Source organism: Falsiroseomonas algicola (assembly GCF_011040385.1).
Classification (GTDB): domain Bacteria; phylum Pseudomonadota; class Alphaproteobacteria; order Acetobacterales; family Acetobacteraceae; genus Falsiroseomonas; species Falsiroseomonas algicola.
In genome coordinates this window covers 109,284-164,818 of record NZ_JAAIKB010000008.1, presented here as the reverse complement: position 1 = coordinate 164,818, position 55,535 = coordinate 109,284, and the positions used below count along the sequence as shown (strand labels likewise).

General features: G+C 70.1%; 54 protein-coding genes and 1 pseudogene (2 of these 55 cut by a window edge). 12 read left to right on the top strand and 43 right to left on the bottom strand.

What is annotated here, in order from left to right; translation table 11 throughout:
• A protein-coding gene (gene purB, locus G3576_RS19655) for an adenylosuccinate lyase (protein WP_164696138.1) crosses the window boundary here: on the bottom strand, positions 1-301 show its 5' portion. Its footprint begins 1,046 nt before the window's first position; 301 of the gene's 1,347 nt are visible here — the first part of the coding sequence; the start codon lies at positions 299-301; its stop codon lies beyond the left edge, outside the window.
• A 173-nt stretch (positions 302-474) separates the two neighbouring features.
• On the opposite strand from purB, the pseudogene G3576_RS31865 reads away from it, so the two are divergent.
• Together G3576_RS31865 and G3576_RS19645 are read left to right on the top strand one after the other, a co-directional pair.
• Positions 475-1,119: pseudogene (locus G3576_RS31865) on the top strand (TerC family protein); the annotation flags it as partial.
• A 191-nt stretch (positions 1,120-1,310) separates the two neighbouring features.
• Positions 1,311-1,919 carry a hypothetical protein gene (locus tag G3576_RS19645; protein WP_164696136.1) on the top strand — a complete coding sequence of 203 codons (609 nt, stop codon included), beginning with the start codon at positions 1,311-1,313 and terminating at the stop codon, positions 1,917-1,919.
• An 18-nt stretch (positions 1,920-1,937) separates the two neighbouring features.
• Here G3576_RS19645 and parE read toward each other — a convergent pair whose 3' ends face one another.
• The 5 genes from parE to G3576_RS19620 form a co-directional block, all read right to left on the bottom strand.
• On the bottom strand, positions 1,938-3,956 hold the full coding sequence (parE, locus tag G3576_RS19640) for a DNA topoisomerase IV subunit B (protein WP_164696135.1): 2,019 nt from the start codon (positions 3,954-3,956) through the stop codon (positions 1,938-1,940).
• A gap of 108 nt (positions 3,957-4,064) precedes the next feature.
• The gene (locus G3576_RS19635) at positions 4,065-4,583 is read right to left on the bottom strand and encodes a MaoC family dehydratase (protein ID WP_164696134.1); all 519 of its coding nucleotides are present in this window, start codon (positions 4,581-4,583) and stop codon (positions 4,065-4,067) included.
• 53 nt (positions 4,584-4,636) lie between these two features.
• On the bottom strand, positions 4,637-5,572 hold the full coding sequence (locus G3576_RS19630) for a hypothetical protein (RefSeq protein WP_164696133.1): 936 nt from the start codon (positions 5,570-5,572) through the stop codon (positions 4,637-4,639).
• Positions 5,569-6,864 (bottom strand): TRAP transporter large permease, encoded by a 1,296-nt coding sequence (locus tag G3576_RS19625; RefSeq protein WP_164696132.1) that lies wholly within the window; start codon positions 6,862-6,864, stop codon positions 5,569-5,571. Before G3576_RS19625 ends, G3576_RS19630 begins: the two co-directional genes overlap by 4 nt.
• Entirely contained in the window at positions 6,861-7,415 is a 555-nt protein-coding gene (locus G3576_RS19620; RefSeq protein ID WP_164696131.1) for a TRAP transporter small permease, read from the bottom strand. The genes G3576_RS19625 and G3576_RS19620 overlap by 4 nt, the downstream gene beginning before the upstream one ends.
• 73 nt (positions 7,416-7,488) lie before the next feature.
• Here G3576_RS19620 and G3576_RS19615 point away from each other — a divergent pair, with 73 nt between their 5' ends.
• On the top strand, positions 7,489-7,863 hold the full coding sequence (locus G3576_RS19615) for a carboxymuconolactone decarboxylase family protein (protein ID WP_164696130.1): 375 nt from the start codon (positions 7,489-7,491) through the stop codon (positions 7,861-7,863).
• An 11-nt stretch (positions 7,864-7,874) separates the two neighbouring features.
• Here G3576_RS19615 and G3576_RS19610 read toward each other — a convergent pair whose 3' ends face one another.
• The gene (locus tag G3576_RS19610; RefSeq protein WP_164696129.1) at positions 7,875-8,876 is read right to left on the bottom strand and encodes a TRAP transporter substrate-binding protein; all 1,002 of its coding nucleotides are present in this window, start codon (positions 8,874-8,876) and stop codon (positions 7,875-7,877) included.
• 108 nt (positions 8,877-8,984) lie between these two features.
• Between G3576_RS19610 and G3576_RS19605 the strand changes: the two genes are divergently transcribed.
• Positions 8,985-9,764 carry an enoyl-CoA hydratase-related protein gene (locus G3576_RS19605; protein WP_164696128.1) on the top strand — a complete coding sequence of 260 codons (780 nt, stop codon included), beginning with the start codon at positions 8,985-8,987 and terminating at the stop codon, positions 9,762-9,764.
• Here the strand turns inward: G3576_RS19605 and G3576_RS19600 are convergent.
• The 3 genes from G3576_RS19600 to G3576_RS19590 are packed head-to-tail and all read right to left on the bottom strand — an operon-like array spanning position 9,751 to position 13,750.
• Positions 9,751-11,016, bottom strand: a complete 1,266-nt coding sequence (locus G3576_RS19600) for an amidase (protein WP_164696127.1) — start codon at positions 11,014-11,016, stop codon at positions 9,751-9,753. The two genes, G3576_RS19605 and G3576_RS19600, sit on opposite strands and share 14 nt — an antisense overlap.
• Entirely contained in the window at positions 11,013-12,404 is a 1,392-nt protein-coding gene (locus tag G3576_RS19595) for a phenylacetate--CoA ligase family protein (RefSeq protein WP_164696126.1), read from the bottom strand. Before G3576_RS19595 ends, G3576_RS19600 begins: the two co-directional genes overlap by 4 nt.
• Before the next feature lie 14 nt (positions 12,405-12,418).
• Complete coding sequence (locus tag G3576_RS19590; RefSeq protein ID WP_207622917.1) at positions 12,419-13,750, bottom strand: MmgE/PrpD family protein; 1,332 nt, start codon at positions 13,748-13,750, stop codon at positions 12,419-12,421.
• Positions 13,751-13,821: 71 nt separating this feature from the next.
• Here G3576_RS19590 and G3576_RS19585 point away from each other — a divergent pair, with 71 nt between their 5' ends.
• The gene (locus G3576_RS19585) at positions 13,822-15,054 is read left to right on the top strand and encodes an acetyl-CoA hydrolase/transferase family protein (RefSeq protein ID WP_164696124.1); all 1,233 of its coding nucleotides are present in this window, start codon (positions 13,822-13,824) and stop codon (positions 15,052-15,054) included.
• Here G3576_RS19585 and G3576_RS19580 read toward each other — a convergent pair whose 3' ends face one another.
• The 19 genes from G3576_RS19580 to G3576_RS19490 form a co-directional block, all read right to left on the bottom strand.
• Positions 15,055-16,182, bottom strand: a complete 1,128-nt coding sequence (locus tag G3576_RS19580; protein ID WP_164696123.1) for a CaiB/BaiF CoA transferase family protein — start codon at positions 16,180-16,182, stop codon at positions 15,055-15,057. It abuts the gene before it with no gap.
• Positions 16,182-17,384 carry a CaiB/BaiF CoA transferase family protein gene (locus G3576_RS19575; protein WP_207622916.1) on the bottom strand — a complete coding sequence of 401 codons (1,203 nt, stop codon included), beginning with the start codon at positions 17,382-17,384 and terminating at the stop codon, positions 16,182-16,184. Before G3576_RS19575 ends, G3576_RS19580 begins: the two co-directional genes overlap by 1 nt.
• Positions 17,384-18,553, bottom strand: coding sequence for an acyl-CoA dehydrogenase family protein (locus G3576_RS19570; RefSeq protein WP_164696121.1), 1,170 nt, complete (start codon positions 18,551-18,553; stop codon positions 17,384-17,386). Before G3576_RS19570 ends, G3576_RS19575 begins: the two co-directional genes overlap by 1 nt.
• 54 nt (positions 18,554-18,607) lie before the next feature.
• On the bottom strand, positions 18,608-19,996 hold the full coding sequence (locus tag G3576_RS19565) for an MmgE/PrpD family protein (protein WP_164696120.1): 1,389 nt from the start codon (positions 19,994-19,996) through the stop codon (positions 18,608-18,610).
• On the bottom strand, positions 19,993-20,877 hold the full coding sequence (locus G3576_RS19560) for a polysaccharide deacetylase family protein (protein ID WP_164696119.1): 885 nt from the start codon (positions 20,875-20,877) through the stop codon (positions 19,993-19,995). Before G3576_RS19560 ends, G3576_RS19565 begins: the two co-directional genes overlap by 4 nt.
• Before the next feature lie 61 nt (positions 20,878-20,938).
• Positions 20,939-21,712, bottom strand: a complete 774-nt coding sequence (locus G3576_RS19555; RefSeq protein ID WP_164696118.1) for a GntR family transcriptional regulator — start codon at positions 21,710-21,712, stop codon at positions 20,939-20,941.
• 68 nt (positions 21,713-21,780) lie between these two features.
• Positions 21,781-22,452: a DUF2848 domain-containing protein gene (locus tag G3576_RS19550; RefSeq protein WP_164696117.1), complete on the bottom strand. Its 672-nt coding sequence runs from the start codon at positions 22,450-22,452 to the stop codon at positions 21,781-21,783.
• Between the two features lie 11 nt (positions 22,453-22,463).
• A complete protein-coding gene (locus tag G3576_RS19545; RefSeq protein ID WP_235952230.1) occupies positions 22,464-23,837 on the bottom strand; it encodes a TRAP transporter large permease in 1,374 nt (457 codons plus the stop codon).
• On the bottom strand, positions 23,834-24,454 hold the full coding sequence (locus tag G3576_RS19540) for a TRAP transporter small permease subunit (RefSeq protein ID WP_164696116.1): 621 nt from the start codon (positions 24,452-24,454) through the stop codon (positions 23,834-23,836). The genes G3576_RS19545 and G3576_RS19540 overlap by 4 nt, the downstream gene beginning before the upstream one ends.
• 2 nt (positions 24,455-24,456) lie before the next feature.
• Complete coding sequence (locus G3576_RS19535; protein ID WP_164696115.1) at positions 24,457-25,530, bottom strand: TRAP transporter substrate-binding protein; 1,074 nt, start codon at positions 25,528-25,530, stop codon at positions 24,457-24,459.
• A 32-nt stretch (positions 25,531-25,562) separates the two neighbouring features.
• Positions 25,563-26,366: a putative hydro-lyase gene (locus G3576_RS19530; RefSeq protein WP_164696114.1), complete on the bottom strand. Its 804-nt coding sequence runs from the start codon at positions 26,364-26,366 to the stop codon at positions 25,563-25,565.
• 91 nt (positions 26,367-26,457) lie between these two features.
• Positions 26,458-27,372: a LysR family transcriptional regulator gene (locus G3576_RS19525; RefSeq protein ID WP_164696113.1), complete on the bottom strand. Its 915-nt coding sequence runs from the start codon at positions 27,370-27,372 to the stop codon at positions 26,458-26,460.
• Positions 27,373-27,396: 24 nt separating this feature from the next.
• Positions 27,397-28,299, bottom strand: coding sequence for a LysR family transcriptional regulator (locus G3576_RS19520; RefSeq protein ID WP_164696112.1), 903 nt, complete (start codon positions 28,297-28,299; stop codon positions 27,397-27,399).
• A gap of 7 nt (positions 28,300-28,306) precedes the next feature.
• Complete coding sequence (locus G3576_RS19515; protein WP_164696111.1) at positions 28,307-29,083, bottom strand: enoyl-CoA hydratase-related protein; 777 nt, start codon at positions 29,081-29,083, stop codon at positions 28,307-28,309.
• Positions 29,080-30,228, bottom strand: coding sequence for a CaiB/BaiF CoA transferase family protein (locus G3576_RS19510; RefSeq protein WP_164696110.1), 1,149 nt, complete (start codon positions 30,226-30,228; stop codon positions 29,080-29,082). The genes G3576_RS19515 and G3576_RS19510 overlap by 4 nt, the downstream gene beginning before the upstream one ends.
• A complete protein-coding gene (locus G3576_RS19505) occupies positions 30,225-31,574 on the bottom strand; it encodes an FAD-dependent oxidoreductase (RefSeq protein ID WP_164696109.1) in 1,350 nt (449 codons plus the stop codon). The genes G3576_RS19510 and G3576_RS19505 overlap by 4 nt, the downstream gene beginning before the upstream one ends.
• Before the next feature lie 11 nt (positions 31,575-31,585).
• Entirely contained in the window at positions 31,586-32,422 is an 837-nt protein-coding gene (locus G3576_RS19500; protein ID WP_207622915.1) for an ABC transporter permease, read from the bottom strand.
• Positions 32,419-33,156, bottom strand: coding sequence for an ABC transporter ATP-binding protein (locus G3576_RS19495; protein ID WP_328729377.1), 738 nt, complete (start codon positions 33,154-33,156; stop codon positions 32,419-32,421). Before G3576_RS19495 ends, G3576_RS19500 begins: the two co-directional genes overlap by 4 nt.
• Before the next feature lie 37 nt (positions 33,157-33,193).
• A complete protein-coding gene (locus G3576_RS19490; RefSeq protein ID WP_164696108.1) occupies positions 33,194-34,201 on the bottom strand; it encodes an ABC transporter substrate-binding protein in 1,008 nt (335 codons plus the stop codon).
• A gap of 177 nt (positions 34,202-34,378) precedes the next feature.
• Here G3576_RS19490 and G3576_RS19485 point away from each other — a divergent pair, with 177 nt between their 5' ends.
• The 5 genes from G3576_RS19485 (at position 34,379) to G3576_RS19465 (ending at position 38,770) form a co-directional block, all read left to right on the top strand.
• The gene (locus G3576_RS19485; protein WP_164696107.1) at positions 34,379-35,662 is read left to right on the top strand and encodes an amidohydrolase family protein; all 1,284 of its coding nucleotides are present in this window, start codon (positions 34,379-34,381) and stop codon (positions 35,660-35,662) included.
• Positions 35,663-35,774: 112 nt separating this feature from the next.
• Positions 35,775-36,281 carry a VOC family protein gene (locus G3576_RS19480; protein ID WP_164696106.1) on the top strand — a complete coding sequence of 169 codons (507 nt, stop codon included), beginning with the start codon at positions 35,775-35,777 and terminating at the stop codon, positions 36,279-36,281.
• Between the two features lie 10 nt (positions 36,282-36,291).
• Positions 36,292-37,257 carry an ABC transporter substrate-binding protein gene (locus G3576_RS19475; RefSeq protein ID WP_164696105.1) on the top strand — a complete coding sequence of 322 codons (966 nt, stop codon included), beginning with the start codon at positions 36,292-36,294 and terminating at the stop codon, positions 37,255-37,257.
• Entirely contained in the window at positions 37,254-38,024 is a 771-nt protein-coding gene (locus G3576_RS19470) for an ABC transporter ATP-binding protein (RefSeq protein ID WP_164696104.1), read from the top strand. Before G3576_RS19475 ends, G3576_RS19470 begins: the two co-directional genes overlap by 4 nt.
• Entirely contained in the window at positions 38,021-38,770 is a 750-nt protein-coding gene (locus G3576_RS19465) for an ABC transporter permease (protein ID WP_164696103.1), read from the top strand. The genes G3576_RS19470 and G3576_RS19465 overlap by 4 nt, the downstream gene beginning before the upstream one ends.
• A gap of 3 nt (positions 38,771-38,773) precedes the next feature.
• Here G3576_RS19465 and G3576_RS19460 read toward each other — a convergent pair whose 3' ends face one another.
• A complete protein-coding gene (locus G3576_RS19460) occupies positions 38,774-39,925 on the bottom strand; it encodes a flavin-dependent monooxygenase (protein ID WP_164696102.1) in 1,152 nt (383 codons plus the stop codon).
• Between the two features lie 65 nt (positions 39,926-39,990).
• Here G3576_RS19460 and atzD point away from each other — a divergent pair, with 65 nt between their 5' ends.
• Positions 39,991-41,055, top strand: a complete 1,065-nt coding sequence (gene atzD / locus G3576_RS19455; RefSeq protein ID WP_164696101.1) for a cyanuric acid amidohydrolase — start codon at positions 39,991-39,993, stop codon at positions 41,053-41,055.
• A gap of 30 nt (positions 41,056-41,085) precedes the next feature.
• Here the strand turns inward: atzD and G3576_RS19450 are convergent, their stop codons facing one another.
• Genes G3576_RS19450 through G3576_RS19420 form a run of 7 tightly spaced genes read right to left on the bottom strand, consistent with a single transcriptional unit; the run spans position 41,086 to position 48,330 of the window.
• Positions 41,086-42,096, bottom strand: a complete 1,011-nt coding sequence (locus G3576_RS19450) for an ABC transporter substrate-binding protein (RefSeq protein WP_456237348.1) — start codon at positions 42,094-42,096, stop codon at positions 41,086-41,088.
• Between the two features lie 19 nt (positions 42,097-42,115).
• Positions 42,116-43,039, bottom strand: coding sequence for an ABC transporter permease (locus G3576_RS19445; protein WP_164696100.1), 924 nt, complete (start codon positions 43,037-43,039; stop codon positions 42,116-42,118).
• Positions 43,036-43,902 carry an ABC transporter permease gene (locus G3576_RS19440; protein WP_164696099.1) on the bottom strand — a complete coding sequence of 289 codons (867 nt, stop codon included), beginning with the start codon at positions 43,900-43,902 and terminating at the stop codon, positions 43,036-43,038. The genes G3576_RS19445 and G3576_RS19440 overlap by 4 nt, the downstream gene beginning before the upstream one ends.
• Complete coding sequence (locus G3576_RS19435; protein ID WP_328729374.1) at positions 43,892-44,674, bottom strand: ABC transporter ATP-binding protein; 783 nt, start codon at positions 44,672-44,674, stop codon at positions 43,892-43,894. The genes G3576_RS19440 and G3576_RS19435 overlap by 11 nt, the downstream gene beginning before the upstream one ends.
• Entirely contained in the window at positions 44,667-47,003 is a 2,337-nt protein-coding gene (locus G3576_RS19430; protein ID WP_164696097.1) for a xanthine dehydrogenase family protein molybdopterin-binding subunit, read from the bottom strand. Before G3576_RS19430 ends, G3576_RS19435 begins: the two co-directional genes overlap by 8 nt.
• Positions 47,000-47,464, bottom strand: a complete 465-nt coding sequence (locus G3576_RS19425; protein ID WP_164696096.1) for a (2Fe-2S)-binding protein — start codon at positions 47,462-47,464, stop codon at positions 47,000-47,002. The genes G3576_RS19430 and G3576_RS19425 overlap by 4 nt, the downstream gene beginning before the upstream one ends.
• Positions 47,461-48,330 (bottom strand): FAD binding domain-containing protein, encoded by an 870-nt coding sequence (locus tag G3576_RS19420; protein WP_164696095.1) that lies wholly within the window; start codon positions 48,328-48,330, stop codon positions 47,461-47,463. Before G3576_RS19420 ends, G3576_RS19425 begins: the two co-directional genes overlap by 4 nt.
• A 122-nt stretch (positions 48,331-48,452) precedes the next feature.
• On the opposite strand from G3576_RS19420, the gene G3576_RS19415 reads away from it, so the two are divergent.
• A complete protein-coding gene (locus tag G3576_RS19415) occupies positions 48,453-49,031 on the top strand; it encodes a nucleoside 2-deoxyribosyltransferase (protein WP_164696094.1) in 579 nt (192 codons plus the stop codon).
• Here the strand turns inward: G3576_RS19415 and G3576_RS19410 are convergent.
• The 6 genes from G3576_RS19410 to G3576_RS19385 form a co-directional block, all read right to left on the bottom strand.
• Positions 48,979-49,500, bottom strand: coding sequence for a MarR family winged helix-turn-helix transcriptional regulator (locus G3576_RS19410; RefSeq protein ID WP_164696093.1), 522 nt, complete (start codon positions 49,498-49,500; stop codon positions 48,979-48,981). The genes G3576_RS19415 and G3576_RS19410 overlap by 53 nt on opposite strands.
• A gap of 49 nt (positions 49,501-49,549) precedes the next feature.
• Positions 49,550-51,322 (bottom strand): SLC13 family permease, encoded by a 1,773-nt coding sequence (locus G3576_RS19405; protein WP_164696092.1) that lies wholly within the window; start codon positions 51,320-51,322, stop codon positions 49,550-49,552.
• A 71-nt stretch (positions 51,323-51,393) separates the two neighbouring features.
• On the bottom strand, positions 51,394-52,818 hold the full coding sequence (locus tag G3576_RS19400) for a M20 family metallopeptidase (protein WP_164696091.1): 1,425 nt from the start codon (positions 52,816-52,818) through the stop codon (positions 51,394-51,396).
• A gap of 12 nt (positions 52,819-52,830) precedes the next feature.
• Entirely contained in the window at positions 52,831-53,589 is a 759-nt protein-coding gene (locus G3576_RS19395) for an SDR family NAD(P)-dependent oxidoreductase (RefSeq protein WP_164696090.1), read from the bottom strand.
• On the bottom strand, positions 53,589-55,283 hold the full coding sequence (locus G3576_RS19390; RefSeq protein ID WP_164696089.1) for a M28 family peptidase: 1,695 nt from the start codon (positions 55,281-55,283) through the stop codon (positions 53,589-53,591). Before G3576_RS19390 ends, G3576_RS19395 begins: the two co-directional genes overlap by 1 nt.
• A 14-nt stretch (positions 55,284-55,297) precedes the next feature.
• On the bottom strand, positions 55,298-55,535 hold the end of the coding sequence (locus tag G3576_RS19385) for a M20/M25/M40 family metallo-hydrolase (RefSeq protein WP_164696088.1). It continues 1,169 nt past the right edge of the window; only the last 238 of its 1,407 coding nucleotides appear in the window; its start codon lies beyond the right edge, outside the window — the gene reads right to left on this strand; it ends in the stop codon at positions 55,298-55,300.

The following is a 55,535-nucleotide window of genomic DNA, read 5'->3' as shown; positions in this document are numbered from 1 at the left end:
TCATGCCCTGGTGCACGAAGCGGGCCTCCGGCCCGATGCCCTCGCCCAGCCAGGTGAGGAAGGCGATCACGTCGTGGCGAGTCTCGCGCTCGATCGCGTCGATGCGGTCGAGGTCGGCCTGGGTGATGGTGGCGACCTTGGCGCTGCCCCCGCGCCGGATCGCCACCGCGGCTTCCCGGGGGATGGTGCCGAGTTCGGCCATCGCCTCGCAGGCCAGGGCCTCAATCTCGAACCAGATCCTGAAGCGAGTCTCCGGCGACCAGATGGCGACCATGTCGGGTCGGCTGTAGCGGGGGACCATGCGGGGTGGCGTCCTTCGTGGCTTTGGCCTCGGCGGCCATGACGGCCCCGTTTGGCGCGGGCGGGCGTCATTTGGCAAGGACGGACCGTGCCGCCACGGCCAAGCCCGGGTCTTCCGGTCCGCCGCCTGTTGGCGTAAAGCAAGTGAAAATCCCACGCCGGAGAAGTATTTTCATGCCCGAGTGGCTCCTGACCTTCGTCGAAGCGAACTTCCCTGAATGGGTGGTGCCACTCGCCACGGTCCTGTTCATCGACATCGTGCTCGCGGGCGACAATGCCATCGTGGTCGGCATGGCGGCGGCAGGCCTGCCGGCCGACCAGCGCAAGAAGGCGATCTTCTGGGGCATCGTCGCCGCGACGGTGATGCGCATCGCCTTCGCCTCGATCACCGTCCAGCTTCTGTCCATCGTCGGCATCGTGCTCGCGGGCGGCGTCCTGCTGCTGTGGGTCTGCTGGAAGATGTACCGCGAGTTGCGGGAAGGCGGGCATGACCACGCGGCCGACCAGCAGGACGGCGTCGAGACGCTGGAGGACGGCACGGCCGCGGGCGCCCCGCGCAAGACCCTGCGCCAGGCCATCATCCAGATCCTGGTCGCCGACGTCTCCATGAGCCTCGACAACGTCCTTGCCGTGGCAGGCGCCGCGAAGGACCATCCCTACATCCTGATCGTCGGCCTGGCCTTCAGCGTGGTGCTGATGGGCGTCGCGGCAACGCTGATCGCGCGGCTGCTCAACAACCATCGCTGGATCGCCTGGGTCGGCCTGCTCGTGATCCTCTGGGTCGCCGTGCAGATGATCTATGAAGGCACGCACCAGATCGCGGACACCGTCCCGCAGGCCTATGGCTACCTGCTGCTGCCGCTGGGTTGGATGGCGCTGCCGGCGGGGGCCGTGAGCTTCCCGATCGGGCTCTGGGCGCTGGCGACCGTCGCGCAGGTCGTCGTCCTGGCCATCGTGGTCACCCTGGTGGTGGACCTGACCCTGCAGGTGCTGCGAAGGAACCGCTGACCATGCGCCACGCCCCCTCGCTCGTTCTTCTCGCGCTGACCCTCGGCATGGCCGGGTGCGCGCAGCAGGAAGGGGAGGGGGCGGCCGGCGCCGCGGCATCGCCACCGGGCGGGCGTCCGACGCTTGCCGTGGCGGCGGGGCGGCTGCCCGATGCCGTCGCGGGCTTCACGCGGCGGGACACCACCTGGCACGAGCAGACCCGCGCGGGGCTGGGTGTCGCGATGGACTATGACGGGCCGGCGCGGAGTGCCGTCTCCACCGTCAGCCTCTATGATCGCGGCATCGCCGCCGTGCCCAACGAGATCGATGCGCCGGCCCTGCAGGCCGAGTTCAACGCGGCGGTGAACGAGGCGGTGGCGATGGCCGGCACCCGCACCAGCCAGCGCATCACCGAGAGCAACCGGACGGATGTGGCGGTGCCCGGCCAGGCACCCATGCGCTGCGCCACCCTGCAGGGCACCTATGGGCGGCAGGAGGTGCAGACGCTGGTCTGCCTCGGCCCCGCCGCCGGTCGCTTCCTGAAGGTGCTGGTGACGAGCCCGGCGCGCCAGGTGCGGCCGGTGGATCCCATGCCCTTCGTGGTGGGCATCGCGCAGGCTGCCAGGGGCTGAAGCCCCGCGGGGACGCCCTCAGGCGTCCACCGATTCCTCGTCCAGCTTCGCCGCATTCTCCTGGATGAAGCGGAAGCGAAGCTCCGGGCGGCGGCCCATCAGCGCCTCGATCAGCTCCGACGTCCGGGCCCGCTCCTCCGCTGGCAGCATCACGCGCAGCAGGGTGCGGCGCTTCGGGTCCATCGTCGTCTCCTTGAGCGACGCGGGCGGCATCTCCCCGAGGCCCTTGAAGCGGCTGACATCGACCTTCTGGTTGGCCTTGAATTCCTTCTTCAGCAGCCGCTCCCGGTCCGCATCGTCCTTGGCATAGACGGTCTTGCCGGGCGCCTGCAGGCGGAAGAGGGGGGGCTGCGCCAGGAAGAGGCGGCCCTGGCGCACCAGTTCCGGCAGTTCCTTGTAGAAGAAGGTCATCAGCAGGGCCGCGATATGGGCGCCGTCCACGTCCGCGTCCGTCATGATGACGATGCGGCCGTAGCGCAGCCGGGCGAGGTCGAAGCGGTCCCCGGCGCCGCAGCCCAGCGCCTCGATCAGGTCGCGCAGTTCCTGGTTCTGCCGCAGCTTGTCGGCCGAGGCACTGGCGACGTTCAGGATCTTGCCGCGCAGCGGCAGCACCGCCTGCGTCTCCCGGTCCCGCGCCTGCTTGGCGGAGCCACCGGCGCTGTCGCCCTCCACCAGGAAGAGCTCCGTCCCGTCCACGCCCTCGCGGGAGCAGTCGGCGAGCTTGCCGGGCAGGCGGAGCTTGCGGGTCGCCGACTTCCGCGGCGTCTCCTTCTGCTCCCGCCGGCGGATGCGCTCCTCCGCCCGTTCGATCGTCCAGGCGAGGAGGTTGTCCGCATTGCCGGGGTCGCCGGCCAGCCAGTGGTCGAAATGGTCGCGCAGCGCATTCTCGACGAGGCGCGCGGCCTCCGGGCTCGTCAGCTTGTCCTTGGTCTGGCCCTGGAACTGGGGTTCCCGGATGAAGACGGAGCACATGCCGGCCAGGCCGCCGAAGAGGTCCTCCGCCGTCACGCTGGCGGCGCGGCGTTCCTTCTTCAGCTCGCCATAGGCGCGGAGCCCCTTCACCAGGGCAGCGCGCAGGCCTGCTTCGTGGGTGCCGCCCTGCGGGGTCGGGATGGTGTTGGCGTAGGTGGAGAGGAAGCCGTCCCCCTGCTCCACCCAGGTGATGGCCCATTCGGCGCGGCCGGCGCCCTCCGCGAAGCCGACCTCGCCTGCCCAGGGCTGCGGCACGACGGTGGCGCGGCCCTCGATGGAGGTGGCGAGGAAGTCGCGCAGGCCGCCGGGGAAATGCAGCGTGGCGCTGGCGGGGGTGTCGGTGCCCTCCACCAGTTTCGGGTCGCAGTTCCATCGGATCTCCACGCCCTTGTAGAGATAGGCCTTGGACCGGCAGAGGCGGTGCAGCCGGGCCGCCTGGAACAGCTGCTTGCCGAAGATCTCGGGGTCCGGCTTGAAGCGCACCTGCGTGCCGCGGCGGTTGTGGACGGCTCCCAGGTTCTTCAGCTTCTGGACCGGCTTACCCTGTTCGAAGGCGTGGCCGAAGAGCGTGCGGTCGCGCGCGACCTCCACCTCCATGCGTTCGGCCAGCGCATTGACGACGGAGGAGCCGACGCCGTGCAGGCCGCCGGAGGTGTCATAGGCCTTGCCGGAGAACTTGCCGCCGGAATGGAGCGTGGTGAGGATGACCTCCAGCGCCGAGAGCTTCGGGAATTTCGGGTGCGGGTCCACAGGAATGCCGCGCCCATTGTCCCGCACGGTCAGCCAGTTGCCGACCTCCAGCGTCACCTCGATGCGGTCCGCATGGCCGGCCACGGCCTCGTCCATCGCATTGTCGATGATCTCGGCGGCCAGGTGGTGCAGCGCGTTGTCGTCGGTGCCGCCGATATACATGCCCGGGCGCCGGCGCACGGGCTCCAGCCCCTCCAGGACCTCGATGTCCTTGGCGGAATAGTCGGACCCGCCCGCGACAGGGGCGGGAGAGGCGGGCTTCGTCGCGGGCTTGGCAGCCCCCTTGGCGGCATTACGGGAGAAGAGGTCGTTCATGCTGTGTTCTCAATCCGGGGGCCAAGATAGCGACCGGGGCCGCCCGGCACAACCAACGCCTCCGAGTCGGGAAGGGTGGCCCGGGAGAGCCCCGGGCCCGCCGGCGGCTCAGTAGCCGGCCTTCTGCTCCACGTCGAAGCCGCGCTTGGCGATCAGCATCATGCGATCGAATTCGCAGACCAGCTTGCGGTCCTGGTTGTAGCCGCGGGTGCGCACCGCGACGATCCCGGCATTGGGGCGGGACTTCGATTCGCGCTTGTCCAGCACCTCGCTCTCGCCCGACAGGGTATCGCCGGCGAAGAGGGGGAAGGTGAGCTTGATCTCCTTCCAGCCGAGATTGGCGATCGCCTTCTGGCTGACGTCGCTCACGCTCATGCCGACCAGCAGCGCGACGGTGAAGGGGGAGCAGATGATGCAGCGGCCGAATTCGGAATGCTTGGCGTATTCGGCATCGAAATGCATGGGGTGCTGGTTCATCGTCAGCAGCGTGAACCAGGTGTTCTCCGTCTCCGTGATCGTCCGGTTCGGGCGGTGTTCGTAGATGTCGCCGACCTGGAAATCCTCGAAGTAGCGGCCGAAGCTTTCGCGGAAGCGCTGGGGCGCCACTTCCGTGTGGGTCTGGACCATGCGGCGTCTCCTGATTTGTCCGGACAAATTCATAGCCGAGCCCGCCTTGCGGTTCAACGGCGCCTGCGGGCGATGGCGCGATAGGTCGGTGCCACCAGGCTCGGCATGATGAAGAGCGTGAGCTGGGCGGCGGAGATGATGAGGCTGAGGTCGCCATCCCCCGGCGCGCCGATCGCAGCCAGCAGCAGGACGTTGTTGCGCGACCCCGTGACAAGCGCGGCGGAGAGCGCGGCGGCCACGGGCGCGGGCCGGAAGACCAGGTAGCCGATCACCTGCAGCACCATGTTGAGGCCGAGCGCGAAGGCCAGCATGGCCGCGAAGGTGGCGGGCCGCGCCATCAGCGCCGGCCCCACGCCATCCATGCAGGGGATGGCGGAGAGCGTGATCAGCAGCACCACCGCCGAATCGAGCCCCGGCGCGGCGCGGCGGATGGCGGGGCGGCCGAAGACCCGCACGGCCAGGATGGCGCCCGCGAAGCTGCCGCCAACCAGCACCGCGAGCCGCTGCGCCATGGCCAGCGGATCGACCTGCGCGCCCACCCCCATCAGCGACGCCACCATCGGCAGCCAGGCCGGTGCCAGCGCGTTGGAGGGAATGCCCACCACCGTCAGCAGCGCGCCATCGGCGCCAAGCAGGATGGCGAAGGCGGAGGCCGACATGACCGAGGGCGTCGCCGCGATCAGCACGGCGGCGGCGAGGAAGGGCGAGTCAGGGGCCAGGAAGGGTCGCAGCGCCAGCCAGACGCCCGCCGGCACCACCAGCGTCACCCAGGCCAGGATGATGATCGCGAGTGTCGGCCGGCGGAGCACCGCGCCGAAATCCGCGGGCTCGATCCGCAGCAGCGCCACCATCATCGTGCCGATGGAGAGCGCGACCAGCCAGGGCCGCATCGCACTCGCCAGGTCGGGCAGCGCGATGCCGATGAAGGCCCCTGCCGCGATCATCGGCAGGCCATGGCGGCGGATGAGGCCGCCGAGCCTGCCCATCATCCGCGCAGCGATTTCGGCAATGCCGTCACGATGTCGGGGACCACGGTAATGAGGGCGGTGAAGATCATCATGATGACGCAGAAGGGCCAGGCATAGGCGGCGATCCTGAAGATACCCTCCTTCGTCAGGCCCTGGATGACGAAGAGGTTGAAGCCGACGGGGGGCGTGATCTGCGCCATCTCGATGGTGATGATGAGGAAGACGCCGAACCAGATCGGGTCGAAGCCCGCCGCCACGGCCAGCGGCAGCGTGACGGGCAGCGTCATGACGATGGCGGAGAGGCCATCCAGGATGCAGCCCAGCGCCAGGTAGAACAGCAGCAGGACGAAGATCAGCATCCAGGGATGCAGGCCCCAGGACTGGATGGCATTCGCCACATCCGCCGGCAGGCCGAGCCGTGCCATGGCCTTGGACAGGAACAGCGCGCCCACGATGATGAGCCCGATCATGGAACAGGTGCGCACCGTGCCGAGCAGCGCGCCCCACATCCCGGCCAGCGTCAGCGTCCGCTGCGCCAGCGCGACGATGAGGGAGCCGAGCACGCCGATCGCGGCCGCTTCCGTGATGCTGGCAAAGCCGAAATAGAGGCTGCCCATGACGAAGAGGATGAGGAAGGCGATGGGCGCGAGCTGGCCCAGCGCGATCAGCGCTTCCTTCCGCGGGATGGCGGGCTCCCTGGCCGGGACCAGCTTCGGATCCTGCCACGCACGGAAACCGATCCAGCCCATGAACATCAGCGCGAGCATCAGGCCCGGCACGATGCCGGCCATGAACAGCTCCAGGATCGAGACATCGGCGACGACGCCATAGACGATCATCGGGATGGAGGGCGGGATGAGGAAGCCGAGCGTGCCTGCGCCGGCGAGCGAGCCCACCGCGAGCCGCCGGTCATAGCCGCGGCCGAGCAGTTCCTGCAGCGTGATGCGCCCGACGGTCGCCGTGGTGGCGGCGCTGCTGCCGGAGACGGCGGCGAAGAGGGTGCAGCCCAGCACGTTCACATGCAGCAGCCGCCCCGGCAGCCGCCGAGTCCAGGGCGAGAGGCCGGCGAAGAGATTCTCCGACAGCCGCGTATGGAACAGGATCTCCCCCATCAGGATGAAGAGCGGGAGCGTGATGAGCTCGACCGCCGTGGAGCTGGACCAGATGTCGCCGGCGAGGAAGCGGTCCACGCGCATGTCGCGGAAGACCTCGAGCGCCACGATGCCGATCGACATCAGCCCGACGCCGACCCAGACGCCACCCGCCAGGGTGACGACGAGCATGCCGAGGACGAGGGTGAGGGGGCCGGTCATTCGACGCCTCCGCCGGACAAGGCGGCCTTGGCCTCGGTCTCCTGCCCCAGCAGCAGCCGGACCAGCCGCGCCGCGAAGGCCAGCACCAGCAGCGTGACGCCCAGCGTCAGGAACCCTTGGGGAATCCAGAGCGGCGTCGCCATCGGGTAGAAGGAGGTGGAGCCGAAATCGACGGTGCGCAGCCATTGCTGCCAGAGCGCCGAGCAGGCGTAGCCGAGCACGCCGATGGCGAAGGCGCAGCCTGCCATGTCAAGGATGCGCGCGGCCGGCACCGGCAGCGCCTGCAGCATGATGGCGACCCGGATATGCCCGCCCTGCCGCAGGGTCCAGCCGGCGCCGCAGAACAGCACCATGCATTGCAGGTAGATCGCGTATTCCACCGCCCAGGGCTGCGACCAGCTGAAGAAGGAGGTCGCGACGACCTCCGTGATCAGGATGAGGGCGAGCAGCCCGGCGGCCACGGCCGCGACCCAGGCGCCGATCGTGCAGGCCCCATCGACGGCACGCAGCAGCAGGTCGATAGGGCCACGCCCTGATGCGGATTCAGTCATGGATCACGCGGCCTTCTCTCCTGGCTCGAATCACGGCCCAATGGGGGCCATCGGTGCAGCGCGGGGCGTGGCTATGGACGAAGCGAATGACCATTTCGGGCAGACCATCGGCGGCGTGCCGGACAGCGTGGCGCTGCTGCAGCGCCATGCGCCGGAGGCCTTCGCCGCCTATCTGGCGGCGCGGGAGGCCGCGTATCGGCTGCCGCCGGAGGGGCACCTGCCACTTGCCAGCAAGGAACTCGTCTTCATCGTGCTCGACGTGGCTGCGGGCCATGTCGAGGGCGCTGTCGCGCATGCCGAGGCCGGGCTGCGCGCCGGCCTGACGCCCGGGCAGATCATGGAAGCGCTCAGCATCGCGATCCTGATCCACGGCCATCAATGCTGGGCGCGTGCGGGGGCTGCCGTGATGCGCCATGTCGAGCACATCACGGCCAGCGGACAGCGCTGACACGCCGCGCGTCAGGCCCGGCCGACGCGTTGGCGGAACTGCTGCAGGATGGGTCCGGCGGCCGGATTGGCGCGGACGAATTCGTCGCCCATCGTGGCCGTCGCCTGGCGCACCGCCTGCAGCAGGGCGGCCGGCGGGTCCTCCACCGTCATGCCGTTCTGCTGCAATTCGCCCATGCGCAGCGTGTGCTCGCCCTTGGAGACGTTCCAGAATTCCGGCTCCAGCCGCTTGCCGAGATCGGCGATCGTCGTGCGCGTCGCGGCCGGCAGGCGGCGCCAGGCATCGTTGTTCACGACCATGAAATTGGTCGCCCAGAGGTGGTTGGTGACATAGGCGTGCTTCAGGAATTCCCAGTAGCGCTGGGCGACGGCGGTGGTGCCGCTGGTCATCACCGCATCGACGCGGCCGGAGGCGAGCGCTGGCACGACGTCCGGATTGGTCAGCTGCTGCGGCACCATGCCGAGCCGCGTGCACATCTCCGCCGTCACGCGGTCATAGGTCCGCATGCGGATGCCGCGCAGGTCGGCCGCCGTCGCGATCGGCCGCTTGAAATAGAAGAGCTGCGTGGGCCAGGGGCACATGTAGAGCACCGTCTGGTTGCGCCGCTCCAGCTCCCTCTCCCAGATCGGGCGGACCAGGGAGTGCATGATCTGCAGCTCGTCATAGTTGCTGATCAGGAAGGGGATGCTCTCGATGCCGAGGATCGGCAGGTCGCCGACATTCTGGAAGGCGGTGAATTCCGCCATCGGCACCACGCCATCACCGACCGCGCGCACCGTCTCATTCGCCCGGACGCCAAGCGACCCGCCGGCATGAACCGTCATCTGCACGGCACCGTTGGTGGCGTTGCGCACTTCGGTGGCGAAGCGCTGCGCGTTCACGGTGTGGAATTCGTTGGGGCCCCAGGGGATGGAGATGTCCCAGCGCGTCGGCGCCTGCGCCGTGGCGGTGCCGGCAGCGCCCGCTGCCAGCGCCAGCCCGCCGGCAGCCTTCATCACATCGCGTCGAAGCATCCCACTCTCCCTGGCCGTTGGTTGCTGGGATGGAAGCCAAGCATGGGTCCGGCAAGGGGACAAGAAATTTGTACGGACAAGTCGCCGATGCCGCGTTAGAAATTCGCCATGACCCTGCCCATCCGCCTGATGCATGAAGGCGCCATCGCCACGCTGCTGATCGACAATCCGCCGCGCCGCAACGCCATGTCGCGTGCCATGTGGCGCGCCGTGCCAGGGCTGGTCGCGGAAGTCATTGCGGATCCTGCCATTGCCCTTCTGCGAGTCGCGGGCGCGGGCGGCCATTTCTGCGGGGGCGCGGATATCGCGGAGTTCGGCGACGCCTACGGTTCGCCGGATGCCATCGCGCACAGCAACCGCCTGATCCGCGAGGCGATCGAGGCCGTCGCGGCCTGCCCCAAGCCGACCATCGCCACGATCCGCGGCGCCTGCGTCGGCGGTGGCGTCGCCCTCGCACTGGCCTGCGATCTGCGCCTGGCGGCAGATGATGCGCGCTTCGCCGTGACGCCGGTGAGGCTCGGCCTGACCTACAGCCACGCCGATACGCGGCGGCTGGTGCTGGCGGTGGGCGCGAATCGCGCGAAGGAGATGCTGTTCAGCGCCCGCGCCGTGGCGGCGGAGGAAGCGGCGCGCATCGGCCTGGTGGACCGGCTGTGGGAAGGGGCCGTGTTCGAGGAGGAGGCCGCGCGCTACCTCGATGGCGTCGCCGCCACGTCGCGCCCGGCGCTCCGCGGCGTGAAGGCGATGGTCGATGCCATCGCCGCCGGCGCCGCGACGGAGACGCCGGAACTGGCCGCCCTCTTCGAAGACCCTTTCGCCGGCGCCGATTTCCAGGAAGGCTATCGCGCCTTCCTGGAGAAGCGGCCGGCGCGCTTCACCGCGCCCTGAGCAACCACGCCGCCAGCGCGCAGATCGCCTGCTCCCCATAAGCGGGGCCCATGAGCTGAAGCGAGCAGGGCAGATCGCCATCCGGCGCCGGCCAGGGGAAGGCCAGCGCGGGCAGGCCTGCGACATTGGCGATGGCGGTGAAATCCGCCTGGTCCACCGGCGCCGGCGTGCCATGCGGGAAGGCGCGCTGCGGCGCTGTCGGCATCAGCAGCAGGTCGCAGTGATCGAGAGCGCGCAGCGCGCCAGCCCGCGCCTCCGCCAGGCGGAACAAGGCCTGAGCGATGCGCACGCCCTTGGCATCCCGTCCATAGGCGAGGGCGGCGCGGAAACCTGGCGTGGCGGCCTCCGGGTCATCGACCAGGGCAGGGTGCAGCGCGGCGGCCTCGGCCTCGATCAGCAGCAGGCCGGCGCGGCGCGTGGCGGTCAGATCCCAGCCCGCAACGGGCACGGGCGAGAGGATGGCGCCGGCCTCGCGCAGCCGCGCCTGCGCTGCCTCCCAGGCCGCGCGGATGGCAGGCTCCATCGGGGCGGCCAGCACCGGCTCCGGCAGGCCGATGCGGAGCCCCCTTGGGTCGGCCGGGGCCGCGGGCAGGGCACGCCAGCCTGGGGGCGTGGGACGGCTGTCGGGGTCGTCGGGGTCGTCGCCCGCCATCGCCTCCAGCCCCAGCGCGGCGCCTTCGATGCTGGCGGCCAGGATGCCGACATGGTCGAGGCGGGGCGAGAGGGCCACGACGCCGCTGCGCCCGACCAGCCCGGATGTCGGCTTCAGGCCGAAGACGCCGCAATAGGCGGCGGGGAGGCGCACGGAGCCCATCGTGTCCGTACCGACCGCGAGCGGCACGAGGCCCGCCGCGACGGCCGCGCCGGACCCGCCGGAGGATCCGCCCGGCGTGTAGCCCGCCCGCAGCGGGTTCATGCAGCGGCCGAAGCCCGGGGTATCGGTGGTGGCGCCGAGCGCGCCCTCATGCATCGCCAGCTTGCCGAGGATGACGAGCCCGGCCTCCCGCAGGCGTCGCACCACGGGCGCGTCGCGGTCGGCCACGCGATGCCTGAAGGCCGCGATGCCCGCGGTGGTGCGCAGCCCCGCGACATCGACATTGTCCTTGATGCCGATGGCGACGCCGACCAGCGGACCGCGCCCGGCAGGCGTGGCGGCCAGCGCGCCCTCGCGATCCACCTGCCAGAAGCTGCCGATCGCGCCATCCTCCGCCGCGATGCGGGCGAGCAGCGCGGGGATGTCGCTCGGCGTCACTTGCGGTCGTCGATCAGCCGGATCGGCTTCTGCCGGCTTTCCACCTGCGTGAGCGCCGCGAGCGAGCCGGGCGCGCAGAGCGCCACGCCGATCTCGACGCCGAGCCGCGTGCGGAGCGCGGCTTCAAGGCGCGACTGCAGCGCCGCATCGGCATCGCCGCGCACCTCCAGGTGGACCACCATCGCATCGCGACCATCGCTGCGCCCGACGCGGCAGATGAAGTCGCCCGTCGCCGTCTCGCACTGCTCCACCAGCAGCGCGCCGATGCCCGTCGGGAAGAGGTTGATGCCGCGCAGCTTCACCATGTTGTCGCTGCGCCCAAGGAACCCCTTGATGCGGCGGAAGGGGATGCCGAGCGGATTGGCCCCCAGCACCTCCTCCGTCACGTCATGCGTGTTGAAGCGGATGATCGGGAAGATGTCGTCCTTGAAGAGGCAGGTGCAGACCATGTCGCCCAGCGTGCCTTCCGGCACGGGCAAGCCGGTATCGGGGTCCGCGATCTCCAGCGCATGCGCATCCTCCATCACATGCATGCCGGTGCGGTCCGGGCCTTCGCCGGCGATGATCCCGGTATCGCCGACGCCGTACCAGTCATAGACCGCGGCACCGCCCCAGGCGGCAGAGAGGCTCGCCTGGCTTTCGCTGCCGAGGTGGGCGCAGATCAGGCGGATGGGGAGGTCGCGGCCGGGTTCCAGCCCTTCCTCCCGCGCCACTTCCGCGAGGCGCTTGATGTAGTCGGCGAAGCCCACGATGGCGGTGGCGCCGAACTGCTTCATGATGAAGACCTGTTGGGCGGAGCGTGTCTCCACGCCAGTCCCGGCGCTGAGGAAGCGCGCGCCGACCCAATGCGTCACCGTCTCCCGCACATAATGGCCGCCATTGATCATGCCGTGGCCATAGACGGAATGGACGACGTCGTCCCGCGTCATGCCGGCCAGCAGGTACATGCGCGCCAGCAGACGGTTCTGCACCTCCCGGCTCTTCGGGCCGAAGAGCAGCGGTTGCGGCGTGCCGGTGGTGCCGCTGGTGGTCTGCATGATGATCTGCGGGCGGCGTTCCGGCGGGTGTGCTTCCTGCCCGTGGAAGTCGCCGATCGGCGGATGGGCCGCGACGGAGGCCATGAGGTCCGACTTGTCGTAGGAGGGCAGCTTCGGGAGGTCATCGAGGCCCTTGATGTCGCCGGGCTCGATCCCCTTGGCGCCCCAGAGCCGCTGGTAGAAGGGCACCTTCCAGGCGAAGGCGAGGAGCTTGCGGAAATCCGCATCCTGCCGCGCACGCAATGCATCCCGAGACAGGCCGCGCAGCGCGCCGGGATAATCGGTGCCGATGGGGAAGTCCCGCAGCAGCGCCGGATGGTCCATCGCCGTCACATAGTCGAAGACGGTCATGCGGGGCGGCTCCTTCAGGGCAGGATGGTATCGAGCGATGCGGCGGCGGCACCGCGGGGCAAGGCAAGGGTGGCGGCGATGACGCGCTCGATCGCGTCATCGGCCACGCCGGCGCTGCGCATCAGGCGGCGCGCCTTGTCGATGATGTCGGCGACGGGCAGCGGATTCTCGGGATCGCCGAGGGCATCGGGGATGTCGGCCCGGCGTGCTTCGCCATCGGCCAGCGTGACGGTGACGGCGCTACCGTAGCGCGCGGGATAGGCGGCGGTGAAACCCGGATCGCGCAGCAGCGTGACGCGGTCACGCAAGGCGGCCAGCGACGGGTCGGTGAAGCAGGCGGGGGCGAAGGCCTCCAGCGGCGGCGGGCCGTTCCGCAGCGTGACCGCGACGGCGTGCTGCAGCGAGAATTTCGACTGGATCACGCTTTCCGGCTGAACGCGGTCGCAGAAGGCGACGGCATCGGCATAGGCGGCGACCTCGATCGCCGCGATGTCGCGGCCCGCCACCCAGTCGCGCAGCGCGAGCGCGGCGTCGATGGTGGCGTGGCAGTGGCGGCAGGCGGGCCAGGGCTTGAAGCTGGTCTCATGGATCAACCAAGGCGCGCTGGGATCGGCGAGCACGCGGTCCGGCTTCGCATCCGGCGCCATGCCGGCGAAGACGCCGAGCGCCCCTTCCAGGATCTGCTTCGGTCCGGTCAGCCCATCGGCGGCCAGCAGCGCGGCTTCCAGCCCCATCGCCGCGGCGCGGGCCGTGTGCAACTGCTTCGTCATCACCGGCTCGGCCCGGCATTGCCAGACGCCGCCCGTCTGCGTGCCGGCATTGCCGAGCGCCCAGACAGTGGCGTCGTCGTCGAGGCCGAGCAGCGAGGCCGCGGCTGCGGCGCTGCCGAAGGGGCCGCAACTCGCGGTCGGGTGGAACTGGCGGTAATGCGCGTGGCCCATGGCGCGCCCGATGCGGATTTCCGCGTCGTAGCCACGGATGATCGCATCCAGCAGCGCGGGGCCATCGGCACCGCCCTCCGCCGCCAAAGCGAGCGCGGCGGGCATGACGACGGGACCGGGATGCAGGATCGCTTCCCGATGCACGTCATCCATCTCCAGCACATTGCCGAAGGCGCCATTGGCGAAGGCGGCATCACGCGCGGTAAGGGCCGCGCCGAGGATCACGCGCGCGGCGCCCTTGGGCTGTCGTGCGGCCTGGCGGCGGAAGACGGCGCCGGTCTCGCTGGCCGCACCCGCGACGGCGCAGCCGATCCAGTCCAGCAGGTGCAGCGCGGCCCGCTCCCGATCCGCATCGGAGATGGGACGGCGGAGCAGCGCGGCGATACCCTCGGTCAAGGTGCCCAAGGCAACGACCCCGTTTGCCAGCAAAGTTGTCCGGACATATCAACGGAAGCCAGCCGAGGACGCAAGCCGCCATGCCGATGATCACGCCCGCCGCCTTCGCCGAGACGTTGCGTCCGGGCCTGCGCGTCTTTCTCGCGGGCTGCGCGGGGGAGCCGACCGCGGTGCTCGATGCGCTTGCAGCGCGGCCCGCGGCGCTGGAGGGTAGTCGGCTGCTCGGCGTGCCGATCGCCAGCATCAACAAGCGCGACTGGTCGGCGCTGGCGCCGCTGGAATCGGCCTTCATGACGCCGGAGTTGCGCGGCGGGTTGGCGGCGGGGCGCGTGAGTTTCCGGCCGCTGCACTACAGCGACGCCTTCGCCTGGCTGCGCGGGCCCGCGCGTGGCGACATGGCGATCTTCCGCTGCGCGGCGCCGCGGGATGGCAGCGTCTCCCTCTCCCTCACGCATGACTTCGTGCCGGCGCTGATGGAGGCGGGCGCGGCGCTGGTCGGAGTCGTCGATCCCGCGCTGCCGGACGTGCCGGATGGCGTGCGCTTTCCGCTGGAACGGCTGCACGCGCTGGTGGATGGACCCTCCCCGATTCCCATGCTGCCCGTGGAGCGGCCGGACGGCGCGCTGGCGGAACTGGGGCGGCATGTGGCGGGGCTGGTGCGGGATGGCGATACGGTGCAGACGGGCATCGGCACCGCCGTCGCCGCTGCGATGCAGGCGCTGGCGGGGCACAGGCGGCTCCGCTTCCATGGCGGCATGATCGCCGACCCGGTCCTTGGCCTGCTGGATGCCGGCGCGCTGGACTCGGTGACGACCGGCATCGCGCTCGGCAGCGCCGCACTCTATGACCGCCTGGCGCGAGAGACCCGGATCAGCTTTCGTCCCGTGAGCGTCACGCATGACGCGGCCCGCATCGCCGCCCTGCCGGACTTCGTCGCGATCAACGCCGCGGTGGAGGTCGATCTCTTCGGCCAGGTCAATTCGGAGATGATCGAGGGCAGGCAGGTGTCGGGCCAGGGCGGCGTCGCCGATTTCGTCCGAGGCGCGCGCCGGTCCGCGGGTGGGCGCGCCGTGATCGCGCTGCTGTCGAGCGGCAAGGGCGGCAGCATCAGCCGCATCGTGCCGCAACTGGCGCCGGGGACGCCGGTTTCGGTGACGCGCGCGGATGCCGACATCGTCGTCACGGAACATGGCGTGGCGCATCTGCGCGACGCGGATATCGATCAGCGCGCGGAACGCCTGATTGCGATCGCCGCGCCGCAGCACCGCGACGCCTTGGCCGATGGCTGGGCGCGGCAGCGGGCGCGCTTCTGATCAGCGGCCGAGGCGCTGTCTCGCCTCCGCCACCACCGCTTCCGTGTGCTCGCCAAGCGCGGGCAGGGTAGGGTCCAGCGTGCCGGGCTCATCGCGGAACTTGATGGGGAGGCCGATATGGAGGTTGCCCTCCGCATCCCGCACCAGCATCTGCCGGGCTTGCGCGTGGGGACGATGGAAGGCCTCGTGCAGGTCGAGCAGGGGTGCGAAGCAGACGTCGCGGCCCTCGAACCAGGCTTCCCATTCATCGCGCGTGCGCGTCAGGAAGGTCTCGCGCAGAAAGGCCTTGGCGGGTTCGTGCGCGGGGCCGGGTGGGCCGCTGGCACCGGCGACAAGATCCTCGCGGCCGAGGGCGCGCAGCAGGTTCTCGACGAATTTGTGCTCGCTGCCGCCGAGCACGACGTGGCGGCCATCCTTCGTCGCGTAGATGTTGTAAAAGGCGCCGCCGCCCCATTGCCGGACATTCTTCACATCCGGCGCGCGATCCGCCCCGAGCACGGCGCCGGTGGCGTTGGGCAGCCAGGAGAGCGTCGCGTCATACATCGCCATGTCGATGACATCACCGCGGCCCGTCTTCTCCCGCCGCAGCAGCGCCATCAGCACGGCGGAGAGCGCGAGGAGGGAGGCGGTCGCGTCGGCGACGGGCACGTTCGGATGTGTCGGGAGCCCATCCTGGCCAAGATTGGTGGAGAGCGTGCCGGCCAGCGCCTCCACCGCCAGGTCATGCGCGGGCTTGTCGCGCAGCGGGCCATCCTGCCCGAAGGCGGAGATGGAGCAATAAACGAGGCGCGGGTTCAGCGCCGCCATCGTCGCAGGCCCGAAGCCGAGGCGGTCCGCGACGCCGGGGCGGAAGGCCTCCACAAAGACATCGACGGTGCGAGCGATGTCATAGAGCGCGGCGAGGCCATCCTGCGTCTTCAGGTCCAGCACGATGGATTTCTTGCCGCGATGCGTGTTGCGGAACCAGACGCTGTGGCCGCCCGCACGTTCGCCGATGCCGCGCACCGGCTCGCCGGAGGGAGGTTCCAGCTTGATGACCTCCGCCCCGTGGTCGGCCATGACCGTCGTCATGTAGGGGCCAGGCAGGAACAGCGAGAGATCGAGGACGCGGATACCGTCGAGCTTCATCAGACTGCCCCCAGGGCCCTCAATTGCGCGATTTCAGCTGGCGTGTAGCCGGCCTCGGTCAGCACGGCCTCGCTATCCGCGCCATAGCCAGGACCGGCGCGGCCGGGCAGGCGCTGCCCGTCGAGGCGGATGGCGTTGGCGACGACCTTGAGATCGGGGCGCGCGGGATGCGGCAGGTCCAGCACGCCGCCGCGCGCGCGGAAATGGGGATTGTCCAGCGCCTGGCCGAGGCCGAGCACTGGCGCGACGGGCACCTGGCCCGAGAGCGTCGCCACCCATTCGGCAGAGGTCTTCGCGCGCATCACGGGATCTAGCACCGCCATCAGCGCATCGCGGTTTGCCAGACGCTCGTCGAAGCCCTTGAAGCGCGGGTCGGCGGGCAGGTCCGGCGCGCCGGCGATGGTGCAGAACTTCCGCCAGAAGCCCGGCTTGATGCACATGACGAAGACATGGCCGTCGGCGGTCGGGAACATCTCGCAGGGCACGATGAAGGGATGGCCGCCGCGCGGGCGGCGCGGCACCTCGAAGCCGTCATTCAGGTACCAGGTCGCGACATAGGTCAGCGTCTGCATCGCGACGTCGTAGAGGGAGACATCGAGGTCGCAGCCGCGGCCGGTGTTGCGCGCGCCGTTCACGCCGGCGAGCAGCGCCATCGCCGCGGTCAGACCGGACATGAAGTCCACCACGGAAAGGCCGGCGCGGGTCGGTCCAGAATCGGGTTCTCCGGTCAAGGCACAGAAGCCCGCTTCGGCCTGCGCCAGGTAGTCATAGGCCGGCCAGGACGCGCGTTCGCCATTGCGGCCATAGCCGGAGAGGTGGACGCAGACGATGGAGGGCTTCACCGCGGAGAGCGCGGGGTAGTCGATGCCGAGCCGCGCGGGCAGGTCGCCGCGGAGGTTGTTCAGCACCGCATCGGCATCGCGCACCAGGCGGTGCAGCGCGTCCCGCGCGCCGGGCTTGCGGAGATCGAGCGTGATGCTGCGCTTGTTGCGGTTGAAGGACTGGAAGTACTGGCTGTCATTCTCGCCGAGCGCGAAGCCACCGGTGTGGCGCGCGATGTCGCCGGGCGGATCGCCGCCATCGCCAGGCGGCGGCTCCACCTTGATGACCTCGGCGCCGAGGTCTGCCAGGTTCATGGTTGCGAAGGGGCCGGCGCCGAACTGCTCGAAGCTGATGATCCTCAGCCCCTTCAGGGGCAGCATCACGCGGGGAACCGCTCGATCAGCTGCTTCGCGATGATCATGCGCTGGATCTCGTTCGTGCCCTCGCCGATGCACATCAGCGGCGCGTCGCGGTAGTAGCGCTCCACGTGATATTCCTTGGAATAGCCGTAGCCGCCATGGATGCGCATGGCTTCCAGGCTGTTCTCCACCGCGGCCTCGCTGGCGTAGAACTTGGCCATGCCGGCTTCCATGTCGCAGCGCTCGCCGGCGTCATAGGCGCGTGCGGCATCGTAGGTGAGGAGGCGCGCGGCCTGCACGCGCGTTGCCATCTCGCCGAGCTTGAGCTGGATCGCCTGGTGCTGGCAGATCGGCTTGCCCATGGTCTTGCGGATCTGGCTGTACTTGACGCTGTCCTTCAGCGCGGCGGAGGCCAGGCCCACGCCACGTGCCGCGACGTTGATGCGGCCGAGCTCCAGCCCGCCGAGCGCCGTCTGCAAGCCACGGCCTTCCTCGCCGCCGATCAGGTGGTCGGCGGGGATGCGGTAATCGTCGAAGACGAGTTCCGCGCTGTCGATGCCCTTGTAGCCGAGCTTCTCCAGCTTCTTGGAGACGGTGAAGCCCGCGCCTTTCGGCGCGATCATCATCGACATGCCCTTGTGGCGCGGCGTCGCCTCCGGGTCCGTCTTCACCAGCAGGGCGAAGCAGCTGCCCTGGATGCCGTTGCTGATCCAGGTCTTGGTGCCGTTGATGACGTAGTGGTCGCCATCCCGCCGCGCGCGCGTGCGGATGGCCTGAAGGTCGGTGCCGCAATCCGGTTCCGTCAGCGCCAAGCCGCCGCGGATCTCGCCGGTGGCGAATTTCGGAAGCCAATGCGCCTTCTGCGCGGCCGTCCCCATGCGGCTGACGCAGGCCGCCATGATGAGGTGGCTGTTGAAGATGCCGGAGAGCGACATCCAGACTTCCGCGATGCGCTCGACGATCTTCGCGTAGGTGGTAGCCGAGAGACCGAGCCCGCCATATTCCGGATCGATGGTCGCGCCGAACAGGCCGAGTTCCTTCATCTGCTCGACCATCTCATGCGGGTATTCATCCGCATGTTCCAGCTTCAGCACATGCGGCCGCACGTCCCGGCCCAGCCACTTGTCGATGGCGTCGAGCAGCGCGGCCTCTTCCTCATTGGCCTCCGAGCGGGCGACATGCGTGTCCATGGCTGGTGCTCCCGTGGAATTTGTCCGGACAAATAGGGCCGGGGAGGCGCTGCGTCAATCACTTCCGCCGGTGGCGGCGGACAGCGCCGCGACATCGGCCAGCGTTTCGATCCCCGCCACGAGGTCGCGGATGCGCGTCGCCCGGTCCTCCGGCACCGGCGGCACGGCGTGGCCACAGCAGCGGAAGAATTTCTCCTCGTTCTCCTCCGCCGTCAGGGGCACGGCCGGGTGGCCATAGGTGTGGGGCAGGTGCTTCACGTGGCGCGTGCCGTTGGCGAGCGTCACGATGATCTCCTGCGGGTCCAGCGCATTCTCGTTCGTGTTGCCGTCCGGTTCGATCCGGACGCGGGATGCGAAGGCATGGACGCGCGGGTCGCGCAGCGCCTCGCCCCGGAAATCCGGCACGTCGCAGCGCCCCTTGGCCAGATAGACGCCAGCGACGAAGGACAGGCAGAGCTTCGCGTAGTTGGAGGCGGGATCGGGAATGTCGGGCCTTCCCACCAGGCGCCGCACCAGCGGCGGCACGCGGCACGTCACCTCCGCGACGTCGTCGGGCGCGAAGCCCTGTTCCCGCATCAGGTCGCGCAGCGCGTGCACGACGCCATGCGTCAGGCGGCCGGAGGGGAAGGGCTTGTGGGAGAGTTTCTCGATCTGCCACTCCCGACCCAGCGCCTTCTCGACGCGATCGGGATGCACGTTCTCCTCGATCAGCGTGAAGTAGCCGTAGCGGCCGGTGAAGACGTCGAGCGGCCCCTGCATGCCGGCCGCGGCCAGGTCGCAGGCCTCGATCGCGCCGCGGGCGTTGAAGCCGATCTGCAGGCCGAGGAGCGGCGAGCCCTCGAGATGCGGCTGCAGCGTGCCGCTGGTCTGGCCATACATATGGCCGAAGGCGCTGCGCGTCGTCGCCTCGTCGAAGCCGGCCAGGTTGGCGATGGCGGCGACGGCGCCGAAGCCGCCGGCCGTCGCGGGGCGGAAGAAGCGCAGCGGGGAATCGGTCGCGACGCCGAGCAGGCCGGCGATATCGACGCCGACCGCCATGGCGGCGAGGAAGCGGTCGCCGGAGACGGGGCGCCCCTGCGTCGATTCCCGTTCGCACCACGCGAACAACGCCGACAGCAGCGTCGCCATGGGGTGCACCACGGCGCCTTCATGGACGCAGTCGAATTCGAGGCAGTGGATGAGGTAGGCGTTGACGATGGCGGCCGACCCCGCGGCCATGCGGCGGCCGCCGATCCAGCTTGTCGCCTCATCCCCCGCGCCCCAGCGCTCCGCCAGGTCCAGCACGGTGTGGACATTGGCGCCGCTGCTGCCGGCGATGCCGACGCCGAGCGTATCCAGCAGGAAGGTCCGGCCCGCACGGATCGCGCCCGGGGAGAGGTCGCTGTGCCGCACCCGCACCGCATGGGCGGCGAAGGCGGCGGCGATGTCGTAGGACGTGCTCATCGGGCGGCGGGCTCCGCGGGCGGGGGGGTGTTGGCGGCGAAGGCGCGGGCGATCTCGGCGCGCGTGGCCATCCAGACGCCGGGCTTGCTGCGGGCATATTGCAGGAACTTCCCGAAGGCGCCGATGCGGCCCGGTCTGCCGATGATGCGCAGATGCACGCCGAGCGACATCATCCGCGTGACGCTGGCCCCTTCCTCGTAGAGCACGTCGAAGGTCTCCACGGCATAGTCCAGCCATTGCTGCGGCGTGTACCCGGGCGCCAGCCAGAACTTCATGTCGTTGCTGTCCAGCGCATAGGGCATGATGACGATGGCGCGCGGGCCATCCTTCGTCTCCACCACGTCCCAGCGCGGCTCATCGTCGGAGAAGTCGTCCATGTGGTAGAGGAAGCCTTCCTCCGCCAGCGTGGTGCGCAGCCGCGGGGAATGGAGATAGCGGGACAGCCAGCCGATGGGCCGATGGCCCGCGGTCGCGGCGATGGAGGTCACGGCCTTGCGCACGAAGTCGCGTTCCCGCGCCTCGTCATAGGAGAATTGGTGGATCCAGCGCCAGCCATGGCTGCAGGCCTCGTGCCCGCCCTCCGCGATGGCGCGTCCGATCTCCGGCGCGCGTTCAAGCGCCATGGCGGCGGCGGTGAAGGTGGCCTTGACCTCGTGCTTCGCCAGCTGCGCCGCGACGCGCGGCCAGCCCGCGCGAATGCCGTAGAGGTAGTTGGATTCATTCGCGAAATTGCGGATCGGCACCTTCAGGTGGACGCCCAGCTCATCGACCGGCTCCGGCCCCTTGTCGCCGTCGCGCACCGACATCTCGGCGCCTTCCTCCACATTCACGACGATGGAGAGGGCGAGGCGGGAATCCTGCGGCCATGGCGAGGTCGGCATCCGGGGCACCTGCTGTTGTCCGGACAAATCCTAGGCGCAGCTTTTCCTGGGCGGAAGCCCCTCACCCCTCGCCGCGACGCAGCCGCATGGCATAGGTGAAGCGCTCCGCCGCGTGCCAGGAGCGGGAGAGCAGCAGCGTCGCGCCGTCCGTGCCGAGGTAGCGGCGGAGGAACCGCATGCCGACGGCGCGGGGCTTGCGGCCGAGCGCGGCAGCGACGGCGGTGGGCATCGGGGCGGCGGTGATCTCCTGGATCACCTCCGCGACCTCCACGCCGAAGCGACTCTCGATCATCGCGTAGATGGCGCCGCGTTCCGGCAGCGCATTGGCGATGGCGGCGAAGCGGGGGTGGATGAAGACGTCGGCGGTCGCGATCGGCGCGCCGTCCTGACCGATGCGAAGCCCTTCCAGGGTCAGCCATTGCTCCCCGACCGGCGCCGGGATCGCGGCCGCATCCTCCGGCGCCAGCGGCGCCATGCGGCGGCTGCGGATGTCGAGGCGCGTGTCGGCGGCGTATTGGAACAGCGCCTCGATGCTGCGCATGGACTGCACCGTGCCGCTCGGCGCTTCCCGCGCCACCACCATGGTGCCCGCGCCCTGCCGGCGCTCCACCAGGCCGGATTCGACCAGGCGGCGCAGCGCTTCGCGGATGGTGTGGCGGGAGACGCGGAGCGTCTCGCAAAGCTCGGCCTCTGTGGGCAGCAGGGTGCCGACGGCATAGTCGCCCTGGGCGATCGCTTCCCGCAACTGCGCCTCGATGCGGGCATAGAGCGGCAATGAACTGCGATCGGCGCCCTGTGCGAGACCCAAGCCCGAAGCAGCGCCCTTGCCCGCCATGCCGCCTTGTCCTTCCCCCTGTCAGGGAAGGCTAGCCGCTGATCTTTGTCCGGACAATGTCCATGTCGTCACGATATGACGGGCAGGACCGCGATGTCGTAGGCGTGGCGGATCGTGCGGCCGAGCACGGGGTCGTGCAGTTCCATGGCGAAACGTGTCGCGGGCCGGATGCCGCCGATGGCGCCGAGCGTGCCGCAGAACATCAGGCTGCCAGGCGGCAGCGCAGGGCCGCGCGCCAGCAGGTCCCGCGGGTGGCGCAGCGCCGCGAGCGGGCCCTGCTGGTAGAGCGTCTCCACGCCATCGATGGTGGCGGTGGCGCGCATTTCCAGCGCGTCCCAATGCGCCTCCACCTCCTCGAACCGCCATAGCGTGGTGCCGATGGGCTTGCCGCAAAGCTGCTTCGACAGCGCGATGCCCGCGGCCTCCGCCTTGCGGTCGGTGTGGTCGGAGCCGAGGCCGAGCCAGAGGCCATCGGCGAGGGAGAGCAGGGTGGGCTCGACCTCTCCGGAACTGTCCGGCCCCAGCACCTCCAGCACCGCTGCCTGCGTCAGGTTGGCAGCGGCGGCGCGGTAGTAGACGGGGACGGAGGAGGGAGGCGGGACGCCGATGGCGGCGAGTTCCTCGATGTGGTGGCGCACGGCCTCCTCGTCCCGTCCCGCCCAGCCGGCGATGACAAGGGTCGAGACCTCCACCGCCACGCGGTCGGTACCGCTGGCGGCGATGCGGTCGAAGGTGAGCATGGGCTGTGTCCTCAGGGGCCGGCGGCGCGGGGCAGCCAGAGCGCGATGTCGGGCATGATCATCATCAGCACGATCGCCAGGATGTAGACGGCGACGAAGGGCAGCACGCCGGCAAAGACATCGCCGATGGCGCCGCCATCCTTGCGCAGGCCCTGCAGCACATACAGCACCGTGCCGTCGGGCGGGCTGATCAGCGCGATCTCCACCAGCATGGTGACGACGACGCCGAACCAGATCGGATCGTAGCCGAGCGCCGTCACCACGGGGAAGATCACGGGGATGGTGGTGATGATCATGGAGAAGCCCTCCATGAACGTCCCCAGCGCCAGGTAGAAGCCGATGATCAGCGCCATGATCGCCCATGGCGGCAGCGGCAGGCCGGACACCAGCCCCGCCATCATCTGCGGCACGCCCAGCATGGTGATGACGTAGTTCAGCACATAGGCGCCGAGCAGGATGAGGCCGATCATCGCGGTGTTGCGCGCCGTCGCCTCTGCGCTGGCATGCAGCATGCGGAAGGAGAAGCGGCGCTCGACCACGGCGATTCCGATGGCGGCCACCACGCCGAGCGCGGCGGATTCTGTGGGCGTCGCGAGGCCTGCATAGATGGTGCCGAGCACGATGAGGATCAGCAGGATGGTCGGGATCAGCCCGACCAGTCCGCGAATCTTCTCCCCCAACGGGATCACCGGGCCGGGCGGCGGCGCAGCGTTCTTCTTCAGAAGGATCACCGCGATGAACAGCCCCATCACCAGGATGGAGGGGCCGACTGCCGCGAGATACAGCGCGCCGACGGAGGTTTCCGTGATCAACGCGTAGATGATGAAGGTGATGCCCGGCGGGATCAGGTTGCCCAGCGCGCCGCCCGCGGCGAGGCTGCCCATCACCATCTTCGGGTCGTAGCCGCGGCCCTGGAAGAAGGGCATGGCGACCGATCCCATGGTGGCCGCCGTGGCGACGGAGGAGCCGGAGATGGCGGAGAAGACGCCGGACGCCACGATGTTCGTGTGCAGCAGCCCGCCCGGCATGCGGTTCAGCCAGAGGTTCAGCGCGCGGTAGAGCCGTTCCGACAACCCGGCGCGCAGCAGGATCTCCCCCATCAGCAGGAAGAGCGGCACGGCGACGAGCACGAAGGAGGAGGAGGGGCTCCAGGCCGTCTGGCCCAGGAAGGTCCAGAAGGGGCGGTCGGAGAAGGCGAAGCCGGCCAGCAGACCCAGCACGCCCAGTGCGGCGCCGACATAGATGCCGGCCGCGAAGAAGCCGCCGAAGACGCCGAGCAGCAGCAGTACCGCGCTGATCGGCACATCGACGCCGCCGCCCGTCCCGGTCAGTGACAGGCCGAGGAAGACGACGAGCATCACCAGGATGAAGACGACGGCGATCATGGCTTCGTCTCCGTGACGCCCAATGCTTCCAGCGCCTCCTGCGCCTCCTCGTCATAGCCGCGGGAGGAGAGGTTGCGCTCGACCTGACGGGCATCGCCCAGGATGGCCAGCAGCAGGTTCTCCACCAGCATGCAGGCGATCAGCACCAGGAAGACCACCATGCCCGCGGCCCAGAGGCCCTGCGGGATGGCGAGCGGCGTGCGCAGCAGGCTGATGTCGGTGGCGTTGAACAGCAGGCTTTCATCCACCAGGTCCCAGGCGCCATTGGCGATGAAGGCCATAAAGACGCCGAGCGCCAGCAGCGACAGCAGATGCAGCCAGATGCGGATGCGCTGCGGCAGCCGGTTCACCAGCATGTCGATCCGCACATGCGACCTCTGCGTCAGCGTATGCGCCAGCCCCCAGGACAGCCCGAAGGCCAGCATGTAGCCGGTGATCTCGGTGGTGGATTGCGTGCTGACGCGCAGGATGGAGCGCGCCAGCACATCGAAGGTGATGAAGAAGGCGCAGAGCACGAAGCCCCAGCCGGCGACGAGTCCCATGGCATGGCCGAGGACGCCGACCGCGCGGCGCAGGCCGGTCGCGGCCCGCAGGATCAGAGGTGCGGGCCGCTCCACGCTCAGCGGGCCTCGTAGCGCGTGCCGGAGATCGGCGCGACAATGCGGTTGTAGGTCTCCCCGCAGGCGGCGCCGCAGCGACGGACGAAGGCGGGCAGCACGTTGTTGCTCAGGATGCCGCGCAGCGTCTGCAGATCCTCGGGCGTGGGGCGGGACACGGTCATCGGCCGGTTCTCCACCAGGCGCCCGATGGAGCAGTTGGCGCGGTCGCCGATGTTGCAGGCGATCCCGTCCTCCGACGCCGCATCGCCGAGCTTCCACTGCTCGTCCTGGATCCTGGCGAAGGTGCCGGTGATGAGGTCGCGCGCCGGCGCATCCAGGCGGTTCCACCAGGCCAGGTTGATGAAGTAGCCATAGGTCGACCAGGCGACGGGCAGCGCATACATGTGCGTCGTCACCTCATACCAGCGGGCGCCATTCCCCGAGCCGGTGCCGGTGATGGCGCAATCCGCCACGCCGCGTTCCAACGCTGCGTAGACTTCCGGGAAGCCGATGCCGACGGCCTGGCCGCCGACGGCGGCGACGAAGTCGTTGATGCTGCCGCCGCCGGTGCGGATGCGGCGGCCGCGCAGGTCGGCCAGCGAATTGGCACGTTCCCGGCAGAACAACACCTGCGCGGGATAGGGCGCCATGGCGATGACGCGGACGCCGAAGCGCTCCAGCCCGCGATTGACCTCCGGCATCAGCGCCTCCGCCACCTGGCGGGCCTGGCCGATGGTGGGGTTGAGTCCCGCGAGGTCCACCATGTCCAGCAGCGGCACGTCGCCGGCGACGGTGTTGAGCGGCACGGCGCCGATCTCGACCTGTCCGGAGCGGACCAGGCGGATGATCTCCGGCCCGTTCAGGTTGCGCTCCGGCCAGGCGGCCAGGTTCACGCGGATGCGGCCATTACTGGCGGCGGGCAGGCCATCGCGCAGCAGCGGGATATCCACGCGCGTGTATTGCGGGATGGCCGGCGTCGGCTGCGTCACGGCCTGGATGGTGATCTGCGGCTGCGCCAGCGCGGCGCCGGCCGAGAGGCCGATGGCGAGCGCGGCGCCGAGTGCGGCGCGGCTCCATTGGACGATGCTGGTCATGGTTCCCCTGTTCTCCCTGTCGGTGGTTGGCACTACAGCACGGCGAGGCTGCTGTTGCGGAGGTCCGTCACCAGCATGGCGCCGGGCGCGTGGGTGATGGCGAAGTCGGGCTTCGCCGCGGCGATCACGGCCTGGGGCGTGACGCCGCAGGCCCAGAAGACCGGGATTTCGTCGTCTCCGACCTCGACCGCGTCGCCATAGTCGGGGCGTGACAGATCATCGATGCCAATGAGGTGCGGGTGGCCGAGATGCACGGGCGCGCCATGCACGCCGGGGAAGCGCGTCGTGATCTGGATGGCGCGGATGGCATCGGCGGGCGCCAGGGGTCGCATGGAGACCACCATCGGCCCCGCAAAGGAACCCGCCGGCGCGCAGGCGATGCTGGTCCGCCACATCGCGACGTTGCGGCCCTGCTCCACGTGGCGCAGGCGGATGCCGTCCTCCATCAGCGCGTGTTCGAAGGTGAAGGAGCAGCCAAGGACGAAGGCGACGAGGTCATCGCGCCAGACATGGCCGATCGAGGTCGGCTCCTCCACCAGAACGCCCTGCCGCCAGATTCGGTAGCGCGGCAGGTCGGTGCGCAGGTCGAGATCGTGGCCGAGTTCGGGGAGTCGGGGGCTCCCGGGCTCGCTGATGCCCAGCACCGGGCAGGGCTTGGGGTTGAGCTGGCAGAACCGGAGGAAATCACCGGCCAGGGCGGCGGGCAGGATGGCCAGGTTCCCCTGCACGAAGCCGGGCGCGAGGGAGGAGGTGTGGCCGGCCAGCCGCCCCGCCCGGGCGGCGAGGCGCACGCCCCTCCCATCCAGCGCGGTCATGGGCGGCAGGTGGTCCGGCATCGGGGCTCCTCGGAAAGCTGTCCGGACAAATCATGCCGGCAGCCGCGATAGGCGCCAATCGTGATTCCGAATGTTTTCCGATCACCCGCGCTTATCGGTGGCCGGCTTCCGTCGCCACGGCGACCGCAAGCTCCGCCAGCCGCCGCGCCAGCGCATCATCCGGGCCGGCGGGCCAGGACGCGGTGAAGGTGAGTTCAGGCGGCGTCAATGTCGTCTCCACCAGGCGGAGCGAGCCCTCCGCCAATTCGCGCGCCACGACGGCGGGCGGGATGACGGACAGGCCGATGCCATCCAGCGTCATCCGCACGATGGTGGCCAGCGACGCATTGCCGAAGACGCGCGGCGTCGGCCCATCCGCGCTGCGCAGCGCGGCGGAGAGTGCGATGGTGGGCGCCGTGCTGCGGGGATAGGTGATGATGGGCAGGGCCAGCACCGCGTCGCGGTCCAGCGGCTCCGGCGGCAGGAGGAGGTGCCTGCTGGCGGCAAAGGCCAGCGGGTAGCGGCAGAGCGGCAGGTTGGCCATCTCCGGTTCCACCAGCGGCCCCATGAGGAAGGCGAGGTCGATGGAGTGGCTCGCCAGGGCGCCGCGCAGCGCATGGGTGACGTCCACCTCGATGTCGAGGGTGACGGAGGGGTAGAGGGCGTGGGCGCGTTCGATGAATCGGGCCAGCCAGGTGTGGACGATGGTCTCCGCGACGCCGAGGCGCAGCACGCCGCCGATGGCGCCCGGCCCGGCCACGGCATCCAGCATCTCCCGCCGCAGGCGCAGCATGCGCTCCGCATAATCCAGCAGGCGGCGGCCTTGGGCCGTCGGCACCACCCCGCGCCCCGCCGCCGGCTGCGCGGCCCGGCCGCGTTCCAGAAGGCGCACGCCGAACTCCGCCTCCAGCGCCGCGATGCGCTGGGAGACGGCGGGCTGGGTCGTGTTCAGGCGCTCCGCCGCGCCGCGGAAGGAGCGGAGGCGGGCGACCCAGAAGAAGATCTCGAGGCTGCGCAGATCGGCCATGGGGCGCGCAGCCTGCAAGCTGGATCAGATAGTGTCGAGCCGCCCCATCTCCTCCACCAGCCGGGCCGCCAGCTGGCGCGCCGGCGCGGTGGGCGCGCGGCTGGCGGGGACCAGCAGCCCGATGCGCAGCGCGTTGATGGCGGGGCTGTCGAAGGGCCGCCAGGCGACCTCGCCGCGCTCGATCTCTTCCAGGAAACCGAGGCGGGTGAAGAAGGCGATGCCCATGTTGAGGCGGATCGCGGTCTTCAGCGCCTGGATGGAATTGGAGACGAGGCGCGGCCGCAGCCCGGAGCGGAAGCGCGCGAAGCCGGCATCGACATCGGCGGAGCGGGGCAGGGGGCCGGCCTGGGCGAGGAAGGGGTAGGGCGCGACATCGTCGAAGCTCACTTCCCGCTTCTGGCGCAACGGGTGGTCGAAGGGCATCACAACGCCGATCGGCGCCGGCACCTCATGCTCGAAGCGGAGCGACGGCGGCGTCGGGCCGACGAAGGTGAAGCCGAGGTCGTAGCTGCCATCGGCCACGAGCCGCGGCACCTCCGCGGGGTTGGCGGCATCCAGCGCGTAGGTGACCGCCGGGAAGTCGGCGCGGAAACGGTCCAGCGCGCGGGGCAGGAAGTCAACCAGCAGGCTGTCCACCGCCGCGATGCCGACATGCCCGGTGCGGGCAGCGCGGAGATCGTCGATGCGGGAACGCACGCGGTCGAATTCCACCAGCGTGCCGACGACGTGTTGCAGCAGCAATTCGCCCGCGGCCGTCAGCCGCATGCCGCCGGGCAGGCGATCGAACAGCGCCGTCCCCAGCTCCTCTTCCAGGATCAGGATCTGGCGGTTGAGCGCGCTGGCGGAGACGTTGAGGGCGGCGGCGGCGCGGCGGATGGAACCGCGGCGCGCCGTCTCCCGGAAGTAGTTGAGGGACGCGGCGTGCACGGCGCCGTCAGGTGCCGGACCAGACCGGCTTGCGCTTCTCCACGAAGGCGCGGACGCCTTCATCCTGGTCCTTGGACTGCAAGGCCTCGATGAGCGCGGGCAGGCGCGCGGCCTGGGCTTCCTGCGCGGTCAGGTGGGCGGTGCGGCGGACGGATTGCTTGATGGCGCGGACGGAAAGGGGCGCGCAGGCCAGGATCCCCTCCAGCCAGCGATCGACGGCGGCATCGAGGCCATCCTGCGGCACCACCTCATTCACCAGATGGAAGGCCAGCGCTTCCGCGGCCGTGATGCGGCGGCCCGTCAGCATCATGCCCATCGCCATGCGGTGGGGAATCTGGCGTTGCAGCAGCGCCATGCCGCCGTCCAGCGGCAGTCGGCCGAGTCGCGGTTCCGGCAGGCCGAGGGTTGCCGTTTCCGCCATCACGATGAGGTCGCAGCCCAGCACCATCTCGAACCCGCCGCCCAGGGCATGGCCGTTGACGCGGGCGATGACGGGCACGTCGAGCGTTGTGCGCAGCGCGATGCCACCGAAGCCGCCGGGGCGGGGCGCGGCCCAGTACTCCAGCCCCGTCATGCCGCCGCCATCCTTGACGTCGGCGCCGGCACAGAAGGCGCGCGTGCCGGCGCCGGTCAGCACCACGGCGCGGATGTCGCGACGCGCCTCGATCTCCGTCCAGATGCGCTGAAGCTCGGCCTCCGTCGCGCGATCGACGGCGTTCATCGCCTCTGGCCGGTTGAGCGTGACGCGGGCGACGTGGTCCGCGACCTCGAAGAGAACGGTCATTCGGCAGCCAGGCCCCGGGTCAGTTCGGCCTTCACTTCCTCCGTGTGCTTGCCGAGGCGGGCCGGCGGGATTCGCAGCGTGACCTTCGCGTCCGACATGTGGATGGGGGAGCCGACCAGGCGCATCGGCTCGATCTCGCCGGGGCCTTCCAGGATCATCTCGTTGATCCGCGCCTGCTCATCCTCCAGCGCCTCGGCCAGGCTGCGGACGGGGGCACAGAGGAGGTCCTGCGCTTCCAGGCGCGCGAGCCAGTAGGCGGTGGTGTTGGACTTGAACCGGTCGCGGAAGATGGCCTGGAGCGCGGGCTTGTTGGCGACCTGGTCCTCGAACGTCGTGAAGCGCGGATCGCGGCCGAGATGGTCGATCTCCAGCGCCGTCGAGATGTCGCCCAGCGGATCGGCCTTGAAGGCGCCGACCATGACCAGCGCGCCGTCGCTCGTCTCGAAGACGCCGGAGAGCGGCATGGCGCCCCAATTGATCTCCTTGCCGCGCATCAGATGCGCCGCGCCTTCCTGGGTCTGCGCGGCCAGCATGGAGTCGAGCAGCGAGACCGCGATGCGCTGGCCGCGGCCGGTCTTCTGCCGCTGCAGGATCGCGAGCAGGATGCCCTGCACGAGGTGCATGCCCGCGGAATAGTCCGCGAAGGTCGTGGCGTGGACATAGAGCGGCTGGTCGGCATTGGACCGGCGATGCATGACGCCCGACATGGCCTGCGCCAGCACGTCCTGCCCGCCCTTATGGGCATAGGGCCCTTCCAGCCCGAAGCCGGTGCCGACGGCGTAGATGATGCGCGGATTGACCTTCGACAGGTCCTCCCACCCGAAGCCGAGGCGCTCCATCACGCCGGCGCGGAAGTTGTTGACCACGACATCGGCGGTGCGGACGAGGTCCAGCACCACCTGCCGTTCCTCCGGCTTGCGGAGGTCCAGCACCACGCTGCGCTTGTTCCGGTTCAGCGAGCAGAAGACCGGGCCGAGCGGGCCGGCGGGGTCGGGGAAGGAGGTGCGGGACAGGTCGCCCTGCGGGCGTTCGATCTTGATGACGTCGGCGCCGAAATCGGCCAGCGTCTGCGTCGCGACCGGCCCCATCATCACCTGGGTGAAGTCGATGACGCGGATGCCGTCCAGCGGCAGGGGCGTGCTCATGCCGCCGTCTCCAGGATCTTCGCATTGGCGGAGGGGCGATCGCCGGGATCGCCGCCTTGGGCGCGCACGGCGGCGCAGATAGCGGCGGGCGAGACGGCACGCGGCGCGATGCCGCCCTGCACCGCGAGTGCGGCGGCCACGCCGGCGGACTGCCCCATCGCCATGCAGGGCGGAATCTCCCGCGACTGCTTCTGCGCGGATTCGGTGGCGGAGTAGTGCCGGCCGGCGACGATCGCGCCATCCAGCCCCTTGGGCAGCATGGCGCGGTAGGGGGTGTAGTAGTCGCGGCCGCGCGCGACGGTGTCGGGGAAGTGGACGCGGTCCTGCACATCCTCCTTCGTCACGACGTAGTCGCCCTGCAGCAGGCGCGTCTGCCGGATGCCGAGCTGCGGCGCGACATCGATGACGAAGCAGTTCTGGAAGCCTGGCATGTGGTCCCGTGCATATTGCACCAGGGCATAGATGCGGTTGCGGCCCTCGAAATCCGCCTTCGACATGTCCTCCACCGACAACCCGTCATAGCCGACGAGGTGCGGGCAGTTGCACCAGACCACACCGGGCAAGGGCGTCTTGAGCCACCAGTATTCCCAGGACCCCCCCATGATCTTCTTGGCCTGCTTGTCGAGGGCGGCGTGACGCTCCGGCTCCTCGAACTGCACGCGCTCGGCCTCATCGGTATCGACGCCGCCCAGGCGGAAGACGGTGGTGACCATGTAGGCGCCATGAGTGAAGGCGCCGCCCGCGGCCGCGACCACGTCGAGGTCACCGGTCGCGTCGATGACGACATCGCCCATGATGGCCTGGCGGCCCGCCTTGGTCTCGCAGACCACGCCCTTGATCGCGCCGTCCTGCACGATGGCGGAGGAGAACCAGGAATGCATCCGCGTCTCGACGCCGGCCTCGGCCACCATCTCATTCGCGATGCGCTTCCAGCCATCGGGATCGAAGGTGGCGGCCATGACGATGGGATGGGGGCGGACATGGGAGCGGAAGTCGAAGACTCCCCAGCGCGCCCATTTCCGGTACATCGCCCAGTCGGTCAGGCGCTCCGCTTCCGGCGGATAGACGCAGGCGCCAACGCGCGCCATGCGGTCGATCATCTCCATGCAGATGCCGGTGGTGGTGACTTCATGCCCGTTATGCATGTCGTCCAGCACCAGCACCATGCCGCCGGAGGCCAGGCCGCCGAGATAGGGGTAGCGTTCCAGCAGGGTGACGGAACATCCCATTCGCCTTGCCGCGACCGCGGCCGAGAAGCCGGCCGGCCCGCCGCCGACGACGACGACATCCGACCGCGCGACAACCGTCGCCTCCCGCGGCGTTTCCTGCACGCGCTGCGCGTCCATGGCTGTTTCCTTCAGACGGGGTTGGCCGGCTGCCAGCGCACCACCAGGCGTTCCACGGCGATGATCGCGCCGAAGAAGGCCACGGAGAAGGCGGAGCCGACGATGACGGTGGCGTAGAGCATCGCGCTGTCGAAATTGTACATGGACTGGATGATCAGCGCGCCGATGCCGGTGGTGGAGCCGATCCATTCGCCGACGATGGCGCCGATCACGGCGGTGGAGGCCGCGATCTTCAGCGCGGAGAACAGATAGGGCAACGAATTGCGCAGCCGCAGCTTGAAGAAGATCTCGCGCTCGCTGGCGGAGAGCACGCGCATCAGCTCCATCGCCTGCGGGTTCACCGATTCCAGGCCGCGCACCATGTTCACCAGGGTCGGGAAGAAGCAGATCAGAGCCGCGATGGCGATCTTCGGCTCCATCCCGTTGCCCAGCAGCAGCACCAGGATCGGCGCCTTGGCGACGACGGGGATGGTGTTGATGAGGACGACGACGGGGAAGAAGGCTTCCTCCATCATCTTGCGATGCACGAAGACGGTGGCGATGATGATGGCGACGATGTTGCCAAGCGTGAAGCCGGCCAGCGCCTCGATCGCCGTCGGCACCAGATTCTCCATCAGGATCGGCCATTTCGCGACCAGCGTGGTGGCGACCGCGACGGGCGACGGTGCCACGAAGGGCGGGACTTCCAGGATATAGACCAGGAACCACCACAGCAGCAGCATCGACAGGATGCCCGCCACCGGCAACAGGCGCCGTCGCCAGGCGAGCTTGCGGCGCGCCCGCTCATGCGCGGCCTCAGCCTCCTTCAGCCCGGGGTCGTCGATCAGGGTGTCGGCGGTGATGCTCAATGCCCCCTCCCCAAAGCGTCGCGCAGGCCGGAGACGATGCTGGTGAAGGCCGGCGTCTCGCGGATCGTGAGGTCGCGGTCGCGCGGCAGATCGACGCTGACATGCGCGGCGTTGCGGCCGGGATTGGCTGCCAGCACCAGCACCTGCTCGCCGAGATAGACGGCCTCATAGACGGAATGGGTGACGAAGAGGATCGTCGTCCCCGTCTCCTGCCACACGCGGCGCAGCTCCTCATTCAGCCGATCGCGCGTGATCTCATCGAGGGCGCCGAAGGGCTCGTCCATCAGCAGCAGGCGCGGCCCGCCGAGCAGCGCGCGGGCGATGGAGACGCGCTGGCGCATGCCGCCGGAGAGTTCGTGCGGGTAGCTGTTCTCCCACCCCTCTAGCCCGACCAGCTTGAGCAGCTCGCGCGGCGTCGGCGCGCCGCGTTGCAGGTCGCGCGTGCCGCCGACCTCCAGCGGCAGTTCCACATTCTGCAGCGCCGTCCGCCACGGCAGCAGCGCCGCGTCCTGGAAGACGAAGCCCAGCGTCCGCGCCGCCCGCGCCGCCGCCGGCGCCATGCCGAAGACGGAGACATGGCCTGCACTCGGCGTCACGAGATCGGCCACCACCCGCAGCAGCGTCGATTTCCCGCAGCCGGAGGGGCCGAGCAGGGAGAGGAAGCCGCCCGCCTCCACCCCCATGCTGACATCCCGCAGCGCGGTGACAGTGCGGCGATCCGTGACGAACCGCACCGTGACACCCCGGCACTCGACGGCGGCAGACACCCGCTCAGCCGATCAGCGGGCGGTTGCCGTTGGTCATGCGGAGGATATCGAGGGTCATCACCTCCTCCAGGCGCGGCGTGCGGCGGGAGAACTGGCCGAGCTGCGCGTAGAGGTCGATCTGCTCCCGCCACACATCCGGGTCCATCGTGCCCCAGCCTTCCGTCGCGGTCTTCGGGCCGAAGGCATAGGCCAGCATCACCTCCAGCGCCGCCAGCTCATCGGCGCGGTTCAGGCTCGGGAATTCCTTGACCAGCAGGTCGACGGCCGCGGCGCGGTTGGCATGGGCATAGGCCCAGCCGCGGCCGGAGGCGCGCAGGAAGCGCGCCAGCACATCGGCGCGGCGTTCCAGCGTCGTCGCCGTGGCGTAGTAGGGCAGGGCATAGAGCCGCACGCCCGTATCCCACAGCCGCATGACGACGGGGTCCGTGACCACGCGGAGCGCGGTGGTGTTGGTCAGCCAGCCCGTGATGACATCGACCTGGCCCGTCATCAGCGGCGCCATGTCGGCGCCGATCGGGATGATGGTGACGTCACGCTCCGCGATGTTGTTCTTGGCCAGCAGCGCGCGCAGCAGGATGACGGCGGTGGATTGCGTGCCGATCTTCTTGCCGATCAGGTCGCGCGGCTGGCGCACCGGGTTGCGGGCGCGGGAGATGTAGCTGAAGGGATGCACCTGCGCGCCAGCCGCGAAGCAGCGCACGGGAATGTCCTGCGACGCCGCGAGCATCAGGGAGGGGGAGGAGGAGACCTGGCCCACCTCGAACCGCCCGGCGGCGACGACCGCGACGCCATCGATGTTGGGTCCGCCGGGCTGGATGCGCAGGTCGAGGCCCTCGGCCTCGTAGTAGCCAAGTTGCTTGGCGCAGACTTCGCCGATCTGGTTGCCGCCGGTGATCCAGCCTAGCTGGAGGTTGATCACGGTGCGGCCCTGCGCTTCCGCGACATCGACCATCATCCCGGTGCCCGCCGCGGCAGCCGAGGCCTTGAGCAACGTCCTGCGATCCAACGCCATGCCCAGTCTCCATCGCACAGGCCGCGCATGGCCCCCTCGGCCTCGCGGTGCGTTGGGCTGGCATGCAAGCATGGTGCCGGGTGTGCGCAAAGACGAAATTTTCCGGCCAATGCGTGCGGAAAATTCGCACGTCTCGACAGGCTTGACCGCGCTCCCCGCCCCATGCGGGCATGGGCCATGGCCCTGCTCCTGACCCACGCCGCGATCCTCACCATGGATGCCGCGCATCGCATCCTGCGCGGCCATGACATCAGGATCGAGAACGGCGTGATTGCCGCCATCGGGCCTGACCTCTCGGTCGTGCCCGGGGACGAGGTGATCGATTGCCGCCATGCGCTAGTCACGCCCGGCCTGGTCAATGTGCACACCCACGCCGCGACGGCGCTGTTCCGCGGCCTGGCGGAGGACCTGCCGCGTGACTTCTGGGCGGGCGCCTATCGCGTGCCGGGCCAGGAACGCTTCACGGAGGCGGACTACGCGCTCTCCCTCCGCGCGGCCTGCGCGGAATTCCTGCTGAACGGCGTGACCTGCATCGCGGATCGACTCGCTGGCATGGATCGCCTGGCACCGGTGATCGAGGCATCGGGGCTGCGCGCCGTGGTCGGCAGCACATTGACCGATGCGCGGGCGGCGGAGGCCTGGGCGGAGACCGATCGCCTGCTGGCGCGCTACGGTACGGATCCTGCGCGGTCCCGCATCACCACCGCCATCGCGCCGCATGCGCTCGATTCCTGTTCCGACGCGCTGCTGGCGGAGGTCGCGCGTCGCGCGGAGCGGGAGGGTGCGCGCGTCGTGCTGCATGTCGCGCAATCCGCGCCGGAGGTGGCGGCGGTGCGCGCGCGGGGCCATGCGGGCGCGCTGGCCTGCCTGCGCCGCGCGGGCCTCGCCAATGCGCGCACCGTCGCGGCGCATGCCATCTATCTCGAGGAGTCGGAAATCGAGGGATGGTGCGAGGATGGCATTGCCATCGCCCATTGCCCCGCCAGCAACCTGAAGATCGAGGCGCGGACGATCCCCCTGCATCGCTATGTCGGCCGCGTGCCGGTCGGGCTCGGCACCGATTGGACGGCCAGCGACAACGCGATGGACATGATCTGGGAAGCGCGCCTGGCCGCGCTGGTCGGCAAGCAATCCGCCGGCGATCCCACCGCGCTGCCCGTGGCCACCATGTTGCGCATGATGACGGTGGATGGGGCGCGCGTGTTGGGCCTCGATCCCCTCATCGGCAGCGTGGAGGTCGGCAAGCGCGCGGACCTCGTCACCTGGAACCTCGATCGGCTGGAGATGGCGCCGGCGCATGATCTCGGCGCCAACCTGCTCTACAGCGCCTCGCCCCGCAGCGTGCGCGACGTGATGGTGGATGGCACCGTCCTGGTTCGCGAGGGGCGCCTGGTGCGAGAGGAAGAGGCCGCGCTGGTTGCAGCCATGCGTCGCGCCGGATGGGGCGGCCTGCCCGCCTGATGGGCGCCACTGCCTGCGCGGCGCGCAGCTTCGCGGCGGCCTTGTGCCGCTGACCGCGCATCCGCACTGGCACGGGGGTTGCTGCGCCCATCCGGGATGAGGATGGACCACCATGAAGGCTGAAGGCGCCGCGATCACCGCCGGGCTGTTCCATGTCGCGGTGAAGACGAATGACCTGGCGCAGACCGTCGCCTTCTACACGCGCATCATCGGCCTCGCGGAAGTGAAGCGGCCGGATTTCGGCTATCCCGGCGCCTGGCTCGGCGTGCCGCTGCCCGGTGGCGCAGCGATCCTGCATGTCTATGCCGGCGGCCCGGCGCTGGGGGCGGAAGGGCGGGCGCCGACGGGCACTGGCGCCATCGACCACGTCTCGCTGGCCTGCCATGGCTACCACGCCTTCATCGCGCGCTTCCGTTCGGCGCGGCTGGATTGGCGGGAGTTCCTCGTGCCCGGCACGAGCCTTTGGCAGCTCTTCGTCCATGACCCTTCCGGCCTGCAACTCGAACTGACTTTCGATGGCCAGGCGGAGACGGGGCCGATGCCGGACATGTCCGACCACCGCCGCTACGTCGCCGGCCACAACTTCCATGACCCCGCCACCTACCCGAAGCTCGTCTGAGGAAACCGCCATGATCAGCCGTCGTCCGCTTCTGCTGGCTGCCCTCGCGGCGCCGTCCCTCGCGCGGGCCCAGGCGCCGGATCGTGTCCGCGTCGCGGTCTTCAACGTCTCCTCCGCTCTGCCCTATTACGTCGCGGTGGAGCGTGGCTTCTTCGCGGCGCACGGGATCGAGGCCAGCGCCGTGCCGCTGCAGGCCGCGCCGCTGATCGTGCAGGCGATGGTCGCGGGCGATGTGGAAGCCGCGTCGAACCTGGTGACGCTGGAGGGCGCCAACATCAATGCGCGGCGCGCCAACACCGCCGTCTATGTCGCGCTGAACGGGCAGAACGCGCAGTACCAGATGGAACAGTTCGTCGTGCGCGCGGGCAGCACCGCGCAATCCATCCGGGACCTCAAGGGCGCGCGCATCCTCTCCGCCCCTGGCCCGGCGAACATCTCCGCCGCTCGCGCCGTGCTGGCGGCGAACGGGCTGCAGGAGGGGCGGGACTACACGATCCAGGAACAGCAGATGGGCGTGCATGTTGGCGCGCTGGCCGCCGGCACCTTCGATGCCGCCTATACGCTGGAGCCCGTCGCCACCATTGCGGAGCGCGCCGGTGCGGCGCGGCGGCTGGAGACGGGCGTGATCGCGACGCATCTGCTGGGTCGGCGCGAGGCGCAGGCCTGGGCAGCGGGTGCCGCGCTGACGGGCAAGTTCCTCAGCGAAAAGCCCGCCGTCGCGCAGCGCTTCGCCGCCGCCTGGGCGCAGGCCTGCGCGCTGATCGCCTCCGATCCCGCCAGCGTCCGCCCGCTGCTGGTGCAGCACATGCAGACCTCCGCCGAGCTGGCGCCGACCATCCCGCTGGTGAACTTTCGCATGGTGAAGGACATGACGCCGGCGGAGATCGCGGATTTCCAGAAGTTCGTGGACCTGGCGGTGGCGCAGGGCGTGGTGCGCGACCGGATCGAGGTGCGGTCCTTCCTGCGCGCGCTGTGAGCATTCCCCCGCGGCAGGCCGCGATCTCCATCCGTGGCCTGCGCAAGGCCTTCGGCGGGCAGCCCGTCTATTCGGGCTTCGACCTGGATGTGCGGCGCGGCGACATCCTTGCCATCTTCGGGCCGAATGGCTGCGGGAAATCGACGCTGATCAACATGGCGGCGGGGCTGCTGGCGACGGATGGCGGCACCATCCTGTATGACGGGCGGGATGTCGCCGATGTGCGCGTCGGCTACGTTTTCCAGAACTACCGGGAGGCGCTGTTCCCGTGGCGCCGCGCCGCCGACAACATCCGCTATCCCCTGCGCCTGATGGGCCTGCCCAAGCCGGAGATCGAGCGGCGCTTGGAACGCCTGGCCACCAGCTTCCGCGTGCGCTTCGACCTCCACCGCTACCCCTACGAGTTGTCGGGTGGCCAGCAACAGCTGGTCTCCATCATGCGGGCCCTGGCGGTGGAGCCGGAGGTGCTGTTCCTGGACGAGCCCTTCTCCGCGCTGGACTATGAGACAACGCTGTCGCTGCGGGACCTGCTGCAGGCCGTGCTGAAGGAGATCGGCGTCACCACGCTGCTCGTCTCCCACGACCTCGAGGAATCGATCGTGCTGGCCGACCGGCTGCTGATGCTGACGCGGCGGCCAACCACGGTGGCGGATGACGTGCCGGTGGCGCTGCCCTGGCCGCGCGGCACGGCGGCGCTGTCCTCGCCGGATTTCGTGGCGATCAAGGCGCGCTGCCTCGACGTCTTCCAGGCGGCGGTGGCGGCATGAAAACCCTGGCCGCCCCGGTGGCGGGTGCTGTCGGCTTCATTCTCCTCTGGCAGGTCGCCGTCTGGCTGCGCGTCGCCGACCCGATCCTGCTGCCGCCGCCGGCCGAGGCCTTCACGGATACCTGGGCGGCGCTGGTCCGGGGCACGCTGGCCCTGGACACCTGGCGCACGGTGCAGCGGACGATGCTCTCCTTCCTCATCGCCACCGCGATCGGCGTGCCGCTGGGCGTCGCGCTTGGGGCGAAGGAGAGCGTCTATCGCAGCGTCGAATTTGTGGTGGATTTCTTCCGCTCCACCCCGGCCTCGGCCATGTTCCCGCTGTTCATCGTGCTGTTCGGGCCGGGCGAATCGACGAAGATCGCGGTCGCGGCCTTCGGCGCCGCGCTCGTCATCCTCTTTAACGCGGCCTATGGCGTGATCAATGCGCGGCGGACGCGGGTGCTGGCGGCGCGGATCATGGGCGCCTCCGGCCCGCGCATCATGGCCGATGTGCTGGTGTGGGAGGCGCTGCCCCAGATCCTGGTCGGCATGCGCGCGGGCGTCTCGCTCGCGCTGGTCATCGTGGTGGTGGCGGAGATGTTCATCGGCTCCACCGATGGGCTCGGCCACCGCGTCATCAACGCGCAGATGCTGTTCGAGAGCGGGCTGATGTACGGCACGATCTTCGTGGCCGGTGCGCTCGGCTACGCGCTCAACCTGCTCTTCCTGCTGATCGAGAAGCGCTTCGTCCACTGGGCCGGGCGGTAGCCCTCACGCGACGTCGGTGTAGAGCCGCCGGAGCTTCTCCATGAACGGCGCCTCCATCTTGGCGCGGGTGCCCGCTACGACGTCGCAGGGCGGCACCAGCGTGTCGCTGGCTTCCCAGGAGAAGTCGCTGACGAACTTCACGCGGGGATCGCGCAGCGCCGCGATCTCCGCCACCGTGCCGCCGCGCTTCAGCACGACGCCGGCGACGACGCCGCATTCCACCGCCTGGGTCGCGCCCTGGCCGAGCGTCGGCACCATGGCCTGTGCCGCATCGCCCAGGAACAGTGCGCGGCCGCCGGCGGCATGGCGCTGCACGGGGGAGGTCGCGCTGCGCGCCCAGTGGATATCCCCGAGATGCTGCTCGATCTTGTCCAGCATCCAGGTGACGGCGGGGCAGGGGGCGCCATTCGCTGGCGTGAAGAGTGCCCGCTGCGCCTTGGCCGTCTTCATCGCCTCGGGGATCGTCTCGGCGCCGTTCAGTGGGAAGGTGCCGGCGATATAGACGGCGCCGCCCGGCACGCGGAAGGAGAGCAGCCTGGCGTTGCCGTTGAACCACTGGCCGTAATCGTCATAGGGGCAGTCGGCGGCCTCCGTCACCAGCAGTCGCCAGATGCAGACGCCGAGCAGCGTGCTGCCGGGCTCGCCCGCCGTCAGCGCGCGCAGCCGGCTGTAGCGGCCATCGCCGCCGACCAGCAGGTCGAAGGCGCCGTGGCGTGCCAGCCCATCCGGCGTGCGGAACACCGGTACGAGGCGACCCGCCGCATCCTCCTCCAGCGCTTCCAGAACATGCGCATTCCGGGTGCAGCCTGCCGCGGGGGCGCGCAGCAGCCGGTAGAGTTCCGACCAGCGGATGCGCACGCCCGGCTCCTCCGCGACCGAGAGCATGTCGAGGTCGAAGAGCCGCGAGCCATCGGTCAGGTCCACGAACCAGCGATGCCAGGGCAGCGAAGCCTCCCTCAGCGCGGCGTGGCGTGCGGGCATGTGCAGGCGCAGCGCCTTCAGGGCATTCGGGCCGATGTTGAGGCCCGTGCCGGCCTCCGCATGTTCGCCAGGCGCCACGCGTTCGAAGGCCGCCACGTCGATGCCCGGGGAGTCGAGAAGCGCCTCCGCCAGCAGGCTGCCCGCGACTCCCGTCCCGATGATGCCGATGCGCATGGAAAATACCCGCCAGTTCCGCGCGGGCCGTGCAAAGCCCGCGCCACCTGACCTATGCTTTAGCGATGCCGAGCCTGTCGATCCACCGTCTCCCCATGGCCCATCCGGGCGACCTTTCCGCGCTGGCAGGGCTGATCGCCGCCGGCACGATCCGCGCGGGCGATGTCCGCGCCGTGATCGGCAAGACGGAGGGCAATGGCGGCCTCAACGACTTCACCAGGGGCTTCTTCACGCAATCGCTGATGCTGCTGCTGGCGCGGCATACGGGCGAGGCACCGGAGGCGCTGGCCGCGCGCATCCCCTGCGTGCTGTCGGGGGGCACGGAGGGCGCCCTGTCCCCGCACTACATGGTCTTCGCCGTGGCGCGCGACCGTGGTGGCGCATCGGGCCTCGCCCTCGGCAGCGCCTTCAGCCCGCCGACGCCGGCCGGCGAGATCGGCCGCGTCGCGCAGATCGAGGCCGTGACCGCCGCCGTCCGCGCCGCCATGGCGGATGCCGGCATCACGCGGGCCGAGGATGTGGCCCTGGTGCAGGTGAAGGCGCCCTGCGCGCTGGCACCCGGGCCCGATGCGCGAAGCACCGACCCGCGGGTGCTGATGGCGCTGTCTCGCGCCGCGGCCGCCTTCGGCGCGGGCATCGCGATCGGCGACATCGCGCCGGAAGCAGGCACGGAAGCGGCGCTGCTGCGCGATGTGCAGCACTACTCCAACCGCGTCAGCATCTCCTCGGGCATCGAGGTCACCTGCAACGAGGTGGTGGTGATCGGCCGCGCCGCGGGATGGACGCCGGGCATCAGGGCTGGTGTCGCGCCGATGCGGGACCTGCTGGACCTCGATGGCGTCATCCACGCCTGCCGCGCCGCGGGGCTTGAAGCCTCGCCTGCCGTGCAGGACCGCAGCCGCGTGCTCGGCGTGATCGCGAAGGGGGAGCCTGACAAGGCCGGGCATATCCGCGGCGCGCGGCACACCATGCTGGGTGATACGGATATCGATGCGCAGCGGCACCTGCGCGGCGCGCTCGGCGCGGTCGTCGCCGCCGTGACGGGGGATGGCCAGGTCTTCGTGAGTGGCGGGGCGGAACACCAGGGGCCGCCCGGCGGCGGGCTAGTCTGCGTCTTCGCCCGCGAATAGGGGGCCGCCGGTCAGCGGCCCCCCTCGGCCTCAGCGGATCGCGTCCACCACCGCATGCGTCCAGGCATTGGTCGGCGCCCGGCTGATCACCGGCGAGTCGCCACCGGAGGACAGCAGCGTCTGCACCGTGCGGTCATAGTCGGCTTGCACCAGGCGTCCGCCGCCTTCGGTATCCAGCAGGCGGGCGATCTCGCCCATCATGCGGCGCTGATGCGCGATGGTCTGCGCGCCGGAAGCATCGTTATCCAGCACGATCTGCGCCGCCGCATCCGGGTTCTGCCGCGCCCAGTCCCAGCCCTGCATGGAGGCACGGACGAAGCGCGCCATGCGCGCGACGAAGGCCGCGTCGGTCAGGCGGTTCTCCAGCACATAAAGCCCGTCCTCCAGCGTGGCGACGCCCTGCTCCTCATACCGGAAGACCTGGAGCTGTTCCGGGCGGAAGCCGCCATCGATGACCTGCCAGTATTCGTTGTAGGTCATGGTGGAGACGCAGTCGGCCTGGCGCTGCAGCAGCGGGTCCACGTTGAAGCCCTGGCGCAGCACGCGCACGCCCTGCGGCGTGCCGTTGGTGGGATAGCCGAGGCGCGACATCCAGGCGAGGAAGGGATATTCGTTGCCGGAGAACCAGACGCCGAGCGTCTTGCCGCGGAGGTCGGCGGGGGTGCGAATGCCCGTCTCCGCCCGGCAGGTCAGCATCATGCCGGACCGCTTGAAGGGCTGCGCGATGTTGACCAGCGGCACGCCACGCTCGCGGCTGGCCAGCGCGGCGGGCATCCATTCCACGATGACGTCGGCGCGGTTGCCCGCGATGACTTGCGGCGGCGCGATGTCCGGGCCGCCTGGCGCGATGCGGACATCGAGGTTGGCGGCCCGGTAGAAGCCGCGGGCCTGCGCGACGTAGTAGCCCGCGAACTGGGCCTGGGTGACCCACTTCAACTGGAGATTCACGCGCTCCTGCGCCTGCGCCGCGGCACCGCCCGCGAGCATCCCGAGCCCCACCAGCCCGCCCAGCACGGCGCGCCGCATCGATTCCATCACCATCCCTGTCTCTCCTTGCTTGTCAGCCGCGAACGGACGGATGCCAGAAGGTCACCCGCCGCTCGATCAGCGCCATGGCGCCGTAGAATGCCGAACCCACCACCGCCGCCACAACGATTTCCGCCCAGACCATGTCGAGGGCGAGGCGCGCGGCCTCCGTCGTGATCCGGAAGCCCATGCCGGTGGTGGGGGATCCGAAGAACTCCGCCACGATGGCGCCGATCAGCGCCAGCGGCGCGTTCACCTTCAGCGCCGTGAAGATGAAGGGCAGGGCGGCGGGCAGGCGCAGCAGCAGCAGCGTCTGGCCGTGGCCGGCGGCGTAGCTGCGCATCAGGTCGCGCTCCAGCGCGCCGGCAGCGGCCAGGCCCGCCACCGTGTTCACCAGCATCGGGAAGAAGGTCATGGCGACGACGACGGCGGCCTTGGAGGGCCAGTCGAAGCCGAACCACATGACCATGATCGGCGCGATGCCGACGACGGGCAGCGCCGCCACCAGATTGCCGATGGGCAGCAGGCCACGGCGCAGGAAGGGCACGCGGTCCGCCAGCAGCGCCATGAGGAACCCCGAGCCGCAGCCGATGGCGTAGCCCGCCAGCACGGCCTTGAGGAAGGTCTGCACGAAATCCTGCCAGAGCAGATGCGCGCCGCTGGCCATCCGGGCGGCGATGGCGGAGGGCGCGGGCATCAGGGCCATCGGCACCTCGAACCCCACCACCAGCACTTCCCACAGCGCGAGGATGGTGGCCCCGAAGGCCAGCGGCGCGGCCAGCGCCTGCCAGCCCTGGCCCGGCAGGTCGCCGAGCCGCTTCACCAGCCAGGCCGCGAGCCCCGCGGTGAGGGCGATGCCGGCCCAGGCCAGCGAGCCCGGCTCGCCCGGCGCATGCACGCCCGCGATCGCCAGGACGAAGCCCAGCACGACGACGGCCGCGAGCAGCCCCGTCCTCATGCCCGCGCCCCCATGCGCCGCGCCAGCAGCCGCTCCGCCAGGCCGACCACCCCGACCAGCGTGGCGGAGACCACGGCCGCGACGGTCAGCGCCGACCAGATCTGCAGGGTCTGGCCAAAATAGGACCCCGCCAGCAGCCGCGCGCCCAGCCCCGCCTGCGCGCCGGTCGGCAACTCCGCCACGATGGCGCCGACCACGGCGGCGGCGACCGCGACCTTCAGCCCGGCGAAAAGGTAGGGCAGGGAGGTCGGCACGCGCAGCGTCCAGAATACCTGCGCCGGCGTCGCGGAATAGGTGCGGAGCAGGTCGCGCGACAGGGCATCCGGCGCCGCCAGCCCCTTCACCATGCCGATGGCGACGGGGAAGAAGCAGAGATAGGCGCTGATGATCGCCTTCGGCATCAGCCCCGTCATGCCGAGCGCGCCCAGCGCGACGATGACGATCGGCGCCAGCGCCAGCACCGGCACGGCCTGGGAGGCGATGATCCAGGGCATCAGGCTGCGTTCCAGCGCCCGCACATGGATGATCGCAACCGCCAGCAGCACTCCCGCCAGCGACCCGAGCCCGAACCCCGCCAGCGCGGCGGAGAGCGTGACCATCGCATGGTTCACCAGGCTGCGGGGGGATGTGATGGGCGGTCCCGTCAGGCTGTTCCAGGTTTCCACCACCACCTGGTGCGGCGCCGGCAGCAGCGGTCGCGCATGGGACAGCGTCAGCGACACCATGGTGGCGAAGTCGGGCGCATGGCCGGCCCGCGCCTGCATGTCCCACACCACCTGCCAGTTCAGCCAGACGGCGCCGAGGTACCACAGCACCACGATGCCGGCGGAGACCGTCAGCACCGGCAGGATGCTAGCCCTCATAGGAATGGCCCGCGCGCAGCCCCTCCCGCACGCGCTGCGCGATGCGCAGGAATTCCGGCGTCTCCCGGATCTCCAGCGGGCGATCGGGGCCGAGGTCGCAATCCACGATATCCGTAATGCGTCCGGGCCGCGGCGACATGACGACGATGCGGGTGGAGAGGAAGACCGCCTCCGGGATGGAATGCGTCACGAAGACCACGGTCTTGCGCGTCGTGGCCCAGAGCTTCAGCAGCTGTTCGTTGAGGTGGTCGCGGACGATCTCGTCCAGCGCGCCGAAGGGCTCGTCCATCAGCAGCAGCTTCGGCTCGAAGGCCAGCGCGCGGGCGATGGAGGCGCGCTGCTGCATGCCGCCGGAGAGCTGCCAGGGAAACTTCCGCTCGAAGCCCGCCAGGTTCACCAGCGCCAGCTGCTGCCGCGCGCGTTCCTGCCGCTCGGCCTTGGAGAGCCCCATGATCTGCAAGGGCAGCATCACGTTGCCCTCGATGGTGCGCCAGGGAAACAGCGCCGGCGCCTGGAAGACGTAGCCATAGTCGCGCGCCAGCCGCGCGGCCTCCGGCGTCACGCCGTTCACGCGGATCTCGCCGCCGGTCGGCTTCTCCAGATCCGCGATCACGCGCAGCAGCGTCGTCTTCCCGCAGCCTGAGGGGCCGATGAGGGAGATGAACTCGCCAGGCGCGATGTCGATGTTCACGTCGGACAGCGCATGGACCGGCCCGTCATTGGTGCGGAACACCAGGGACAGGTTCCGCGCGGCGATCGCCGGCTCAGCCACCGTTGGTGATCTCCCAGAGTCGCGAGGGGCTGAGCGGCATTTCGAGAATCTCGATCCCCTTGGCAGGCAGGTCCAGCGCATCCTCCAGCGCCTGCGCGAAGAGCGCGCCGACGGGGATGGCGCCGGCCTCCCCCGCGCCCTTCACGCCGAGCGGATTGAGCGGCGACGGCGTCACGGTGTGGTCGAGGCGCATGCGCGGCACGTCGAGCGCGGTCGGCAGCAGGTAGTCCGCCAGGCTGGCATTCATCAACTGGCCCTGCTCGTCCCAATGCAGCTGTTCGAAGAAGGCATTGCCGATGCCCTGCGCGACGCCACCCTGGATCTGCCCGGCCAGGATCAGCGGGTTGATCACCGTGCCGCAGTCATGGACGACGACGTAGTCGAGGATGGTCGGCCGCAGGGTCAGCGGATCGACCTCCACGATCATCGCATGCGCGCCGCTGGCGGTGGCGCCGCCGGCCGGGCCGAAATAGGACGTCGCCTCCAGCCCCGGCTCCGTGCCCGGCGTGACGGCGCCGCGCATGGGGTTCGCCAGGCCCGCCAGGGCGCCGAGCGTGATCGAATGATCCGGCACGCCGACGACATGCACCTTGCCATCGGCCAGGACCAGATCTTCCTCCGCGCATTCGAAGTGGCGCGCGGCGGTCTTCAGGATCTTCTGGCGCACCACCTTGGCGGCTTCATGCGTGGCGCTGCCGGCGACGACGGCGCCGCGGCTCGCGAAGGTGCCGACGCCCCAATAGAACTGGTCGGTGTCGCCGGTCGTGACCTCCACATCGCGGATATCGACGCCGAGCTGCTCGGCGACGACCTGCGCGAAGGCCGTGGCATGGCCCTGGCCCTGAGACCCGATGCCGGTGGCGAGGCTCACCTTGCCGCTGCCCTGCACCTGGATCTTCGCACCCTCATAGGGGCCGATGCCCGTGCCCTCGACATAGCAGACCACGCCGATGCCCAGCGCCCGGCCCTCCGCGCGCGCCTTCGGCTGCGTCTCCTGCACGAAGCGGTCATAGCCGATGGCGTCCAGCGCCTTCTCCAGGATCGGTGCGTAGTTGCCGCTGTCGTAGGAGAGGCGGGAGAAATCCTGGTAGATCACGCCCTGGTCGTAGGGGAAGGCGTCCGCGGGGATGAAGTTGCGCCGCCTGATCTCGTTGCGGTCCAGCCCGAGTTCGCGCGCCGCGATGTCGAGCAGCCGCTCCATCACGAAGACGCCGTGCTGCCGTCCGGCACCGCGATAGGGCGTGACCAGCGTGCGGTTGGTGAAGACGGCGGTGAAGACGCTGTCATAGGCCGGCACGAGGTAGCAGCCCAGCAGCGTGCACTGGCTGTTCAGCGGCAGCGTCAGGCCATAGGGGTCATAGGCGCCGTTGTCGTGCAGGAAGACATCCTTCACGCCGAGGATGCGCCCGGAGGCATCCAGCGCGATCTCCGCGTCATGGATCTGGCTGCGCTCATGCGTCGTGGCAAAGAAATGCTCCAGCCGATCCTCGATCCACTTCACAGGCCTTCCGAGGCGCATGGCGGCCCAGGGGACCAGCACTTCCTCGGGGTAGAACATCATCATCTTCGGCCCGAAGCCGCCGCCGATATTGGGCGCGACCACGCGCACCTGCCGTTCGCTGAGGCCGAGCATGGCGGCCAGCCCGTTGCGGATGACGACGGGCGCCTGGGTCGTGTCCCAGACCGTCAGCCGGTCCGCCCGCGGGTCCCATTGTGCGACGACGCCACGCGTCTCCATGGGGATGGAGGCGCCGCGGTCATAGGTGAAGCGCCGCTTCACGACCAGGGCGGCCGCCTTCGCCGCCGCGGTATAGTCGCCGCGATGCTGGTGCACGCGCGCCGCGACGTTCACGCCGAGATGGTCATGCACCAGCGGCGAGCCCGGCTGCAGCGCGGCCTCCAGGTCGCCGACCGCGTCCAGCACCTCCCACTCCACGACGATGTCGGCCAGCGCGTCCTCCGCGATGTAGCGGCTCTCGGCCACCACCATCGCGACGGGCTCGCCGACATGCCGCGCCTTGTCCTTCACCAGCGGCACTTGGCAGCACTGATGAAAGACCATGCCGGGGACGGGTGGCGGCGGCACCAGCAGGGGGCCGGGCTTCCAGTAGTCGCCCAGATCCTCCGCCGCATAGGCGGCGATCACGCCGGACCGCGCGCGCGCCGCCGTCAGATCGACGGAGAGCAGCCGCGCATGGGCATGCGGACTACGCAGGAAGGCCACATGCAGCAGGCCGGGCAGTTCGACATCGTCGACGAACAGCGCCTCGCCCCGCAGCAGCCGCGGGTCCTCGTTCCGCGTCAGCGGCTTGCCGAAGGAATGCGTCATGCGCCGCGCTCCGCCGCCAGAAGGACCGCGTCCACGATGTGCTGGTAGCCCGTGCAGCGGCAGAGGTTGCCGGACAGCGCGTGGCGCACTTCCTCCTCGCTGGGCTTCGGGTTCTCCGCCAGGAAGGCCGTCATCGTCATCAGGATGCCGGGGGTGCAGTAGCCGCATTGCAGCGCGTGGCTGTCCTGGAAGGCCTGCTGCAGGGCGTTGAGCTGGCCGGGCGCGGGCGCCAGGCTTTCCACCGTGCGGATGTCATGCCCCTCCGCCTGCACGGCGAAAGCGAGGCACGCACGCGCGGGCTCGCCATCCCAGAGGATGGTGCAGGCGCCGCAGACGCCGTGCTCGCAGCCGACATGGGTGCCCGTCAACCCGATCTCGTGGCGCAGGAAGTCGCTGAGCAGCAGGCGCGGCTCGACCTCCCGCTCATGGGCCACGCCATTCACCGTCACGCGCACCTTCATGCCGCGCGCTCCGCCGCCAGGGTCAGCGCGCGGGCGGCCAGCACGCCCGCCAGATGGCGCTGATAGGCCGGGGAGGCCTGCACGCTGCCCATCGGCTCGATCTCCGCCTTCGCGGCCTCCGCCGCCGCCGCGATGTCGGCCGCCGCCAGCGCCGTGCCGACCAGCAGCGCCGCCGCGCCCGGCGCCGCCATGGGCGTCGGCCCTGCGCTGCAGAAGGCCAGCCGCGCTTCCGCGCAGCGCCCGGCGCCGTCCCGCCGCAGCACCGCGGCGACGCCCATCATGGCATAGTCGCCCCGCCGCCGCGCCAGTTCGAGAAAGGCCGTGCCGGCGCCGGCGGGCAGGGGAGGCACCATGATCGCGGCCAGCATCTCATCCTCCGCCAGCGCGGTGGTCAGCGGGCCCAGGAAGAAATCGGCCGCCGGCAGGATGCGCGTGCCGCCCGGGCCCCGAACCTCCATCCGCGCCTGGAGCGCCAGCATCACGGCCGGCATCTCGCTGGCCGGGTCGGCGTGGCAGAGATTGCCGCCGAGTGTCCCCCGGGTGCGGATTTGCGGATGCGCCACTTCCGCCAGCGCTTCCAGGATCAGGGGCAGGTGCCTGGCCACTTCTGCATCTCGCTCGATGGCCCGGTACCGCACCATCGCCCCGATCCGCAGCGACCCGTCCGGCGACCAGGCCAGCGAATCGAGGCCCGCGACCCGGCTCAGGTCGATCAGCACGCCGGGCTGGGCGACCCGGAAATTCATCGCCGGCACCAGGGATTGCCCCCCCGCGATGAAGCGTGCGCCATCCCCATGGACGGATTTCAGCGCCAGCGCCGCCTCCACCGTCTCCGGCGCCTGCCAGTCGAAGGGCGCCGGCTTCAATCGATGATCCTCATGATTCCGAAACTGCCAGAAGCCGCCCCGCCCGTGCCAGAGGCGTTTTCCGGACAGGCGGTGCCCGACGGCCGGGCGGCTGCCGCCTTCTTGCCCAGGCTGCGCGCGGCATGGTCAGGTGGGGCATGCCCATCACCGCCTATCTCGCCGGCCCCGACGTCTTCCTGCCCGATGCGCCGGCCCATGCCGCCCGCAAATCCGCGATCTGCGCCGCCCATGGCATTACCGCCCTGCCGCCGCTGAACGAGGATGTGGCAAGCCTGGCCGCCATGCCGGAAGCCGAGGCCTGGCGCGTGATCTTCGCCAAGGACATCGCGATGATGGAGCGCGCCGACATCGTCATCGCCAACCTGACACCCTTCCGGGGCGCCTCCGCCGATGCCGGCACGCTGGTGGAGCTCGGCTGGTTCCTTGGCCGCGGCCGCCCGATTTTCGCCTACTCCAACACCGCCACCCTGTTTGCCGCCCGCAGCCAGGCGCAGGTGGCGGCGGTGCCGGACCCGATGCCGGGGCTCACGGTCGGCGGCTTCGGCCTGCCGGACAACCTGATGATCCCCGGCGCGGTGGAGACCGGCGGCCTGCCCATCCTGCTGCCGGAGGAAGGGACGGACCTGCCCTTCGATTCGCTGGACGTATTCAGCCGCTGCGTGGCCGCCGCGGCGCGGCGACTCGGCGTGGGGCCTGGATGAGAGAGGACGGTTCCAGGTTCGCGCGCGCGCGCTTCAGCAGGCCGAGCAGCGTCCCGATCTCCGCCTCGCTCATGCCCTGGGTCGCCAGGCCGATCACCTCCCGCGCCCGGGGAAGCAACTGCTCCCGCAGCGCCCGGCCGGCCTCCGTCAGCCGGATATGGACCTTGCGCCGGTCCTCCATGCTCCGGTCTCGCGTGATCCAGCCTGCCTCCTCCATGCCCCGCAGGGCGATGACGGCGGTCGGTTCCTGCATGCCGATGCGGGCGGCGAGTTCGCGCTGCGTCAGGCTGTCTTCCTCCCACAGCACGCGGAGGAAATACCAGGCGCCAAGCGTCGCGCCGCTGGGCTGGATGCGGATCTGCAGCGCGCGCTGCATGGCGCGGTTGAGGTCCCGGACCTGGAAGCCGAGGCTCTCTTCCAGCGGCAGCGCCAGGGCGCGATCCGGGTCCTTGGCGGCGCGACGGGTCATCAGCCCCTTCTACAACCGCGGCGGGCAGGGGGCAAAGCAGGCCGGTCGTTCAGGCCGGGGCGAGCGGCCAGAAGAAGGCCACCGCCGGCACGCCCACGATGAGGACCGTGGCCGATAGTGGCAGCCCGAGCCGCCAGTAATCCTGGAAGCGATAGCCCCCGGGCCCCATCACCAGCGTGTTGCACTGGTGGCCGATCGGGGTCAGGAAGTCGCTCGCCGCGCCGATCGCGACCGCCATCAGGAAGGGATCGGGGCTGAGGCCCAGCTGCTGCGCCAGGCTCGCCCCCACCGGCCCCATCACCAGCACCGTCGCGGCGTTGTTGAGGAAGGGAGTCACGGCCATGGCGACCACCATCATCAGCGCCATGGCGGCGATCGGCGGCACGGCGGCGGCGGCCACGGCCAGCCATCCCGCCACCAGCTCCGTCCCCCCCGTGGTGCGGATCGCCTCGCTGACCGGGATCAGGGCGGCGAGCAGCACGATGACGGGCCATTCCACCGTCTCATAGGCTTCCCGCATCGACATGGCCCGCAGCGCCAGCAGCACGACCGCCGCGCCGAAGAAGGCGATGGAGACGGGCACGACGTGGGCGGCCACCAGGCCCATGGCGATGGCCAGCACCAGCGGCGGCACCCAGCCGCGGCGATTGCGCCCCAGCGGCACGTTGCGCTCCGACAGCGGCAGGATGCGCAGGCCCCCCATGGCATGGGGCACCGCCTCGGCCTCCCCCTTCAGAATGACAACGTCGCCGGCGCGGAAGCGCAGCTCGCTCAGTTTCTCGTCGATGGTCTGGCCGCGGCGGCTGACGGCGATCAGGTTCAATCCGGTCCTTCCATGCAGGTCGAAGCCCGAGGGCGTGGCGCCGACCAGCGGGCTTTCGCCGGTGACGACGCCCTCCACCACCTCCGCCGCATCGGCCGGCAGTTCCTGGCGTTCGCCCACCAGCGTCAGCCCGCTGCGGGCGATGAAGGCATCAAGGTCGTCGGCCTCTCCGGCCAGCATCACGCGGTCGGCGGGGCGCAGCACTTCCGCATCCCCCGGCACCTGGCGGGCGCCGTCGCGGATGAGGGCGGTGACGCGGACCTCGCCCTCTCCGAGGGCGGCCAGTTCGGCCACGGTGCTGCCGACCATGCCGCCTTCCGCGGGCAGCCGCGCTTCCGTGCTGTAGTGGGAGAGGGTGAAGGCCGCCGCCTTGCCGCCGGAGGCGCGTTGCCCGCCCGGCAGCAGCCGCCAGCCCAGCGCCAGCACCACCAGCCCCGCCAGCGCGATGCAGCCGCCGACCGGGGCGAAGTCCAGCAGGCCGAAGGGCTGGCCCTGCATCTCCTCCCGCAGGCGGGAGACGATGATGTTGGGGGAGGTGCCGACCAGCGTGACCAGCCCGCCCAGCAGCGCCGCGAAGGCCATGGGCATCAGCAGGGCGGAGGGGGAGGTGCCCGTCCGCCGCGCCAGCTGGAAGGCGACGGGCATCAGGATGGCGAGCGCGCCGACATTCTTGGTGACGGCCGAGAGCACCATGACGACGGCGGCCAGGATCGGCACCTGCACCGCCGGCCCGCCCTTGAGATGGGGCAGCAGCGGCCGCATCGCGGCCTCCACGGCGCCGGAGCGCGCGACGGCGCCGCTGACCAGCAGCGCGCCGGCCACGATGATGACGACGTCGTCGGAGAAGCCGGAGAAGGCCTTTTCCGCCGGGACCACGCCACTGACGACGGCGGCGAAAAGGGAGAGGAGCGCCACCAGGTCGTAGGGCAGGCGGCCATGGATGAAGGCCGCGATGGTGCAGCCGAGGATGGCGAAGGCGATGGCCTGGTCGATCGTCACACGGAAATCCCCGCGCCGGAGATCGACGCGGGGATGCGAACGGCGGGCCGGCCCCGCCGGTTCCGTGTGGCCTATTCGGCCAGCGACATGCCGAGTGCCGGCTTGGCGTCCGGCGGCAGGGGGCTCTGATAGGGCTTGCCGCCGGTGCGGGCGCGGTGGTCGGCCTTGGCCTTGGCGATGATGTCGGGGTTGCGGATGGCATCCACCGCCGTGCCGGCCATCACCTTGGCCACATGGACCATGCCGGTATGCGCCGCATCGGTCTTGCCCTGCGCCACGACCTGCCAGGAATGGCCGGGCGTGCCGATGGCGTAGGTCGCGCCCCGCGCCTGCACCGTTGGCACCTTCCAGGAGACGTCGCCGACATCGGTGGAGCCGTTCATCCCCGCGCCCTTGGCACCGAGCGGCACGATGGCGTCACACAGCGCCTTGCCTGTCTCCGGCGTCACGCCCTGGCGGCGATAGGCGGAGAGGATGTCCTCGTCCCGCAGAGTCTTCTGGATCTCGGCCGCGAACGCCTTGTCGGCCTCCGTGAAGGGGGGCGGGCCCAGGCGCTCGAAATTGTCGTGCATCAGCTGTTCGAGCGGGGAGTTGCCGAGCAGGTTGGAGACGGCGGAGATGACCTGGGTGGAGACCGTCGTCTCCGTCATCAGCGCCGCGCCATCCGCGATCTTGCGGACGCGCTTCACCAGGCCGTTCAGTTCTTCGAGGTTCCGCGCGCGGATGAGGTAGCGGACCTTGGTGCGGCTCTGCACGACGTTGGGCGCGATGCCGCCGGCATCGAGATAGGCGTAGTGGATGCGGGCATCGCTCGGCATGTGCTCCCGCATGTAGTTCACGCCGACATTCATCAATTCGATCGCATCCAGCGCCGAACGGCCGAGATGGGGCGAGGACGCGGCATGGGCCGCCCGGCCCACGAAGGAGAAGTCGATGCGGGTATTGGCCAGGCTGATCGGCTCGTTGACGCCGGAGAAGGCGGCGGGGTGCCAGGAGATGGCCATGTCCACGTCATCGAAGGCGCCGGCGCGCACCATGAAGCCCTTGGCCGCGCCGCCTTCCTCCGCGGGGCAGCCGTAGTAGCGGACGCGCCCCGGCAGGTTGTTGGCCTTGAGGTAGTCCTTCACGGCTGCGGCCGCGAGCAGGCTCGCCGAGCCCAGCAGATTGTGGCCGCAGCCATGGCCGTTGCCGTCGCCGGGGATGGGCCGGTGCTCGGCCACGCCCGCTTCCTGGGACAGGCCGGGCAGCGCGTCATACTCGCCGAGGATGGCGATGACGGGGCCGCCTTCGCCGGCCTCGCCCATCACGGCCGTCGGGATGCCGGCGACGTCCTTCGTGATGGCGAAGCCCTCGGCCTCCAGCATCGCGATATGCTCGGCGACGCTGCGATGCTCGTTGTAGCAGAGCTCCGGCATGCCCCAGACGCGGTCGCTGAGCGCGGCATACTCGCTGCGGCGTTCCTCGACGTGGCGCCAGATCTCTTCATCGTTGCGCATCGACCGTATTCCCTAGATCCGCCCGCCATTCACCGGCAGGACATGGCCCGTGATGAGTTTCGCATGCTCCGAGGCGAAGAACAGCACGCCATCGGCGATGTCATCAGGCTCGCCCAGCCGGCCGAGCGCGATGGTGCGGAGAATTGCCTGGCGCTCCGCTTCCGGCCGCGCTTCCCAGGCCGCTATGCCCTCCGGCCCCGTATATTGCAGCCCCGGCGCCACGCTGTTCACCGTGATGCCGTAGGGGCCGAATTCGACCGCGAGCTGCTTCGTGAGACCGACCAGCGCGTGCTTCGCGGCCGTATAGGCCTGGATCCCGGTGCGCGACGCCTGGAGGCCCGCGGTAGAGGAGATGGTGACGATGCGCCCCCGCCCCGCCGCCTTCATCCCCGCCCCGGCGGCACGGGCCAGGGCGAAGCCGGCATGGATGTTGACGGCGAAGACCCTGTCCCAGTCGGCATCGGGCGCCTCCTCCACCGGGTGGAAGCGCGCGCCGACGACGCCGCCGGCATTGTGGACCAGCACGCGGATCGGCCCGCCCGCGGCGTCCTCCACGCCCTTGATCCAGGCCGCGGCGGCGGCGCGGTCGGACAGGTCCACCACGGCGGTCGAGATGTCCCGCCCCGCCGCCGTCTCCGCCAGGCCCGCTTGATCCACGTCGCAGGTGAAGACGCGCGCGCCGAGATCGGCGAAGCGGCGGCAGATGGCGCGGCCGAAGCCCATGGCCCCGCCGCTGACGGCCACGACCTGGCCATCGAACCGGATCTGCATCAGCCCAGCGCCGCCGCGGCATCCGCGATGGCCGCCCGCGCCTCCCGCAGCGCGAAGGCGACCCGGTTGCGGGCGCGCAACGCATCGACGGCGGCGTAGCGCTCCTCATCCGTGCCGGGCGTGGTGGCGGCCAGGTCGCGGATCGGCTGCAGGGTCGGCCAATTCGGCACCGGCAGCGCATGCGGGTGCAGGAACCGGTCGCCCGCCGTGTAGTCCGCCGGCACCAGGGCGCGGGATGCGCGCATCAGCGCCGCATTCGCCGCCGCCGCATCCTTCGCGGGGCGGCCGGCCAGGGCGGCAGCCGCATCGCGCAGCGCCGTCGCGCTTGCGACCAGGGGTTCGATCGGGAAGCGCCCCGCGAGCTTCGTCTCCAGCGGTGCCAGTTCCGCGAGCAGCGACGCCGCCGTCGCGGCGTGGTCCAGCGGCACGACCTCGCTCGCCAGCAGGTTCCACACGACCTGCCCCAGCACGCGGGTGTCGCGCACGAGGTTCGCCTCATCCACCTTGTCGATCGTGTCGTGCGGCGTGTGCCACCACCAGCCCAGCGCGTTGCGCGCCTGCGCGTGCTTCGCCGGCTGTTCGCTGATGCTGCCGAACATGGAGGGGATGCCGATCTGCACGAAGCTGTCGTCGCTGCTGCGGTTCTTCCGCTTGCCCTTGTAGGTCTGGTTGGTGTGGGCCTGCACGGCGGAAGCGGCGAGCTGCCACAGCTCCGCCATCGCCGCCGTGTTCGCCAGCACTGTCGCGCCGGCGCCGCCCAGGCTGTCCACATTCACATGGGCGACGCAGCGGCGATCCAACTCATCCCAGTAGGCATCCGCGTACCAGGCGCTGCCGGAATAGCGTCCATGCGAATGGCCGGACCAGAAGCAGACGCGCAGGCCGCGCTGCATCCGGTCACGCCGTTCCGCGCAGAGCCGGGCGACTTCCATCATCCCCGCATTGGCGGAGCCGTTGTCCATCACGCCGTAGTACCAGGTGTCGTGGTGGCCGGAGAGCAGCACGAAGGGCTCATCCCCACCGCCCGCCGCGCCGTCGATCTCCGCCACCAGGATCGGCGTCTTGCGCCAGCCCGTATCAACTTCGGCATGCAGCGTCACGACGGGGGACCCACCGGCCGCCAGCGCATCGCGGATGGCGCCGCCATCGGCATTGTCCACGCTGCAGACGACGGTGCGCGGCATGCCGTCCTTCGTGCTGTTGCCCGGGCTGCCCCAGACCGGGGAGATGCACATCTCGTGGATGTGCTCGTGATGGCTGATGTGGAGATGCGCGATGGCGCCGGCCTCCGTCGCGCGCTTCGCCGTCGCCGGCGTCGCCATGCCCTCCATCAGCAGGATCTTCCCCGCGAGGTCGCGGCCCGCGAAATCCTCCTCCGTCCCATGCCCGATATAGACCGGCACACCGGAGACGCCGCCGGGCGGCGAGGATTGCGAGAAGCTCTGCGTGATCGCCTTCACCGCCTTGCCGTCCACCAGCACGGAGGCCTTGCCCGGCAGGCTGATGAAGGCGTCATGCAGGATGACTTCCGTCCGGAAGCCATAGTCCCGCATCCGCTGGTCGATGAAGGCCAGCGCCTCCCGCTCCTCCGCGGCGCCGGAGCTTTTCACCCAGCGCGCGATCTGGCGCAGATTGGCCATCATCTCCGGGCCGCTGACGGCATCGGTGAAGCTGGTCGTTGTTCCGTCCGGCATGGCTGCCTCCTCCTTCAGCGACGCGCGGGCACGCGGCCCTCGCCGATATCCCACCAGATGCCGGCCATCAGCCCGAGCCCCTCCCGCAGCAGCGGCGCCAGCGCGTGTTCATCCGGCCCGTGCTGGTTGCAGCCGGCATAGCTGTTCGGGATCCAGATCACCGGCGTGCCCAGCTCCTCCAGGAACATGTCGGAGGGGTTGGAGCCCGAGGAATTGGGCACGATGTTGGGCGCGCGGTTCGTCGTCCGCGCC

What these genes read in the sequence shown, in the direction of transcription:
- G3576_RS19645 (WP_164696136.1), top strand. Translation starts at nt 1,311, where the DNA reads ATGCGCCACGCCCCCTCGCTCGTTCTTCTCGCGCTGACCCTCGGCATG.
- parE (WP_164696135.1), bottom strand. Translation starts at nt 3,956, where the DNA reads ATGAACGACCTCTTCTCCCGTAATGCCGCCAAGGGGGCTGCCAAGCCC.
- G3576_RS19635 (WP_164696134.1), bottom strand. Translation starts at nt 4,583, where the DNA reads ATGGTCCAGACCCACACGGAAGTGGCGCCCCAGCGCTTCCGCGAAAGC.
- G3576_RS19630 (WP_164696133.1), bottom strand. Translation starts at nt 5,572, where the DNA reads ATGATGGGCAGGCTCGGCGGCCTCATCCGCCGCCATGGCCTGCCGATG.
- G3576_RS19625 (WP_164696132.1), bottom strand. Translation starts at nt 6,864, where the DNA reads ATGACCGGCCCCCTCACCCTCGTCCTCGGCATGCTCGTCGTCACCCTG.
- G3576_RS19620 (WP_164696131.1), bottom strand. Translation starts at nt 7,415, where the DNA reads ATGACTGAATCCGCATCAGGGCGTGGCCCTATCGACCTGCTGCTGCGT.
- G3576_RS19615 (WP_164696130.1), top strand. Translation starts at nt 7,489, where the DNA reads ATGGACGAAGCGAATGACCATTTCGGGCAGACCATCGGCGGCGTGCCG.
- G3576_RS19610 (WP_164696129.1), bottom strand. Translation starts at nt 8,876, where the DNA reads ATGCTTCGACGCGATGTGATGAAGGCTGCCGGCGGGCTGGCGCTGGCA.
- G3576_RS19605 (WP_164696128.1), top strand. Translation starts at nt 8,985, where the DNA reads ATGACCCTGCCCATCCGCCTGATGCATGAAGGCGCCATCGCCACGCTG.
- G3576_RS19595 (WP_164696126.1), bottom strand. Translation starts at nt 12,404, where the DNA reads ATGACCGTCTTCGACTATGTGACGGCGATGGACCATCCGGCGCTGCTG.
- G3576_RS19585 (WP_164696124.1), top strand. Translation starts at nt 13,822, where the DNA reads ATGCCGATGATCACGCCCGCCGCCTTCGCCGAGACGTTGCGTCCGGGC.
- G3576_RS19580 (WP_164696123.1), bottom strand. Translation starts at nt 16,182, where the DNA reads ATGAAGCTCGACGGTATCCGCGTCCTCGATCTCTCGCTGTTCCTGCCT.
- G3576_RS19575 (WP_207622916.1), bottom strand. Translation starts at nt 17,384, where the DNA reads ATGCTGCCCCTGAAGGGGCTGAGGATCATCAGCTTCGAGCAGTTCGGC.
- G3576_RS19570 (WP_164696121.1), bottom strand. Translation starts at nt 18,553, where the DNA reads ATGGACACGCATGTCGCCCGCTCGGAGGCCAATGAGGAAGAGGCCGCG.
- G3576_RS19565 (WP_164696120.1), bottom strand. Translation starts at nt 19,996, where the DNA reads ATGAGCACGTCCTACGACATCGCCGCCGCCTTCGCCGCCCATGCGGTG.
- G3576_RS19560 (WP_164696119.1), bottom strand. Translation starts at nt 20,877, where the DNA reads ATGCCGACCTCGCCATGGCCGCAGGATTCCCGCCTCGCCCTCTCCATC.
- G3576_RS19555 (WP_164696118.1), bottom strand. Translation starts at nt 21,712, where the DNA reads ATGGCGGGCAAGGGCGCTGCTTCGGGCTTGGGTCTCGCACAGGGCGCC.
- G3576_RS19550 (WP_164696117.1), bottom strand. Translation starts at nt 22,452, where the DNA reads ATGCTCACCTTCGACCGCATCGCCGCCAGCGGTACCGACCGCGTGGCG.
- G3576_RS19545 (WP_235952230.1), bottom strand. Translation starts at nt 23,837, where the DNA reads ATGATCGCCGTCGTCTTCATCCTGGTGATGCTCGTCGTCTTCCTCGGC.
- G3576_RS19535 (WP_164696115.1), bottom strand. Translation starts at nt 25,530, where the DNA reads ATGACCAGCATCGTCCAATGGAGCCGCGCCGCACTCGGCGCCGCGCTC.
- G3576_RS19530 (WP_164696114.1), bottom strand. Translation starts at nt 26,366, where the DNA reads ATGCCGGACCACCTGCCGCCCATGACCGCGCTGGATGGGAGGGGCGTG.
- G3576_RS19525 (WP_164696113.1), bottom strand. Translation starts at nt 27,372, where the DNA reads ATGGCCGATCTGCGCAGCCTCGAGATCTTCTTCTGGGTCGCCCGCCTC.
- G3576_RS19515 (WP_164696111.1), bottom strand. Translation starts at nt 29,083, where the DNA reads ATGACCGTTCTCTTCGAGGTCGCGGACCACGTCGCCCGCGTCACGCTC.
- G3576_RS19510 (WP_164696110.1), bottom strand. Translation starts at nt 30,228, where the DNA reads ATGAGCACGCCCCTGCCGCTGGACGGCATCCGCGTCATCGACTTCACC.
- G3576_RS19505 (WP_164696109.1), bottom strand. Translation starts at nt 31,574, where the DNA reads ATGGACGCGCAGCGCGTGCAGGAAACGCCGCGGGAGGCGACGGTTGTC.
- G3576_RS19490 (WP_164696108.1), bottom strand. Translation starts at nt 34,201, where the DNA reads ATGGCGTTGGATCGCAGGACGTTGCTCAAGGCCTCGGCTGCCGCGGCG.
- G3576_RS19485 (WP_164696107.1), top strand. Translation starts at nt 34,379, where the DNA reads ATGGCCCTGCTCCTGACCCACGCCGCGATCCTCACCATGGATGCCGCG.
- G3576_RS19480 (WP_164696106.1), top strand. Translation starts at nt 35,775, where the DNA reads ATGAAGGCTGAAGGCGCCGCGATCACCGCCGGGCTGTTCCATGTCGCG.
- G3576_RS19475 (WP_164696105.1), top strand. Translation starts at nt 36,292, where the DNA reads ATGATCAGCCGTCGTCCGCTTCTGCTGGCTGCCCTCGCGGCGCCGTCC.
- G3576_RS19465 (WP_164696103.1), top strand. Translation starts at nt 38,021, where the DNA reads ATGAAAACCCTGGCCGCCCCGGTGGCGGGTGCTGTCGGCTTCATTCTC.
- G3576_RS19460 (WP_164696102.1), bottom strand. Translation starts at nt 39,925, where the DNA reads ATGCGCATCGGCATCATCGGGACGGGAGTCGCGGGCAGCCTGCTGGCG.
- atzD (WP_164696101.1), top strand. Translation starts at nt 39,991, where the DNA reads ATGCCGAGCCTGTCGATCCACCGTCTCCCCATGGCCCATCCGGGCGAC.
- G3576_RS19450 (WP_456237348.1), bottom strand. Translation starts at nt 42,096, where the DNA reads ATGGTGATGGAATCGATGCGGCGCGCCGTGCTGGGCGGGCTGGTGGGG.
- G3576_RS19445 (WP_164696100.1), bottom strand. Translation starts at nt 43,039, where the DNA reads ATGAGGACGGGGCTGCTCGCGGCCGTCGTCGTGCTGGGCTTCGTCCTG.
- G3576_RS19440 (WP_164696099.1), bottom strand. Translation starts at nt 43,902, where the DNA reads ATGAGGGCTAGCATCCTGCCGGTGCTGACGGTCTCCGCCGGCATCGTG.
- G3576_RS19430 (WP_164696097.1), bottom strand. Translation starts at nt 47,003, where the DNA reads ATGACGCATTCCTTCGGCAAGCCGCTGACGCGGAACGAGGACCCGCGG.
- G3576_RS19425 (WP_164696096.1), bottom strand. Translation starts at nt 47,464, where the DNA reads ATGAAGGTGCGCGTGACGGTGAATGGCGTGGCCCATGAGCGGGAGGTC.
- G3576_RS19415 (WP_164696094.1), top strand. Translation starts at nt 48,453, where the DNA reads ATGGTCAGGTGGGGCATGCCCATCACCGCCTATCTCGCCGGCCCCGAC.
- G3576_RS19410 (WP_164696093.1), bottom strand. Translation starts at nt 49,500, where the DNA reads ATGACCCGTCGCGCCGCCAAGGACCCGGATCGCGCCCTGGCGCTGCCG.
- G3576_RS19400 (WP_164696091.1), bottom strand. Translation starts at nt 52,818, where the DNA reads ATGCGCAACGATGAAGAGATCTGGCGCCACGTCGAGGAACGCCGCAGC.
- G3576_RS19395 (WP_164696090.1), bottom strand. Translation starts at nt 53,589, where the DNA reads ATGCAGATCCGGTTCGATGGCCAGGTCGTGGCCGTCAGCGGCGGGGCC.
- G3576_RS19390 (WP_164696089.1), bottom strand. Translation starts at nt 55,283, where the DNA reads ATGCCGGACGGAACAACGACCAGCTTCACCGATGCCGTCAGCGGCCCG.